The sequence below is a fragment of the Coprococcus sp. RTP21204st1_G4_RTP21204_210225 genome, assembly GCF_040915385.1.
GTDB lineage: Bacteria > Bacillota > Clostridia > Lachnospirales > Lachnospiraceae > Allocoprococcus > Allocoprococcus comes.
The window spans coordinates 1-57,671 of the sequence record NZ_JBCPDP010000012.1; the positions used below are offsets into that span (position 1 = coordinate 1).

Annotated in this window: 52 protein-coding genes, 1 riboswitch and 1 other annotated feature (1 of these 54 running past the window's edge); of the genes, 15 read left to right on the plus strand and 37 right to left on the minus strand. The window is 43.7% G+C overall.

Annotated elements, in window-relative coordinates; all coding sequences use genetic code 11:
• The 4 genes from AB5213_RS11295 to AB5213_RS11310 all read left to right on the plus strand — a co-directional run.
• A partial coding sequence (locus tag AB5213_RS11295; protein WP_368276701.1) for a sigma-70 family RNA polymerase sigma factor occupies window positions 1-369 on the plus strand: 369 nt, incomplete at its 5' end.
• On the plus strand, window positions 350-571 hold the full coding sequence (locus tag AB5213_RS11300; protein WP_055167999.1) for a helix-turn-helix domain-containing protein: 222 nt from the start codon (window positions 350-352) through the stop codon (window positions 569-571). The genes AB5213_RS11295 and AB5213_RS11300, both read left to right, overlap by 20 nt.
• Window positions 572-706: 135 nt before the next feature.
• Window positions 707-949, plus strand: coding sequence for a DUF3173 domain-containing protein (locus tag AB5213_RS11305; protein WP_055167997.1), 243 nt, complete (start codon window positions 707-709; stop codon window positions 947-949).
• A complete protein-coding gene (locus tag AB5213_RS11310; protein WP_118382993.1) occupies window positions 930-2,114 on the plus strand; it encodes a tyrosine-type recombinase/integrase in 1,185 nt (394 codons plus the stop codon). Before AB5213_RS11305 ends, AB5213_RS11310 begins: the two co-directional genes overlap by 20 nt.
• 167 nt (window positions 2,115-2,281) lie before the next feature.
• Here the strand turns inward: AB5213_RS11310 and guaA are convergent, their stop codons facing one another.
• From guaA to AB5213_RS11330, 4 genes are all read right to left on the minus strand, one after another.
• Entirely contained in the window at window positions 2,282-3,829 is a 1,548-nt protein-coding gene (gene guaA, locus AB5213_RS11315; RefSeq protein WP_368276702.1) for a glutamine-hydrolyzing GMP synthase, read from the minus strand.
• A 194-nt stretch (window positions 3,830-4,023) separates the two neighbouring features.
• Complete coding sequence (locus AB5213_RS11320; protein WP_173685873.1) at window positions 4,024-5,388, minus strand: MATE family efflux transporter; 1,365 nt, start codon at window positions 5,386-5,388, stop codon at window positions 4,024-4,026.
• Window positions 5,389-5,488: 100 nt separating this feature from the next.
• Complete coding sequence (gene spoIIID, locus AB5213_RS11325; protein WP_055155744.1) at window positions 5,489-5,743, minus strand: sporulation transcriptional regulator SpoIIID; 255 nt, start codon at window positions 5,741-5,743, stop codon at window positions 5,489-5,491.
• A 63-nt stretch (window positions 5,744-5,806) separates the two neighbouring features.
• On the minus strand, window positions 5,807-6,034 hold the full coding sequence (locus tag AB5213_RS11330; protein ID WP_368276703.1) for a hypothetical protein: 228 nt from the start codon (window positions 6,032-6,034) through the stop codon (window positions 5,807-5,809).
• 230 nt (window positions 6,035-6,264) lie between these two features.
• Here AB5213_RS11330 and AB5213_RS11335 point away from each other — a divergent pair, with 230 nt between their 5' ends.
• The gene (locus tag AB5213_RS11335; RefSeq protein WP_368276704.1) at window positions 6,265-7,635 is read left to right on the plus strand and encodes an MATE family efflux transporter; all 1,371 of its coding nucleotides are present in this window, start codon (window positions 6,265-6,267) and stop codon (window positions 7,633-7,635) included.
• A gap of 642 nt (window positions 7,636-8,277) precedes the next feature.
• The gene (locus tag AB5213_RS11340) at window positions 8,278-9,366 is read left to right on the plus strand and encodes a DUF3810 domain-containing protein (protein ID WP_368276705.1); all 1,089 of its coding nucleotides are present in this window, start codon (window positions 8,278-8,280) and stop codon (window positions 9,364-9,366) included.
• A 16-nt stretch (window positions 9,367-9,382) separates the two neighbouring features.
• Here AB5213_RS11340 and AB5213_RS11345 read toward each other — a convergent pair whose 3' ends face one another.
• The 6 genes from AB5213_RS11345 to AB5213_RS11370 all read right to left on the minus strand — a co-directional run bounded on the left by AB5213_RS11345 (window position 9,383) and on the right by AB5213_RS11370 (window position 14,591).
• Window positions 9,383-10,282: a LysR family transcriptional regulator gene (locus AB5213_RS11345; protein WP_008374087.1), complete on the minus strand. Its 900-nt coding sequence runs from the start codon at window positions 10,280-10,282 to the stop codon at window positions 9,383-9,385.
• A gap of 47 nt (window positions 10,283-10,329) precedes the next feature.
• The gene (locus AB5213_RS11350; protein WP_242859491.1) at window positions 10,330-10,563 is read right to left on the minus strand and encodes an HPr family phosphocarrier protein; all 234 of its coding nucleotides are present in this window, start codon (window positions 10,561-10,563) and stop codon (window positions 10,330-10,332) included.
• Window positions 10,564-10,739: 176 nt separating this feature from the next.
• Entirely contained in the window at window positions 10,740-12,128 is a 1,389-nt protein-coding gene (locus tag AB5213_RS11355) for a citrate/2-methylcitrate synthase (protein ID WP_368276706.1), read from the minus strand.
• A 110-nt stretch (window positions 12,129-12,238) separates the two neighbouring features.
• On the minus strand, window positions 12,239-12,922 hold the full coding sequence (locus AB5213_RS11360) for a TIGR00266 family protein (protein WP_055248162.1): 684 nt from the start codon (window positions 12,920-12,922) through the stop codon (window positions 12,239-12,241).
• Window positions 12,912-13,796 carry a 16S rRNA (adenine(1518)-N(6)/adenine(1519)-N(6))-dimethyltransferase RsmA gene (gene rsmA, locus AB5213_RS11365; protein WP_175305797.1) on the minus strand — a complete coding sequence of 295 codons (885 nt, stop codon included), beginning with the start codon at window positions 13,794-13,796 and terminating at the stop codon, window positions 12,912-12,914. Before rsmA ends, AB5213_RS11360 begins: the two co-directional genes overlap by 11 nt.
• 33 nt (window positions 13,797-13,829) lie before the next feature.
• On the minus strand, window positions 13,830-14,591 hold the full coding sequence (locus AB5213_RS11370; protein WP_055261551.1) for a TatD family hydrolase: 762 nt from the start codon (window positions 14,589-14,591) through the stop codon (window positions 13,830-13,832).
• 206 nt (window positions 14,592-14,797) lie between these two features.
• Between AB5213_RS11370 and AB5213_RS11375 the strand changes: the two genes are divergently transcribed.
• The 4 genes from AB5213_RS11375 to AB5213_RS11390 all read left to right on the plus strand — a co-directional run bounded on the left by AB5213_RS11375 (window position 14,798) and on the right by AB5213_RS11390 (window position 18,108).
• The gene (locus AB5213_RS11375; RefSeq protein ID WP_022220418.1) at window positions 14,798-15,088 is read left to right on the plus strand and encodes a hypothetical protein; all 291 of its coding nucleotides are present in this window, start codon (window positions 14,798-14,800) and stop codon (window positions 15,086-15,088) included.
• Window positions 15,089-15,262: 174 nt separating this feature from the next.
• Window positions 15,263-15,372, plus strand: a riboswitch (TPP riboswitch).
• A 160-nt stretch (window positions 15,373-15,532) separates the two neighbouring features.
• Window positions 15,533-16,039 carry an energy coupling factor transporter S component ThiW gene (gene thiW, locus AB5213_RS11380; RefSeq protein ID WP_173685868.1) on the plus strand — a complete coding sequence of 169 codons (507 nt, stop codon included), beginning with the start codon at window positions 15,533-15,535 and terminating at the stop codon, window positions 16,037-16,039.
• Between the two features lie 349 nt (window positions 16,040-16,388).
• Window positions 16,389-17,699: a phosphomethylpyrimidine synthase ThiC gene (gene thiC, locus AB5213_RS11385; protein WP_008374102.1), complete on the plus strand. Its 1,311-nt coding sequence runs from the start codon at window positions 16,389-16,391 to the stop codon at window positions 17,697-17,699.
• A gap of 172 nt (window positions 17,700-17,871) precedes the next feature.
• A complete protein-coding gene (locus AB5213_RS11390) occupies window positions 17,872-18,108 on the plus strand; it encodes a hypothetical protein (protein ID WP_008374104.1) in 237 nt (78 codons plus the stop codon).
• Window positions 18,109-18,172: 64 nt separating this feature from the next.
• Here AB5213_RS11390 and metG read toward each other — a convergent pair whose 3' ends face one another.
• The 5 genes from metG to nadA form a co-directional block, all read right to left on the minus strand.
• Entirely contained in the window at window positions 18,173-20,077 is a 1,905-nt protein-coding gene (metG, locus tag AB5213_RS11395) for a methionine--tRNA ligase (protein ID WP_173692103.1), read from the minus strand.
• A 111-nt stretch (window positions 20,078-20,188) separates the two neighbouring features.
• Window positions 20,189-20,474: a binding site (T-box leader), on the minus strand.
• A 38-nt stretch (window positions 20,475-20,512) separates the two neighbouring features.
• Complete coding sequence (locus AB5213_RS11400) at window positions 20,513-21,028, minus strand: transcription repressor NadR (protein WP_055248154.1); 516 nt, start codon at window positions 21,026-21,028, stop codon at window positions 20,513-20,515.
• A 110-nt stretch (window positions 21,029-21,138) separates the two neighbouring features.
• Window positions 21,139-21,990, minus strand: coding sequence for a carboxylating nicotinate-nucleotide diphosphorylase (gene nadC, locus AB5213_RS11405; RefSeq protein WP_022220419.1), 852 nt, complete (start codon window positions 21,988-21,990; stop codon window positions 21,139-21,141).
• Window positions 21,991-22,025: 35 nt separating this feature from the next.
• Complete coding sequence (locus AB5213_RS11410; protein WP_211133827.1) at window positions 22,026-23,228, minus strand: L-aspartate oxidase; 1,203 nt, start codon at window positions 23,226-23,228, stop codon at window positions 22,026-22,028.
• Window positions 23,229-23,298: 70 nt separating this feature from the next.
• Window positions 23,299-24,207 (minus strand): quinolinate synthase NadA, encoded by a 909-nt coding sequence (gene nadA, locus AB5213_RS11415; RefSeq protein WP_368276707.1) that lies wholly within the window; start codon window positions 24,205-24,207, stop codon window positions 23,299-23,301.
• Window positions 24,208-24,392: 185 nt separating this feature from the next.
• Between nadA and AB5213_RS11420 the strand changes: the two genes are divergently transcribed.
• The gene (locus tag AB5213_RS11420) at window positions 24,393-26,156 is read left to right on the plus strand and encodes a DUF885 domain-containing protein (protein ID WP_368276708.1); all 1,764 of its coding nucleotides are present in this window, start codon (window positions 24,393-24,395) and stop codon (window positions 26,154-26,156) included.
• Window positions 26,157-26,251: 95 nt separating this feature from the next.
• Here AB5213_RS11420 and AB5213_RS11425 read toward each other — a convergent pair whose 3' ends face one another.
• From AB5213_RS11425 to AB5213_RS11440, 4 genes are all read right to left on the minus strand, one after another.
• Window positions 26,252-27,304 (minus strand): PTS transporter subunit IIC, encoded by a 1,053-nt coding sequence (locus tag AB5213_RS11425; RefSeq protein ID WP_008374119.1) that lies wholly within the window; start codon window positions 27,302-27,304, stop codon window positions 26,252-26,254.
• A gap of 212 nt (window positions 27,305-27,516) precedes the next feature.
• A complete protein-coding gene (locus AB5213_RS11430; protein WP_368276709.1) occupies window positions 27,517-29,760 on the minus strand; it encodes a beta-L-arabinofuranosidase domain-containing protein in 2,244 nt (747 codons plus the stop codon).
• 186 nt (window positions 29,761-29,946) lie between these two features.
• Window positions 29,947-30,471, minus strand: coding sequence for a spore maturation protein (locus AB5213_RS11435; RefSeq protein ID WP_008374123.1), 525 nt, complete (start codon window positions 30,469-30,471; stop codon window positions 29,947-29,949).
• Between the two features lie 87 nt (window positions 30,472-30,558).
• Entirely contained in the window at window positions 30,559-31,923 is a 1,365-nt protein-coding gene (locus tag AB5213_RS11440) for an MATE family efflux transporter (RefSeq protein WP_055248143.1), read from the minus strand.
• A gap of 203 nt (window positions 31,924-32,126) precedes the next feature.
• Here AB5213_RS11440 and AB5213_RS11445 point away from each other — a divergent pair, with 203 nt between their 5' ends.
• Both AB5213_RS11445 and AB5213_RS11450 read left to right on the plus strand, forming a co-directional pair.
• Entirely contained in the window at window positions 32,127-33,890 is a 1,764-nt protein-coding gene (locus AB5213_RS11445) for an ABC transporter ATP-binding protein (protein ID WP_173686119.1), read from the plus strand.
• On the plus strand, window positions 33,887-35,866 hold the full coding sequence (locus tag AB5213_RS11450; RefSeq protein WP_368276710.1) for an ABC transporter ATP-binding protein: 1,980 nt from the start codon (window positions 33,887-33,889) through the stop codon (window positions 35,864-35,866). Before AB5213_RS11445 ends, AB5213_RS11450 begins: the two co-directional genes overlap by 4 nt.
• Before the next feature lie 238 nt (window positions 35,867-36,104).
• On the opposite strand, the gene AB5213_RS11455 is transcribed toward AB5213_RS11450, so the two are convergent.
• The 16 genes from AB5213_RS11455 to holB all read right to left on the minus strand — a co-directional run bounded on the left by AB5213_RS11455 (window position 36,105) and on the right by holB (window position 54,650).
• On the minus strand, window positions 36,105-37,082 hold the full coding sequence (locus AB5213_RS11455) for an ABC transporter ATP-binding protein (protein ID WP_368276711.1): 978 nt from the start codon (window positions 37,080-37,082) through the stop codon (window positions 36,105-36,107).
• Window positions 37,083-37,095: 13 nt separating this feature from the next.
• Window positions 37,096-38,067: an ABC transporter ATP-binding protein gene (locus AB5213_RS11460; protein WP_055297360.1), complete on the minus strand. Its 972-nt coding sequence runs from the start codon at window positions 38,065-38,067 to the stop codon at window positions 37,096-37,098.
• Complete coding sequence (locus AB5213_RS11465; protein ID WP_368276712.1) at window positions 38,060-38,923, minus strand: ABC transporter permease; 864 nt, start codon at window positions 38,921-38,923, stop codon at window positions 38,060-38,062. The genes AB5213_RS11460 and AB5213_RS11465 overlap by 8 nt, the downstream gene beginning before the upstream one ends.
• Before the next feature lie 12 nt (window positions 38,924-38,935).
• On the minus strand, window positions 38,936-39,886 hold the full coding sequence (locus tag AB5213_RS11470; RefSeq protein WP_055297364.1) for an ABC transporter permease: 951 nt from the start codon (window positions 39,884-39,886) through the stop codon (window positions 38,936-38,938).
• A 70-nt stretch (window positions 39,887-39,956) separates the two neighbouring features.
• The gene (locus AB5213_RS11475) at window positions 39,957-41,528 is read right to left on the minus strand and encodes an ABC transporter substrate-binding protein (protein ID WP_368276713.1); all 1,572 of its coding nucleotides are present in this window, start codon (window positions 41,526-41,528) and stop codon (window positions 39,957-39,959) included.
• 268 nt (window positions 41,529-41,796) lie between these two features.
• Window positions 41,797-42,591, minus strand: a complete 795-nt coding sequence (locus AB5213_RS11480) for an ABC transporter ATP-binding protein (RefSeq protein ID WP_368276735.1) — start codon at window positions 42,589-42,591, stop codon at window positions 41,797-41,799.
• An 8-nt stretch (window positions 42,592-42,599) separates the two neighbouring features.
• Complete coding sequence (locus AB5213_RS11485) at window positions 42,600-43,535, minus strand: ABC transporter permease (protein WP_008374138.1); 936 nt, start codon at window positions 43,533-43,535, stop codon at window positions 42,600-42,602.
• Window positions 43,536-43,559: 24 nt separating this feature from the next.
• Entirely contained in the window at window positions 43,560-44,555 is a 996-nt protein-coding gene (locus tag AB5213_RS11490; protein ID WP_055155725.1) for an ABC transporter substrate-binding protein, read from the minus strand.
• Window positions 44,556-44,724: 169 nt separating this feature from the next.
• Window positions 44,725-45,336: a hypothetical protein gene (locus AB5213_RS11495; protein ID WP_055155724.1), complete on the minus strand. Its 612-nt coding sequence runs from the start codon at window positions 45,334-45,336 to the stop codon at window positions 44,725-44,727.
• 337 nt (window positions 45,337-45,673) lie between these two features.
• Window positions 45,674-46,915, minus strand: a complete 1,242-nt coding sequence (locus tag AB5213_RS11500; RefSeq protein WP_330614402.1) for an AI-2E family transporter — start codon at window positions 46,913-46,915, stop codon at window positions 45,674-45,676.
• A 71-nt stretch (window positions 46,916-46,986) separates the two neighbouring features.
• Window positions 46,987-49,596 (minus strand): cation-translocating P-type ATPase, encoded by a 2,610-nt coding sequence (locus AB5213_RS11505; RefSeq protein ID WP_044999181.1) that lies wholly within the window; start codon window positions 49,594-49,596, stop codon window positions 46,987-46,989.
• Between the two features lie 302 nt (window positions 49,597-49,898).
• Window positions 49,899-51,011 carry an ABC transporter ATP-binding protein gene (locus AB5213_RS11510; protein WP_055248115.1) on the minus strand — a complete coding sequence of 371 codons (1,113 nt, stop codon included), beginning with the start codon at window positions 51,009-51,011 and terminating at the stop codon, window positions 49,899-49,901.
• Between the two features lie 146 nt (window positions 51,012-51,157).
• The gene (gene rsmI, locus AB5213_RS11515) at window positions 51,158-51,997 is read right to left on the minus strand and encodes a 16S rRNA (cytidine(1402)-2'-O)-methyltransferase (RefSeq protein WP_055155721.1); all 840 of its coding nucleotides are present in this window, start codon (window positions 51,995-51,997) and stop codon (window positions 51,158-51,160) included.
• A 3-nt stretch (window positions 51,998-52,000) separates the two neighbouring features.
• Entirely contained in the window at window positions 52,001-52,756 is a 756-nt protein-coding gene (locus AB5213_RS11520; RefSeq protein ID WP_008374154.1) for a tRNA1(Val) (adenine(37)-N6)-methyltransferase, read from the minus strand.
• Window positions 52,746-53,657, minus strand: coding sequence for a stage 0 sporulation family protein (locus AB5213_RS11525; RefSeq protein WP_008374156.1), 912 nt, complete (start codon window positions 53,655-53,657; stop codon window positions 52,746-52,748). Before AB5213_RS11525 ends, AB5213_RS11520 begins: the two co-directional genes overlap by 11 nt.
• Window positions 53,658-53,660: 3 nt before the next feature.
• Complete coding sequence (gene holB / locus AB5213_RS11530) at window positions 53,661-54,650, minus strand: DNA polymerase III subunit delta' (RefSeq protein WP_368276714.1); 990 nt, start codon at window positions 54,648-54,650, stop codon at window positions 53,661-53,663.
• Between the two features lie 368 nt (window positions 54,651-55,018).
• Here holB and AB5213_RS11535 point away from each other — a divergent pair, with 368 nt between their 5' ends.
• Both AB5213_RS11535 and AB5213_RS11540 read left to right on the plus strand, forming a co-directional pair.
• The gene (locus AB5213_RS11535) at window positions 55,019-55,744 is read left to right on the plus strand and encodes an ABC transporter ATP-binding protein (protein WP_368276715.1); all 726 of its coding nucleotides are present in this window, start codon (window positions 55,019-55,021) and stop codon (window positions 55,742-55,744) included.
• A 17-nt stretch (window positions 55,745-55,761) separates the two neighbouring features.
• Window positions 55,762-56,688 carry a SufD family Fe-S cluster assembly protein gene (locus AB5213_RS11540; RefSeq protein ID WP_055155720.1) on the plus strand — a complete coding sequence of 309 codons (927 nt, stop codon included), beginning with the start codon at window positions 55,762-55,764 and terminating at the stop codon, window positions 56,686-56,688.
• 329 nt (window positions 56,689-57,017) lie between these two features.
• Here AB5213_RS11540 and AB5213_RS11545 read toward each other — a convergent pair whose 3' ends face one another.
• A complete protein-coding gene (locus AB5213_RS11545; RefSeq protein WP_055155719.1) occupies window positions 57,018-57,617 on the minus strand; it encodes a guanylate kinase in 600 nt (199 codons plus the stop codon).
• Window positions 57,610-57,671 carry the end of an aminotransferase class I/II-fold pyridoxal phosphate-dependent enzyme gene (locus tag AB5213_RS11550; protein ID WP_368276717.1) on the minus strand. 1,354 nt of this gene lie beyond the right edge of the window, so only the last 62 of its 1,416 coding nucleotides appear in the window; its start codon lies off the right edge, out of view; its stop codon occupies window positions 57,610-57,612. The genes AB5213_RS11545 and AB5213_RS11550 overlap by 8 nt, the downstream gene beginning before the upstream one ends.

Below are 57,671 nucleotides of genomic sequence, written 5' to 3' on the forward strand. Positions count from 1 at the left end.
CGGACGGATGTTTTAAGGGAGCGCAAAAGGAGACGCAACCGCGAGGTGCTGTTCTGCGACCTCAGAAGGAGCGAACTCGAAAGCCTTGCGGACTGGCAGGACGTGCCGGAGCGGGAAACCGTATTCGATGCCGCCGGGAAGCCTATCGGCGTGACAGATAAAGACCTCGCGGATGCGCTGGAAAAACTCTGCCCAGAGGAGCAGGCAATAATCCTGCTCTCCTATTTTGCCGGTTGGTCGGATAGGCGTATCGGTGAGGACATGGGGTTCCCGCGCTCCACGGTACAGAACCGTCGCGCCCGTGCGCTCGCCCGTCTTGCGGACATTCTGACGGAAGGGGGTGACCCGCATGGCAAAGACAAAGATTGACTACGATACCGTCGTTGCCGCGACAAGCGGAGATGCCCTTGCCGCCGGGGCGGTACTCGATTACTTCAACGACTTCATGGACGGACTCTGCACCGGGTTCTACACCGATGCGGATGGTTTCTGGGACTACGGCATCGACCTCTCGATGAAATCGTTCATGCAGGCGAAGCTGTTGCGTGCGATGCTGAGGTTTAAACCGTAAACAGTAAAACCACAAACACAGGAAACCAGACAACCAGAAAGAAGGAAAGGAAGCAGACTATATACAAACGCGCTCTGACCTGCTACAATACAGTCAGAAAGACGAGTAGTCTGCTTTCCTGTCAAAAGGAGAGCCATGGTAACCGTAACGAAAAAAGATTTAGTTGCCCTCGGCTATGGGAACTCTTTCGCCACCGATATCATCCGTCTGGCGAAAATTCGCATGGTTGAGAAGGGCTATCCCTTCTACTCCTCACGCAAGCTCGACCGCGTTCCGGCGGAAGCCGTCGAGGAGCTTCTTGGGATTGCCTTAGACGGTGATGCCGCTGGTCGCGCTCCTGAAAAAGGAGTAAAGACAAATGGCAAACGACCAAATTAAGAAAGCCGATAACGGCACCTACTATTTCCGCGCCAATCTCGGATTCGACCATTCCACGGGAAAGCGGATTCAGAAATACCGGAGCGGATTCAAGACAAAAAAAGAAGCGAAAGAGGAATATGCAAAACTCGTTTTGCAATTTGCTTCCCAATCGCTTCCCACCGAACAGAAAAGGATTCCCTTCGGAACGTTCATTGAGGACACCTACCTGCCTTGGTATCAGACACAGGTAAAGGAGAGTACCTTCGAGAACCGCGCCGGTACGGTGCGGAAACACTTCTCCTGCTTCTACGAGAAGTTTACCGATGCCATCGAGCCAATCGACATACAGAACTGGCAGCTTGCCCTCATCCGCGCAGGATATAGCCCGAACTACGTGCGCGTCACACAGGGAATGCTCTCCGTTGCCTTCGACCGTGCCGTCATATTGGGCATTACGGAAAGGAACCCGTCACGGATGGTCGGCAACGTTCGTGGGCAGAAACCGCTTGTGGACTTCTGGACGCTTGATGAGTTCGAGAAGGTGATTTCCAAACTCTACAAGGGAGACTACTACGAGCACTACCTGTTCATCAGCCTGCTCTTCCTATTCATGAGTGGGATGCGGCTTGGGGAAGCATCTGCCCTCCTGTGGAGCGATATCGACTTCACGACCGGGCTTTGTTCCATCACCAAAACGCTCTACTACCACAACCAGTCGGACTACAAGTTCACGAAACCGAAGACGCGTGCGGCAATCCGCTCCATCTATCTGGATGAGGACACGCTTTCCGAACTCGCCGCATGGCGCAAGGTGCAGCGCGTTGTCATCCCTGACTGCGAGTTCGTATTGAGCTACAACGGGCTTCCGACCACAAAGACAAGGCTTCCGCGTGCGATGAAGAAGCTCGCAGACCTCGCAGGCGTTCACCGCGTCCGGGTTCACGACCTCCGCCACTCCCACGCGTCACTTCTCATCAACATGGGAGAAAGCCCACTGCTCCTCAAGGAACGGCTCGGGCATGAGAAGATACAGACCACGCTTGGGACATATGGGCACCTGTATCCCAATACCAACCAAGCAGTCGCAAAGAAGCTCACCGGCATCCTCAACTACAGTGAGCCGAAGACGAGCATCGCGAACTACACGAGCAACCAACACACGGCGGACTACCACCGTGCATGAGGAAGAAAAAACGGGTGCCCTACCACCAAGAAGAAGCACCCGTCCGCGGTCCACAAACCGCGTTTCTTATTCTACTTTAAGACCGCGCACTGTGCAATCAGTGTGCAATCGTGAAAACGGAGAGCCTTGAACCCCTTATAAACAAAGGGTTTGCGGCTCACCGGATTCTACTCAAACTCTATCGTTCCCGGCGGTTTACTCGTCAGATCATAGAATACTCTGTTAACCCCACGAACTTCATTGATAATTCTGCTCATTACTTTATCAAGTACTTCATACGGAATCTTCGCTGCCTCAGCAGTCATAAAATCTACCGTATTCACTGCACGAAGTGCAACTGCATAATCGTAAGTTCTCTCGTCACCCATAACACCAACACTTCTCATGTTGGTCAGGGCTGCAAAATATTGTCCGATGCTGCAGTCAAGTCCCGCGTTTGCAATCTCTTCTCTGTAAATTGCATCTGCATCCTGTACGATCCGTACTTTTTCAGCCGTTACTTCTCCGATGATACGGATTCCAAGTCCCGGTCCAGGGAATGGCTGACGGAATACAAGCTTCTCCGGAAGTCCAAGTTCAAGACCTGCCTTGCGGACTTCATCTTTGAAGAGATCACGAAGTGGTTCAATGATTTCTTTGAAATCAACATACTCCGGAAGTCCTCCTACGTTGTGATGAGACTTTATCACTGCTGATTCTCCGCCAAGTCCGCTTTCTACAACGTCCGGGTAAATCGTTCCCTGTGCAAGGAATTCTACTGCACCGATCTTCTTTGCTTCTTCTTCAAAAATACGGATAAATTCTTCTCCGATAATTTTACGCTTTGCTTCCGGTTCTGTAACTCCGGCAAGCTTGTTGTAGTATCTTTCCTGTGCATTGACACGGATAAAGTTCAGGTCAAACTGACCATTCGGTCCAAATACTGCCTCAACTTCATCGCCTTCATTCTTACGAAGAAGACCGTGATCTACAAATACGCAGGTAAGCTGTTTGCCGATTGCTCTGGAAAGCAGTCCTGCTGCCACAGAGGAATCAACTCCGCCTGAAAGCGCAAGAAGTACTCTTCCGTCCCCAACTTTTTCACGGATTTCCTGGATGGTATTTTCAACAAATGCATCCATCTTCCATTCGCCGACACATCCACAGACATTCTTTACAAAGTTGTTGATCATCTTGGTTCCTTCCGGTGTATGAAGCACTTCAGGATGGAACTGGATTGCATAAAGCTTTTCTGCTGCATTTTCTGCTGCTGCTACCGGACAGTCTGCTGTGTGTGCAGTAATCTCAAATCCCGGTGCCACCTGCGAAATATAATCAAAATGGCTCATCCAGCAGGTTGTTGTTGCAGATACATTTTCAAATACTTTGGAATCTTTCTTGTCGATGATGACTTCTGTCTTACCATATTCTCTGACGTCAGCTTTTTCAACTTTTCCGCCAAGTACGTGAGACATAAGCTGTGCACCATAACAAAGACCAAGTACCGGAATGCCAAGCTTAAAGAGTTCTTCAGAATAAGTCGGTGAATCCGGTTCATAACAGCTATTCGGTCCTCCTGTCAGGATAATTCCCTTCGGGTTCATTGCTTTAATCTTTTCGATATCAATCTTATAAGAATAAATTTCGCAATATACATTACATTCCCTGACACGTCTTGCGACAAGCTGGTTATACTGTCCACCAAAGTCAAGTACAATCACTAATTCGTTCTTCAAGGTTTTCCTCCTGTAAAATACGATCCTTTCAGACCGCTTTTTCTATTTATTGCTTTTATATTTTATTATAGTAGAGCTCTGGATGTTTTACAAGCATTTTCTATCGCCCAAACCAAAGTTTGAACTCTGGTCTGCAATTAAAACTCATATTCAAGCATCATCTTTCTAACACAAATGACAACTTTCTTCTGTATTTACACAATTGCCCCATGTTTCCACTTTCCATTAAAGTACCGGATAATAAAACAGATTGCACGTACTACCCAGTCGATCACCATTGCAACCCACACGCCAAATACTCCCAGTCCCATATATTTTCCTACCAGATAACTGAATCCGATCCGGAAAATCCACATCGACACAATCGATGTATACATACAGGCTTTTGCATCTCCTGCCGCACGATACGCTGCTGGAAGAGCAAATGAAAGTGGCCAGATAATCATTGCACTGATTCCATGGAAATGAATAATATTTGTTGCTGCCGCTGCTGTCTGATCTGACAAATTGTATGCTTTCAAAATCAATGGAAGTGCAAGGAAAATAAGTGCTACCGTTCCCACCATTGCCACATAAATGATCGCAAGCAGTTTTTTCAGATAGTAACGTACCTGTTCATAGTCATTTGCGCCGACGCACTGGGAAATAACTGTCGTAATTGCCAGCGAGATCGCCATTCCAGGAAGAATCTGGAACAGCGCAATCGCATTGGAAACTGCATTTGCCGCAATTGCATAAGTACCGAAGGTTGAAACCAGACTCAGCACTAAAATTTTGCCCAGCTGAAACATACTGTTTTCCAGACCATTGGGAACCCCAATTGCAAGTATTTTCCGTATCATTCTTCCATCAAACCGGATTTTCAGTGTCCGCTCAATATGCAAGATACGTGTCTGATTGCAGAGCAACGCTGTTATCACTATCGCGGCAACCATTCTGGAAATCAGTGTCGGTATTGCAACACCCGCCGTTCCGATCCGTAATCCGAACACAAGAATTGCATTTCCGGTTACATTGATCGCATTCATCAAAAGCGATACCCGCATGGATACCTGCGAATTCCCCATCGCACGGAAAATTGCTGCCCCACCATTATATAACGCGATAAATGGAATCGAAGCTGTTACAATTAGCAGATAAATATCTGCATGTCCTTTTACTTCCGCTGTAATGTGACCAAATACCTGATTCAGAATTATATCTTTTCCAAAGTAAACCAATATCATGATCGCAACCGCACTAAGGCTCACAAACCATACCAGCTGTGTAGCCGCTTTACATGCTGATTTTTCATCTTTCCTGCCAATATACTGTCCGGCAACAACTGCTCCACCAGTCGCCAGTGCTGCAAAAATATTGATGATCAGAATCATAATATTGTCAACCAGCGACACGCCCGACACAGCTGCTTCTCCAACATTTGCAACCATAATAGAATCTGCCATCCCAACAAAAACTGCCAATAACTGCTCGATTACCAAAGGTCCGATCAGATTTGCCAGTTCCCGATTGGAAAACAGATAATGACTTCGATCCTGTTTTTGTTTCGTTTTCCCCATTCTTCTCTTTTCCTGTCCCTTCTCTTTTGTATATCCCCGTTTTCTCTATTATATACTGTAAAAATGTAATACACCATCTTTTTGCAAAGAAAAGGATTTTTTATGCGTGCTGATGCAGGTACTTTTCTCTGGTAGCAAGTCCGCCCCGGATGTGCCGTTCCGATTTGTTCAGATCCAGAACCTTTCGCGCCTCACCTGCAAGAGATGGGTTGATCTGGAGAAGACGTTCTGTTACATCTTTATGTATCGTACTCTTACTTACTCCAAACGCCACCGCCGTCTGCCTCACCGTCGCCTTATTTTCAATAATATAATAAGCAATCTCAACCGCTCTCTCCTCAATATAATCTTTCATAAAAACCCCTGCATAGTTTGTTTTTTTTACAATCTATGCAAAAGCGAAGGGATGTATGTCTGATTAAACTTCCTTCAAAAATATCTCATTCAATTTCTCCCAACTTACCTTTTTTTCTTCCCTTAATTTTCCCGCTTTCTCTCTCAATCCTGCTATTTCACTCTCCAGAATCCACTGACCTGCCAGTAATATTTTACCATGCTCTTTTTCTTCTATTTCATGAAGTTTTTGTACTATTATTTTTTCCATCAGCTTCCCCTGCTTTCCTGTTTTTCTTCTTCCAAGGTCCAATATCCTCCTTTCCCTTTCTAGCCTATAGCTGCACGTGGCGTGCAGTCAAAGGCTTTTATTTTGGAATTCTGGTTATCTTCTCCATCCTTCCTTGAAAGAGCATGTTTATTTCGCGAATTCTCCAGATTGACTTTCCCCTCCTCATAAGTTATCCTTATCATAGTACGCCATGCTGACATATTTGCAGCACTGGTGAATTTTATTATTTTTACAGGTAAGGATTTGAGAAAATGAGTAAAACAAAAACAATCGACCTGACTTCCGGGCCGATTCTAAAGACGCTGGCAGAGCTGGCACTTCCGATCATGGCTTCCTCGCTGCTGGGGACAGCCTACAATATTACGGACATGGCATGGATCGGCATGCTGGGTTCCAAAGCCGTTGCCGGGGTGGGCGTTGGGGGAATGTACGTCTGGCTCTCACAAGGACTCGTGGCACTTCCGCGAATGGGCGGACAGGTCAATGTCGCACAGGCCTGCGGACGTGGAGACTATGAACAGGCAAGGGGATATGCCGCTTCCGCTCTGCGACTTACATTTTTACTGGGAATTTTATTTGCTGCAGTATGTATCGTGTTTATTCATCCGCTGCTCGGCTTTTTTCACCTCGGAGATGCAGAAACTTATACCGCTGCGAAATTATATACACTGATTACCTGCGGACTGATTCTGTTTTCATTTTTAAATCTGACTCTGACCGGACTTTCTACTGCGCAGGGAGATTCCAAGACACCGCTTATGGCAAATCTTCTTGGACTGGTTGGTAATATGATCCTGGATCCGATTCTGATCCTCGGATTTGGACCATTTCCAAGGCTTGAGGTTGTTGGCGCTGCAGTTGCTACCGTGACCTCGCAGATACTGGTTCTGATCGTCATGCTGATTCGGATTATGCACTCTGATCTGGAACCAAATATTCTGCAAAACATGCATGTACTGTCGCGTTTCCCTGCAAAATACTACATCAGTATTTTTAAAATTGGATTTCCGACAGCAGTACAAAGCAGTATTTACTGCATGATTTCCATGATTCTCACACGAATGGTTTCTGCATTCGGGGCAGGTGCCATTGCCACACAGCGAGTCGGCGGACAGATTGAATCTGTTTCATGGAACACTGCTGACGGCTTTGCTGCTGCGTTAAATGCTTTCGTTGGTCAGAACTACGGTGCAAAGAAACCAGACCGTATTCGGAAAGGATATAATATTTCATTTAAAATCCTCGCTGTCTGGGGATTCATTGTAACCGGTGCTTTCGTATTCCTGCCAGGACCGATTGCTTCCCTTTTCTTCCACGAAAAAGATGTTCTGGCGATTGCGATCAACTATCTGATCATCATCGGATTCAGCGAAACCTTTATGACCATTGAGCTTATGACCATCGGCGCACTTTCCGGTCTTGGTATGACAAAGCTTTGCAGTATCATCAGCATTGTCCTCACCAGTGCCAGAATCCCACTTGCCATGATCCTCACTCAAACCAGCCTCGATCTGAATGGTGTATGGTGGGCACTTACAATTACCTCTATCACCAAAGGAATTGTTTTCTACTTCACCTTCCACCACACCAGCAGACACCTACCTGACGCTAATGACAATTAATTTAACTACCCACCTTTTTTATTTTTTCCTGTTTTGTTTATTTCTTCTTCATATTTTTTTGATTTTTTTTAGAGTTTGAACATATTTCTGTCACAAATTATCTGTATACTAATAATCAGATAGTTGATAAAGCAACTATCTCCCCCTCATAAAGTAGAAGCAGTCAGAATTCTGATTGCTGCACTTTACTCTCATTCCTTTTAGATAACAATAAAAACACCAAGAACCTCTCCATTATGGAGAGGTTCTTGCGTTGTGGATTTTTTTTAATATTCTATAAACCTATCATTTTTATATTTTTAATCAGATTTTATAATTTCTTAACACTTTTGACACATTTTCATCGTATAGTAATAGATGGATAGTTGGGAAACAACTATCTCCCCCCCTCATAAAGTGAGCGCAATCGGGCATGCCCGATTGCCGCACTTTGATTTTTACAGAATATTATTCTGGGACGAAGGTTATCCTCCGTCCCATATTTTATTTGTAAATACAGTACCGTGTGCCCGGATACCTACCTGCACAGAACGTTAATCAAGGCCATTCATCATCAAATGAACTCAAACCTTTTACGGCCTTGCACGAATGTCTCTCTGGTACATCATACTTTTTATCCTCAATTACCGGAAAGGATTTATTATGAAACGCCCTACTTTACATAAACTTATTCTTTCAATTCTTTTATTTGCCATAAGTTTCCTTGCTCTTTTCACCAGCCACAAAAGCTCTGCATTCGCGGACTGGTATTCTTCCACCATTTACCCGCTTTTCGTTTCGTCCATCGGACGCTTTTTTGGAATCTTCCAATTTTCTGTTTCTGAAATTGGATTGTATATTTTTGTCATTCTTCTGTTTCTTTCCTTGATCCGAATGCTGATCAGCTCCATTTACAAAATGTATGCCCAAAAAAAGAACCCTGCCTGGCTCGGCTACGGTTCCTCACTCCTGCTTCTCTGCGGATGTCTGTTTACCATTTATACTTTTTTCTGCGGAATCAACTACGGACATACTTCATTTGCAGAAAAATATCACCTGGAATCCGGTCAGTATACTCTGGCTGAACTGACCTCTTTATGCAACGAACTGACTGATCAGTTAAATACACTTTCTGACTCTTTAGACCGGGATTTTGACGGTCTTGCTGATATGGGTAAGGATCTGCAGGATCGTGCACGGGCTGCTATGTTCTCCCTCGGTGCTACCTACCCTGAACTTTCCGGATACTATCCACAGCCAAAAGGTCTTTTATTTCCGGCTTTTCTCTCGGTACAGAATCTTTCCGGGATCTATTCACCATTTACCATTGAGGCAAACTATAACTCCGCAATGGTTTCCTACAATCTTCCATTTACCATCTGTCACGAGCTTTCGCATCTGCGTGGATTTATGCAGGAGGAAGAAGCAAATTTTATCGGTTTTCTCGCCTGTGTAAATGCCGACGATACCGCTTTCAACTACAGCGGCTATCTTCTTGGCTGGATCTACGCAACCAATGAACTTTACGAAGCCGACTACGACACCTTTGAGGAAATCTACAACAGGCTTTCTGACAATGTAAAGGCAGATCTTTCGGCTAACAGCAGCTTCTGGAAGCGATATGACAGCAAGGTCGCCGAAGTATCTGGTCAGATCAATGACCACTATCTGAAAGCAAATGGTCAAAGTGACGGGATAAAAAGTTATGACCGGATGGTTGATCTGATGATCACCTGGTTCCGGTCAAAATAATTCTTTCTTATAAAGTTTACTCTTTCTCTCCAGCCTGAAACAGCATCTCTTTCAATACGTTTGCCGCCATGCTGTGAGGACTGCTCTTATCTTCCACAAAACAGATTTCTCTTACCGGTGGTTCTTCCAATAGTGGAACCTGAATGACAATGCCCTGCTCAATCACTTCCTGTGCAAGCGGTTCCGGAATAAACCCGATTCCCAGATTCTGTCTTACCATCGGCAGAATCTGATCGATGGTTGCTGCTTCGGTATCTGCCGTCATTGCAATTCCATGCTCCAGAAAAAATCTGGTATAAAAATCATAAGTTGACGTGTTTTTCCCAAGGCAGATAAATGGATACTCCACCAGCTTTTTCAAACTTACCGGTTCTTTAAACATATCTTTGTACGCCGCATTCGCAACCAGAATTTCTTTAAATGAAAGAAGCGGAATTGCCTTTAAAGGCTTTTTCACCTCTGCCGGTGTAGATGCTACCGCAAAATCTGAAAGTCCGTTCCGAACCGTCTGTATCGCCTGTGGTGCTGTATAACTCGAAATGCGAAGTCTGATTTTAGGATACTTTCTTCTAAACTCTCCCAGCACCGGAAGCAGAAGCAAATGCAATGCAATCTCACTTACCCCGATCGTTACGGTTCCCTGTTCCAGCTTCTTTTCATTTTCAAGCTCTAGCTCTGCTGCATGCAGATGATCGTATGCAATTGCAACATGTGAATAAAGCCGTTCTCCCTCCGGTGTAAGCTCTGCTCCCCGGTTAGACCGGATAAATAATCTGCATCCAAGCTGACTTTCCAGATTGTGGATTGCCCTCGTTACATTCGGCTGATTACTCATCAGGATTGTCGCCGCCTGTGAGAAACTTTTATACTTTGCCGCATAATAAAAAATACGGTAATAATCATAGGTAACTTCCATCTTCCTGCTCCTTGTTCCGTATATCTCCGGCATATCCAGTGCCGCCTTTAACTGAACGGAATCGTAACCGGTGTACAGTCAAATTTTTCAAAATAACTGTCGGCCAGATGTTCCTCTTCGCCTTCGATCAGAAGATGCATCTTCTCTCCCATTCTTATCGTCATCAGTCCCACGATCGATTTGGCATCGATCTCGAAACGTCCTGTCACATCCTTTACCGTAATATCTGCATTCATCTTCTGGCAAACATTACAAAAAGTCATCAATTGTCCTGTAGTCATAAAACGTATATTCCTCTGTACCATAATAGGTCAACCCTCCGCAAGTCTTTTTTTCCTGATGTCTAGTTTACACAATATCGTACAATTTGAGAAATGTCTCTTTGAAATGTCTGATATGTCATTTGAACATATCAGTTGCTTCTTTATTTTACATACTACATAGCAGTTTGTCAACACTATCGGTCATTTAAATTTTTATATTCTCGATACTCTGCCAGTGGCATATATGCCGGACGAATAATCTTATCCACATTGATCAGCTCTTCCAGACGATGTGCACTCCATCCAACGATTCGCGCTGCGGCAAAGATCGGCGTATAAAGCTGCTCCGGAATTCCAAGCATATGGTAAACCAGTCCGCTGTAAAAATCGACATTTGCATTTACCCCTTTATACATCTTTCTTTTTTCGGCAATGATTTCCGGTGCCATATGTTCCACTTTCTCATAAAGTGCGTATTCTTTATCGTATCCTTTTTCATGTGCAAGCTGAGCCACAAATTTCTTGAAAATCTCAGCACGTGGATCAGATACTGAATAAATCGCATGACCCATTCCATAGATCAGACCTTTTTTATCAAACCTCTCCCTTGCAAGCAGACCTTCCAGATATGCTCTTACCTCATCGTCATCTTCCCAGTCTTTGACCTCTTCTTTCATATCAGCAAACATCTGCGTCACTTTGATGTTCGCACCGCCGTGCTTCGGACCTTTTAACGATGCCATTGCAGCAGAAATTGTAGAATAGGTGTCTGTTCCGGACGAAGTGACAACGTGGGTAGTAAATGTAGAGTTATTTCCACCACCATGATCCATATGCAGCACAAGTGCCATATCCAGAATCCTTGCTTCCAGCTCCGTATACTGTCGGTCTTCACGAAGCATCATCAGAATATTTTCCGCGGTGGACTTCTGCGGATCCGGTGCATAGATGTACATATCCTGACCCTGACGATAATTGTATGCATGATATCCGTAGACCATCAGCATCGGAAATTCACTGATCAGGTTCAGACACTGTCTGAGAACATTCGGGATTGAAGTATCATCAGCTTTTTCATCGTAAGAATACAGATTCAGAATCGCCCTTGAAATATTGTTCATCATATCATGGCTCGGTGCCTTCATAATAACATCGCGCACAAAATTCGGCGGAAGTGTCCTTCTCTCCGTCAGTGTCTCATGAAACCCATCCAACTGTACAACCGTCGGAAGTTCACCAAAAAGAAGCAGATATGCAATTTCTTCATATCCAAAATGATCCGCATCCAGGAATCCACGAACCAGATCCTTGATGTTATAGCCTCGATAATACAAATTACCGGCACACGGAACTTCTTCGCCATTTACAATCTTTTTAGCACATACATCGGAAATGTTGGTAAGTCCCGCAAGGACTCCTTTTCCGTTTACATCACGGAGACCTCTTTTTACATCATGCTTTACAAAAAGTTCTTTGTCGATCCCGGTATTCGCTTCACATAATCCGGCAAGTTCCTTGATTTTCGGCGAAATATCAAACAGAATGCTATCCAGATTTTTCGCACTGTTCACTGAATTTGTCATACACCTACTCCTTTCTGTTAAAGACTCTGCAAATACTGCAGAAAGTATGAATGAAGGACGGAAACACGCACTTTTAGCATCGTCCCCCGTCCCTTCTTCTTATTTGTAAACTACTTACTACTTGTTGGAAAATATGGCCTCAATGAATCTGCCACACTGCTGATCGGCATTGTCTGAAGCCATACATGTCCCGGTCCTGTAATAACCGTATTAAATAATCCTTCTCCGCCAAAGACAATATTCTTAAGTCCCGGCACAGTCTGGATATCCATCTGGCATGTTACACTCATCGCTGCCAAATAACCGGAATCAATCACGATCTGCTGCCCCGGTTGTAATTCGTATTCTACCACATGTCCATCGAATTCTGCAAATACAATTCCATTTCCGGATACCTTCTGCAAGATAAATCCTTCTCCGCCAAATAGTCCTGAAGCCACTTTCTTGTGAAAATGAACAGATATATTTACTCCAGGTTCGCCAGCAAGGAATGCTTTTTTCTGAAAAATATATTCTTGCCCCGGTCCGATTTCAAATGCCTTGATCGAACCCGGAAAGCTGGATGCAAATGCGATCAGTCCATTCCCGCCCTGTGCGGTATAGATATTCTGGAACATCGCTTCTCCAGAGAACATTCTTCCAAATGCTTTTCCAAATCCTCCATTTGTCGAAGTCTCCATCTTCATATTCGGAGACATCCATGCCATGGATCCCCGCTCTGTGATCATCCGCTCGCCAGCTTCCAGATGGCAGATCACTACCGGAAGGGTATCACCCTTGATTTCATACCTCATGCTCCATTTCCTCCTTTATAATATTAGTCAATCTAGCAAATTCTTCCATATCCAGTGCTTCTCCCCGGACACTGCTTCCTTTTCCGAGTTTCTCTATCGCAGCAGTAATGACTTCCTTCGAAAGATTCAGCTCTCCTGAATTCTTAAGGCCATTTGCCAAAGTCTTCCTCCTCTGATTAAAGGATGCCCGTATAAGGCGGAACATCAGCTTTTCATCCATAACCTCTACCGGAGGCTTCTGATGTCTTGTCAGGCGGATTACTGCTGAGCCGACTGCCGGACGCGGCATGAAACAGTTCGGGGGTACATTTGCAACAATATACGGCTCTGCGTAATACTGTACAGCAAGTGAAAGTGCACCATAATCCTTTGTTCCCGGTCCTACCTGCATACGGTCAGCCACTTCTTTCTGTACCATAACCGTAATACTCTCAAGCGGCACATGGCTTTCAAATAAGCCCATGATGATCGGTGTCGTTATATAATATGGAAGATTCGCAACCACCTTGATCGGCCGTCCTCCGTTCTTCTCCTTTGCAAGTGCTGCAATATCCACCTTCAGGATATCTTCATTGATGATTGATACGTTGTCATATTCTTTCAGCGTGTCTTCAAGAATTGGAATCAGCGCACGGTCTATCTCAACTGCAGTTACTTCTCTTGCCGCACAGGCAAGGTACTGTGTCATCGTCCCGATTCCAGGGCCGATCTCCAACACGTAATCATCCTTTGTGATCTCGGCTGCACGAATGATCTTATCCAGCACATGCTCATCGATCAGAAAGTTCTGTCCAAATTTTTTCTGAAAATTAAAATTATATTTTTGCAGAATCTCAATGGTATTCTGCGGATTTCCAAGTGTAGGTGTTTTCATCTGTTATTCTCCTGATTATTCATTGCCTGCGTCTTAGATGCCGTACAGATCTCTCGCATTTTTCTCTGTCACAGCGATCACTTCTTCCGGACTCATCTCTTTTAACTCTGCAATTTTCTCAGCTACATACTGGATATAAGAAGACTGATTCCGTTTGCCACGGTACGGCTCCGGTGCCATATACGGGCAGTCTGTCTCCAGCACGATCTTCTCGATCGGGATCGCAGCTGCGACATCTTTTAATTTCTTTGCATTCTTAAATGTGACGACTCCACCGATTCCAATATAGAATCCCATCTTCACATATTCTTCAGCCATTTCACGTGAATAGGAATAGCAGTGAATAACTCCGCCAAGCCCCTGTGCATAATTTTTCATGATATACATGGTATCTGCGGCAGCTTCCCTGCTGTGGATAATTACTGGTTTCTTTACTTCTCCCGCGAGCTCCAGCTGGCGGATAAACCACTTCTGCTGTACCTCATGCGGTTCATTATCCCAATAATAATCCAGACCGATCTCTCCGACTGCAACCACTTTTTTGTTACAGCAGAGTTCTTTCATGTGCTGGATCTTATCTTCGTTAAGTTCTCCAACCTCATCCGGATGCACACCGATTGCAGCATAAACATGTGGATACTTTCCGGCAAGTGCCAAAACCTTCTCACAGGATTCATAAGTCGCACTTACATCCACGATTGTTCCAACTCCAAGATCCGGCATAGATTTTAAAAGCTCATCCCGGTCCCCGTCAAACTGTTCATCATCATAATGTGCATGTGTATCAAATATCATTTCCTTCGTCTCGCTTTCTTTTTACTGACTGCTCTCAGATGTTCTAAGTATACCACACATTCTTAGCCGCTGAATAGTCACTTTTTTTACTTGCTTATCCGGTTTCTTCTATGTATACTATAGATAGTGCAAATAGATCACATCTGCAAATGTATGGGGAATATATTTCTGAAGATTCTGATCAGATATTATAGGAGGATTTTAAAATGAAAGTATTTGACACTGTAAACAATGTCGAGCTGGAAGCTGACACAAAGAAACTTGTAGACATTATGGTAGACGGACGCCAGGTTGATGTATACCTGAAAGAAAAGAAGTCTGATGAAGACGGATACATGAGCTGGGATGTAGAGCACTGGTCAGCAATCGACAAAAAGCGTTTCATCCGCTGCTACTCTCTGGAAGGTCGTGTCCTCAGCGAGTCTACTGGTCACAACATCTATGACCTTTACAATGAATTCAAACCGGAAGATGCTTTAAAGGTAGAGCTCAGCTAATCTCTGCTGTATTCTACATAAGACGGTAATGAAATTCCGGACGGGCAGAACTTTCTGTCCGTCTTTTATTGTACAAAAATATACTCTGATTCTGCACAATGTCTTTTCTGAGATACTTTTTCATTTCCTCTTGTCAAATCCGGCATACCGCGCTATAATTCTATTTGTACAAGTTTATATGTACCAGGGAGCTGGAGATTGCCGGCTGAGAGGGGATTTATTTATCCCGACCTGTAACCTGATTTGGATAATGCCAACGGAGGGAATGTATACCATGTATTTGATAAAGATGCCTCCGCATCTCTTATTTTTTACATGACATATCAGGAACACGAAGATGATGTGTTCAGTGATTACGGACAGCAGGAACTCCACTCAGGTGTGGGGTTCCTTTTTTGTGTATACAATGAGACAGGAAGTTCATTTTGAAAGGAGAACTCTACTATGAAACAAAATAATACAACAAAGAAACTCGCACTTGCCGGTGTTCTCACCGCGCTTGCAATCGTCGGAAGCTTTATCAGTGTACCGGTTGCCGGAAGCAAATGTGCTCCGGTACAGCATATGGTCAACATTCTTGCCGCCGTAACACTTGGTCCTGCATGGGGCGTTGGCATTGCATTCTGTGCAAGTTTACTCCGCAATCTGCTCGGCCTCGGAAGCCTTATGGCTTTCCCTGGAAGCATGGTCGGTGCTTTATGCTGTGGTCTTGTCTACAAAAAATTCCACATCTTAAGTCTTACCTGCCTTGCCGAAGCGATCGGAACCGGATTCCTTGGCGCACTTGCCGCTTATCCGGTTGCTTTGTATCTGATGGGAATTGCGCCGGCAGGACTTTTCGTTTATGTCGTTCCATTCCTTATTTCCACTGTCGCAGGAAGCATCCTTGCTTTCATCCTGATCACAGTTCTGGAAAAAGGCGGCGTTATGTCACAGATCAAAGAAGCATAATCATCATTCATTCTTACAGCACTCTGCTGTAAATGAAACCGCGTTACACCGGGGACACCACCTTGTATCGCGTAATAAAAGGCAGAGATTTTCAAATAAAATCCTGTTCATTGCCGGAAATTTTCCGACAAAGGCGTTAGCAATTCTATCATTCCGAACTGGAAGTGTACCTATCAGGCTGTGTCTGGTTTTTTTCGTGTACGCTGTCCGTGTTTTGCTGACGCCAGATTTTTGTGATACTCACATACAAATGATGTTGGGGCAAAAGGTATTTTGACCCCTTTGATACCAGATTGCTACGTGCTTTTGACCCTGGTATCAGACAAATAAGAAACGGAGGCAAAACAACATGAGAAATTACACAACCCAGATGGACGCTGCCAGAAAAGGAATTCTGACTCCGGAAATCGAAACTGTAGCCAAAAAAGAACATATGCCGGTTGAAAAACTGATGCAGCTTGTCGCAGAAGGAAAAGTTGCCATCTGTGCAAATAAAAAACATACCTGCCTTGATCCGGAAGGTGTCGGAAGCATGCTTCGTACCAAGATCAATGTTAACTTAGGTGTTTCCCGCGACTGCAAAGACTACGATATCGAAATGCAGAAAGTTATGAGTGCCGTTAATCTCGGCGCAGAAGCAATCATGGATCTTTCTAGCCATGGTAATACCCAGCCATTCCGCCAGAAGCTGACTCATGAATGCCCGGCTATGATCGGAACCGTACCGGTTTATGACAGTGTTATTCATTATCAGAGAGACCTGGCAACTCTTACTGCACAGGATTTTATTGATGTTGTCCGTCTTCATGCTGAGGATGGCGTGGACTTCGTCACACTTCACTGTGGAATCACAAGAAAAACCATCGAACAGATCAAAAAACATAAACGTAAAATGAATATCGTAAGCCGTGGAGGAAGTCTTGTCTTTGCATGGATGTGCATGACCGGAGAAGAAAACCCATTCTATGAACATTACGATGAAATCCTCGACATCTGCGAAGAATACGACGTAACTATTTCTCTTGGTGATGCCTGCCGTCCGGGATGTCTTGCTGATGCAACAGATGTATGCCAGATTGAAGAACTTGTCCGCCTCGGAGAACTGACCAAGCGCGCATGGGATCATAATGTACAGGTTATGGTCGAAGGACCTGGACATGTACCGCTGGATCAGGTTGCTGCCAACATGAAAGTGCAACAGAGCATCTGCATGGGCGCACCGTTCTATGTACTCGGACCTCTGGTAACAGATATCGCTCCTGGATATGACCACATCACTGCAGCCATCGGTGGAGCTGTTGCCGCTATGAGCGGAGCTGCTTTCCTTTGCTACGTTACACCGGCAGAACACCTTGCTCTTCCAAACGTAGAAGATACCAAACAGGGAATCATTGCTTCTAAAATTGCTGCTCACGCTGCCGATATTGCAAAAGGTATCCCGCATGCACGTGATATCGATGACAAGATGGCTGATGCACGCCGTGTTCTTGACTGGGATGCACAGTACGCCTGCGCTCTCGATCCTGAAACAGCAAAGGCAATCCGTGATAGTCGTAAACCAGAAGATGACCACAGCGATACCTGCAGTATGTGCGGAAAATTCTGTGCTGTAAGAAGTATGAACAAAGCACTTGCCGGAGAATATATTGATATTCTGTAAACTTAAAGATTACTTGCAAAAGAAGAGAATCGGAAATTATCCGGTTCTTTTCTTTTTCACTAATTTTCGCTCTATTTGTTCTATAAAATATAGCACTTTGCCAGTGGTAAATTTTCGGGTTTGATGTATAATTATTACACAGCAAAAAGGATGCAACGGGAGGGAAAGGTTTATGAAAAATAAAATAATATGGAAAGATGTTACTCTTATTGTACTTGCTATTCTCCTTATTTTTTCTATGTGCAGAATACATACACTCAAACAGTCGAACAAAAAACTGTACTCACAAAATCTGGAGCTGAATCACCAGCTTGCCACACTGAAAGAAAAGAATGCAGGTTTAGAATCAAAGCTGAACAGCGAAGAAAGTATCACAGATGAAAAAAAATCAGACAATTCTCAATATTAAAAATTGAGGAGAAGTTTCCAGATCCTGGATTCTTCTCCTCGTTTTTATTTATCCAATCATTTAATTAACAGATCTCTGCTCCTGCCGGCATCTTCTTCTCCGGTGTCATCAGCGCAAGATTACCATCTGCATCTTCTGCGCAGAGCAACATACCTTCTGAAAGCACTCCGGCGAGTTTTGCAGGTTTCAGGTTCACAAGAACCATAACCTTCTTACCTACCATTTCTTCCGGTGTATAGTGTGCTTTGATTCCGGAAACGATCTGTTTTACCTGACTTCCGATCTTAACCTGTGAGCAGAGCAGTTTCTTGGATTTCTTGACTGCTTCGCAGGAAATGATCTCGCCTACCTGGAACTGCATCTTTTCAAAATCTTCAAAAGTGATCTCCGGTTTTGCTTCGATGTCGATTCCTTCTTCTTCCTCTTTCTTTTCTTCTTCAACCTTTGGATGAAGCTCTTCTACTTTTTTCATGACTTCTTCCAGGTCGAGTCTCTGGAACAGGATTTCCGGTTTTTCTACCACATGTCCGCCACCAAGCTGTGCCAGGATCTTTTCAGCTGTTTCCGGCATGAAAGATTCAAGCAGTTTCGCACCTTCGGAAATGCTTTGGATCAGATTCCACAGAACTGTTTCCAGACGATCCTTCTTGTCTTCTTCTTTTGCCAGTGCCCACGGCATGGTCTCATCGATATATTTGTTACAGCGTTTGAACAGATTGAAGATTTCTGTGATTGCATCTGCCACACGCAGCTCCTTCATTTTTGCTTCTACTGCCTTTGGTGTATTTTCTGTCACAGCTTTCAGATCTGCATCTACTTCTTCTGTCACACCTTTATCAGTAACTGTACCGCCAAAATATTTGTTTGTCATAGAAATGGTACGATTTACAAGGTTTCCAAGTGTATTGGCAAGATCGGAATTCAGTCTTTCTACCATCAGCTCCCAGGAGATTACGCCATCATTTTCAAACGGCATCTCATGCAGAACAAAGTAACGAACCGCATCTACGCCAAAGAAATCTACGAGTTCATCTGCATAGAGTACATTTCCTTTTGATTTACTCATCTTTCCATCACCCTGAAGAAGCCACGGATGTCCAAATACCTGCTTCGGAAGCGGAAGTCCAAGTGCCATCAGGAAGATCGGCCAGTAAATCGTATGGAAACGGATGATATCTTTTCCGATCAGATGAAGGTCTGCCGGCCAGTTCTTATTGAACATTTCATCGCTTTCACCATCACAGTGATATCCGATACCAGTGATATAGTTGGTAAGTGCATCAAGCCATACATAAACAACATGCTTCGGATCAAAGTCTACCGGAATTCCCCATTTAAAAGAAGTTCTGGATACACAAAGATCCTGAAGTCCCGGAAGAAGGAAGTTGTTCATCATCTCATTCTTACGTGCTACCGGCTGGATAAATTCCGGATGTGTATTGATATATTCAATCAGTCTGTCTGCATATTTGCTCATCTTGAAGAAGTATGCTTCTTCTTTTGCAGGCTGTACCGGACGTCCGCAGTCCGGACATTTTCCATCTACAAGCTGAGATTCTGTGAAGAAGGATTCACATGGAGTACAGTACATTCCTTCGTAGTGTCCTTTGTAAATATCTCCCTGGTCATACAGTTTCTTGAATATCTTCTGCACTTCTTTCTCATGATAATCATCCGTTGTACGGATAAATTTGTCATAAGAAGTGTTCATCAGATCCCAGATTCTCTTAATCTCCCCGGATACGTTATCTACAAATTCCTTTGGTGTAACACCTGCTTCTTCTGCTTTTAATTCAATTTTCTGTCCATGCTCGTCAGTTCCTGTCTGGAAAAACACATCATATCCCTGACTTCTCTTATAACGTGCAATTGCGTCTGCCAGCACGATCTCGTATGTGTTACCGATATGTGGCTTGCCTGATGTATAGGCAATTGCAGTTGTAATATAATATTTTGGTTTGTCTGCCATGATTCTTTATCTCCTTTTTCTATAAATTAAAAATAGTGCACATCTCTGGCACATAGTGCCTTTTATTTAACAAAGACTTCCTGTTAAATAAAAAACCGCCTTCTATAAAATATAGAAGACGGGATTATTGCCGTGTTACCACTTCTCTTCATCCTTCCCTCACAAGAAGAATCTCACCGGGTACAGTCTGCTGTTTTTGGCAGTCCATATCTGCACTCGCCGCTGTAACGGGCGGAACCCATCGCATGCTTGCACAGGAAACTGATTCGTTGCTTCCTTATGTTCACCTGCGCTGCTCAGAAGCCATCTTCAGTCTTTCTCCAGCCATCCCTCTCAGCCTCTGCGGGACTTCTCTGTAAACATTCAAAAGACCTACTCTCTTCGTCATCGCTTTTTCCATATCAAAAAAATCGTATCACAGATATCAGAAACTTGTCAAGGCGTATTTGACACCAGATAGTCTTTTTCCTTCAATACCTGCTCGATCAGATCCAGTGTCTCTTCCGAATCCGCTTCAACTGTGTGATAATGATAGTTGGAAGTGATATTCTTAAGCGGACTGGACTTTCCACTATGGATCCCTTCCATGAATTCTTTGACATTTCTCCGCGATGCCACATCAAGAGGTGCTTCCATATGTCCATAAATCCGGTGATTGATCATTACATTTACCACCTTGCCTCCCAGATCCACGATCGAACAAAGCTCATCCTCCATCTGTTCATCCGTATGACTGACTTTGAACACTCTCGTTACCGTATGCGGTGCATTCAGAATATATCCCCGGTTGGTTGAAATGATATCATATCCGGCTGCACGGATCAGCGCAATGTCCTGTACAATGACCTGACGGCTTACATCATATACCTTCGCCAGTTCTTTCCCGGGTACCGGAACCTCACTGCTCTTTATTTTGCTGACAATCTCTTCTCTTCGTCTGGAACCTGTCATCCCGATATAACTCTCCTTTTTCTGCAATTCTGCTCTGTGCCTGACGTATTACAGACTTTCCTCTTCTGTCTGCCAAATCCTGTCTTCACTCTTGCTGAATCCAGACCGGCTTAAATAGCATGCAGATTCTTCAGCGAAATGTCAAGGACAGGAGCTGAATGGGTAAGTGCCCCACTTGATATATAGTCTACTCCAAGAGACGTCAGACGGTCAATATTTTCTTTTGTTACATTTCCGGAACATTCTGTCTCTGCACGTCCGTCAATAATCCTGATTGCCTCCTTCATATCCTCCGGCGACATATTATCCAGCATAATAATATCTGCTCCCGCATCAACAGCCTCACGCACCATATCCAGATTTTCAACTTCTACCTCAATTTTGCGGACAAACGGTGCGTATTCCTTTGCCATTTCCACCGCCTTTGCCACACTTCCTGCCGCTCCGATATGATTGTCTTTTAAAAGCACTCCGTCGGAAAGATTATATCTATGATTATATCCTCCACCGACACGGACCGCATATTTTTCAAAAATACGCATATTCGGCGTTGTCTTTCTGGTGTCCAGAAGCTTCGTCTTCGTTCCTTCCAGAAGCATTGCAACCGAATGTGTATAAGTCGCAATTCCACTCATTCTCTGCAGATAATTCAGTGCCACCCGTTCCCCTGAGAGCAGCGCACGGATATCGCCTGTAATAATCCCCATCAATTCTCCTTTTTTCACTTCGTCACCGTCTTTACAATAGAAATCTGTCTTCACATTTTCATCCAGAATTTCAAATACTCTGTGAAATACATCCAGCCCGGCAACTACTCCATCCTGTTTGCAGATCAGCTGCACCTCTCCAGTCACCGCTTCTTTCATCACCGCATTGGTGGTCACGTCCTCACTGGAAATGTCCTCCTGCAGTGCTTCTTTTATCAGATGGTCTACATTCAATGTCATCGTAATCTTATTCATTTCTTTTTTCCTCATTCTAAACAAATCTTTTTCTTTTATATTGCCTCTTTACAGAACAGCACAGGATTTACTGCATTTTCCACTCCGGAAATCTTATGTGCCGCACGTTTTGCAAACACCAGGCTCTCAAGCAGAGAATTACTTGCCAGACGGTTCGCCCCATGAACGCCATTGCAGCTGGTCTCTCCAACCGCATACAGATGCTCCATCGAAGTTCTGCTGTCGCTGTCTACCCAGATGCCTCCCATGAAATAGTGTTGTGCCGGAACAACCGGGATCCACTCTTTTGTCACGTCATAGCCTTCTTCCCGGCACCGCTCACAGATATTTGGGAAATGCTCCAGGATCGTATTCTTATCAATATTTTCCATGGAAAGCCATACATGATCCGTTCCGTCTTTTTCCATTTGTTCCCGGATTGCTTTTGTCACCACATCTCTCGGAAGAAGCTCATTTACAAAACGTTCTCCGTCTTTATTATAAAGAACTGCGCCTTCTCCACGGACAGATTCTGAAATCAGAAATCTTCGCCCCGGTTTTGAAGAATACAAAGTTGTCGGGTGGATCTGGACATAATCCAGATGCTCCAGACGGATTCCATGCTTCCTGGAAATATCAAGAGCATCTCCTGTCAGATGTGGAAAGTTTGTAGAATGCTGATATCTTCCGCCGATTCCACCGCTTGCAAAAATCGTATCCTGTGCATAGATCTTCATCTCTTCGCCGTCTGCCGTCTTCGCTAAAATACCTGCACATTTTCCATTTTTAACAATTATGTCTGTCATAGTTGTATATTCGTGTATTTGTACATTTTTTCGTTTCTTTACATTCATGAGCAGTTTACTCGTAATCTCTTTCCCTGTAATATCTTCATGGAAAAGAATCCTTGGTCTGGAATGCGCACCTTCTCTTGTAAATGCAAGATTTCCGTCTTTTTTAGCAAAATCCACACCATATTCAATCAGATCATGAATAATTTCCTGCGAGCTGCGGATCATAATATCCACTGATTCTTTCCTGTTCTCGTAATGACCTGCGCGCATTGTATCTTCAAAATACCCCTCATAATCCTCATCATCCCGAAGTACACAGATTCCACCCTGTGCCAGAAATGAATCACTGCTTTCCAAATCTGACTTGGTAATCATAAGGATCTGTTTATCCTCCGGAAGATTCAGTGCAGAAAATGCACCACCAACTCCGGTTCCTACGATCACTACATCTGTCTTAATCTCCAACTTTATCCCTCCAACTCCGGTTCTCTTATCCGGTCACCTATTGTTTCTTATTTTTGATTTTCCGGTTCTTTTATTTTGCAGCAAGCTCAAGCATTTTCTCTAACGGTTTTTTGGAATTTTCCCGAAGTTTTGCATCTACGTGAACCTCATTTTTACCAGTCTGCAAAACATGCAATACCTTCTCCAGCGTATTCTTTTTCATATTCGGACATACCGGTAGCTTGTCCGGATAATAGAATGTCTTCTCCGGGTTCTGTTCCTTCAGCTTGTAACCCACACCCTCTTCTGTACAGACAATAAATTCCTGACAATCACTTGCCGTTACATACTGGATGATTCCTGATGTGCTTCCCACGTAATCTGCCATCACAAGAAGTTCTGCACGGCATTCTCCGTGTGCGACGATCTGTGCCCCCGGATGTCTCCTTTTCACTTCGGCTACATCCTCCGGTTCCATCCGTTCATGAGTCGGACAGAATCCATTGTTGTAAACAAAATTTTTTTCCGGTACATGATCGGCTACAAAATGTGCCAGATTCCGATCCGGAATAAAGAAAATATTCTTGTTCGGAAGTTCTTTTACGATCTTCACTGCATTTGCAGATGTCACACAGACATCCGAGTATTCTTTCAGTGCTGCCGTTGAATTGATATAGCAGACAACAGCAAGATCATCATACTCTTTCCGCATCTTCCGGATCGTCTCCACATCTGCCATATGTGCCATCGGACAGTCTGCTGTCATATCCGGCATCAGAACCGTTTTCTCCGGATTCAGGATCTTTGCACTCTCCCCCATAAAAGAAACGCCACAAAATACGATTGTCTTTTCTTGGAGCTTCGTTGCTACCTTGCTCAGGTAAAAAGAATCCCCTATATAATCTGCTATTTCCTGCACCTCCGGCCGCACATAATAATGTGCCAGAATGACAGCATTCTTCTCTTTTTTAAGCTTCTGTATCTCTTCCACCGTTGTCATAACGTGATCCTCCCTTACTGACTCTTTTCTCATCTCTGATCTTTTTTCAGCATAGTGCACATTATAGCACCACACTTTACATCTGACAAGACACTTGTTTTATTTCTGTAAAGTTTCGTTTGAGATACATATTTCCAGAATCAAAATCATATACATAGAAACAACATCATTTCTTCTGGAGTTTTATGTTTCATTTAATTCTTAAACACCGGAAAAAAATTTTTCTGATCCTTCCCTGTTGTCTGCTGGTCATTCTGATTTCTTTTCTGTCTGGCAATGCATTTTGGAGCTCCCTGCATGCAGAATCCTCCGACCGGCAATTCCGTACTTTCACACGTAGTCTCTTCCAGACAGAAGTATCCGCAAATACCATCAGCCTTCACTATACCTTGCGTTCTCCTTCTGACTATGGCATCGCGGACATCCCGGCTACATACGGCAGTCTTTCTTCTGATCCCGTTGCTGCAAAGGCTTCTGTCAGAAATGTTCTCTCTTCTCTGCAGGAATTTGATCCCGACACTCTTTCTTCGGAAAATGCACTAACCTTTAAAATCCTGGATACCTATCTTAAAAATGCATCCACAGGGACAGATTATCTGCTTTATCAGGAGCCTCTGGGCCCCGTATCCGGTATCCATACGCAGCTGCCTGTTCTGCTCTCGGAATACAGCTTTTACGACACACAGGATGTAGAAACCTATCTGGCTCTCTTAAAAGAAACGCCTTCCTATTTTGATTCTGTCATCCGGTTTGAGCAGAAAAAAGCTGCTTCCGGTCTTTTTATGCCGGATTACCAGGCTGATTCTGTTCTGGACACCTGCCAGTCTTTTATCGATATGGGTAAAGAGAATTATCTGGTCAGTACATTTAACGAGCGGATCGCGTCACTGGATCTTTTACCTGAAAACAAAAAAGATTCTTTTCAGAAAGAAAATATGAAACTTGTAACAGAAGAGATTTATCCAGCTTATCAAAATCTGATCACCGCTATCAAATCGCTGAAAGGAAAAGGAATGAATGAACAGGGACTTAGCTATTTCCCTTATGGAAAAAAATACTATGAATATCTGGTGCGTCAGACTACCGGCTGCAATGAGTCCATTTCCCGTCTGCGACTGATGACCAGGGCACAGATACTGGAAGATCTAAGTGCCATGCAGAAGATTCTCTTCCCTGCTGACGCAGCACTTACCCAGGCATCTGTTTTGGAGCAGACATCTCCTGATTCCATGCTGGACGATCTCAGGTCCAAAATCACAGATACATTCCCGAAAATTCCTGATGTTGATTTCCAGGTCAAATATGTTCCGGAATCCATGCAGGATTATCTAAGTCCCGCTTTTTATATGATCCCTGCCATTGACAATCTAACGGAAAATGTCATCTACATTAACAACGGGCAGACCGCCTCAGGGCTGAATCTCTACACAACCCTTGCTCACGAAGGCTATCCCGGACATCTGTACCAGACCGTCTATTTTTCTGCTTCTGAGCCGGATCCTATTCGGAGCATTCTTGATTTTGGCGGATACGTTGAGGGCTGGGCCACCTATGCGGAAATGATGTCCTACTACCTTGCACCTCTCCCTAAGACTGAAGCATCCCTTCTCCAGAAAAACAGTTCTGTCATTCTTGGACTTTATGCGCTTGCAGACATGGGAATTCATTATGACGGCTGGTCTGTAACTGATACAGTCCGCTTTTTCAGCGATTACGGGATCAATGATCCAAATGCAGTACAGAGTGTCTACAAACTGATCATTGGAAGTCCTGCCAATTATCTGAAATACTATATTGGATACCTGAAATTTTATGAATTGAAAAAGGAGATGGCAGATGCCCTGGGAAATCAATTCTCCCAGAAAGAATTTCACAGGGCGGTACTGGATGTGGGGCCGGCACCATTTGAGATCGTATATGATGAGGTGGAAAAAAATTTATTAGATTGATCCTATTTCACACAAAATAAAACTATCCTGTGAGAATCCGAAACATTCCCACAGGATAGCCCATCAAACACATTTTATATAATTTACACTTGAATCTACAGATCCAGTTTCAGATCATTTTCCTTGATCCAGCCACATTTTCTCATCGGAATCGCAATCGCCCAGGAAAGCACTGCCGGAAGAATAAAACAGATCAGCACCAGACCTGCCCAGTCCATTCCGGTGATCGCAGCTTTGGTTCCTTCTGCAATATCATTTACCCAGCCAGTGTACACACCAATCTGTCCGACCAGTCCGCAGGTTCCCATTCCGGATGCCACTGCCGCACCGTTCATCTTCAAATGGAAGATACAGGTTGCGACCGGACCGGTAATTGCGGATGCCAGTGTCGGCGGAAGCCAGATTCTCGGGTTTCTCACAATGTTTCCCATCTGGAGCATCGAGGTTCCTATTCCCTGTGCAAAAAGACCACCCCATTTATTTTCCTTAAAACTCATAACCGCAAAACCAACCATCTGTGCACAGCAGCCGGCTACAGCAGCACCTCCTGCAAGCCCGGTAAGTGAAAGTGCCGCACAGATCGCTGCACTGCTGATTGGAAGTGTCAGCGCAATACCAACAATTACAGATACGATAATTCCCATAAAAAATGGCTGTAATTCAGTCGCCCACATGATCGCAGTTCCTACGGTACTTGCCGCTGCTCCGATCGCCGGTGCACATCCCAGTGAAAGCAGAACCCCCACACAGATCGTCACAAATGGTGTCACAATAATATCTATTTTTGTTTCTTTTGAAACCAGTTTTCCAAATTCTGCTGCAAAAATCGTAACGACCAAAACCGCAAGAGGTCCTCCGGCACCCCCAAGTTCATTTGCTGCCATTCCGACTGCCGCCAGTGAAAACAATACAAGTGGCGGACATTGAAGTGCTACTCCGATCGAGATTGCCATCGCAGCTCCGGTTGCTCCTTTCGCATAACCGCCTACTGTTACAAGGATTCCTATACCAAGCTGTTCTCCGAGTGTGCTGATGATCGTACCGATCAGAAGCGATGCAAACAGTCCCTGCGCCATTGCACCAAGCGCATCGATTCCGTATCGCTTCGCTGAAAAGATAATATTTTTCTTTCTTAGAAACTCTTTCATAACTTTCTCCTGCTCCTGTCATTCTTTTAGTGTATAATCTACTGTCTTGTCACATGTGATTACTGTGCAATATTATCCACTGTTTTGTCAGATCCGTCAAGAAGATTTTATTTAAATCTCTTATCTTCGCAAAAGTATGATATAACTGATATGACTAAAAAGTAGGAGTGTACATTTTTTAACTGCACACTCCTGCTTTTTATTTCTTATTTTTATTCTTTATGAAAATATACATGATAAGCTTCCATATCTACTTTTGGAAGAGGGATCATCTTCATTCCATTCGCTTCAAACTGTAATTTTCCATCAACCATATGAATTTCTTCTACTGCCGGTGCTGTAAGGAATTCTTTTTCCTCTGAAAGTGCCGCAAGAATATATGGCCCATATGCAAGATTGACAAATGCCGCATCAGACTTGTTATCCAACACACGGAATTCCATCGGAAGTTCCAGTCGGATCACATCTCCGGCTTTCGGATCTGCATCAATTACCATATAACCATCATGAAGTGCTGTATCTGCAAGAACTTTTCCATTTACAGACACGTTAAAATCCTTCTGTCCCCATGCCGGAATATGGATTTTAAGAACTTTTTTCTGATCCTTTTGGCAACGTATTTCCATTACACCTTCTTCATCCACACTCTGAAGTTCGATCATCGTTTTTCCATTTTCGTCCGTCAGCACGGAATCTACAAGAAGGTTAATGTAAAGCGCATCTGCATCCTGCGCATAAATATTTTCCATATAGCGGAATCTGCTCTCCATACCGGTTCCATGACAGCAGGAATTCTCTGAAAGGAAGAATTCTTTTCTGCCACCCGGACCAAGTGGAAGAAAATAAGTCGTTCCACCATCACATTTATGACTACTTGATGTCAGGATATGATTTCTCAGCGTATTATCATAATAATCCATCAGATTGCCGCTTCGCGTATATTCAAATAACTGACTGGTCAGGCGCAGCATATTATAACTTGCACAGCTTTCAGCAGCCTTATCCGTAAGATAAGAACACGTTGTATTTGCACGATGGAACATCTCAGTCTCACCAACCCCACCGATACAATATGTATGTCCGCCAGTCACGATATTCCAGAAATTCTTTCCGATTTCCCAATAAATCTCATCACCAGTTGCCCGATACAGATCCATTGCACCGATAATCTGCGGAATATGCTGGTTTGCATGCATATCCTCCAATGTATCGCATTCTTCTTCCATCGGATAGAATAACTTTTCATTTTCAAAAAGTTTTGCAGCCTTCAGATGATTTTCTTTTCCGGTCAGTTCATAGACTTTTACCATTGTTCCAAGCATACCACCAAACTCACCTGCAATATACATTGCCCACATTTTATCCAGTGTTTCTTTTGGCAGACGAGAAAGTCTGTCATATACCCAGTCTCCCATCAAGTCCAAGATCTCTTTTGCCGTCTCATTTCCGGCAAGTACATGACAATCATATAATCCAGACATAATCTTATCCAAAGTATAATACGGAGCCCAGATTTCCGGATACTTGGTATATACTTCCAGAAGATCGAACTGTTCCTCTGAGTATGCACTTAAAAATCCTCTGTGATATTTGCCGGTTGCCGCAAATGCATCCTGGCACTTTTTCAGCTCTGCTACCATGTAATTGACTTTATCTAAAAATTTTGGATTACCGGTTGCTGCAAATGCAAGTGCAATACCTGACAGATAATGTCCTGTCGTGTGCCCTTTCAGTTTACAGCTTTCCTCATCCCAACCGGTCATCGGAGGTGCCCCTTTTGTATCCAGTCCGGTCGCTTTGCGGAAATTATAAAGCATCTGGTCATCGTCAATTCCAAGAAGATATTCTTCCATCAGCTTCTGGTATTTATAATAAAGAGTTCCTTCTTTCAACCGAACCTGTCCAAGTGGAAAATAACCCACTTTTTTCTCCGGTCCCTTTACTGGTACTATTTCCTTTTTATAATGGATCTCTGCAGATGCTTCCTTTTCTGTTCCATCGATCACACCTGTAACTGTAACCACTGTCTCTTCTTTTGCCGGCTCATATGTATTCCATTTCACCGGCATTGTCATGCGGCGTCCATCTTCTGTATATACGATCACAACAGACGGAAGATGTGCTTCTTCACCGACCAATGCATTAAGGACTACTTTACGTACTTCTTTTACGATATTTTCTTTTGCTTCCTGCAATACGGTCGCCACATATTCTCTTGACTCACTACATCCTTCATATGTTGCGGTAACCGTCAGTGTAACTTTACGGTTTCCCATGCCATGCAGCGGACGATGTACCTTTCCTGTATTGTCAATAAATCTTTCTTCCCCTGTCTCCCAGGTAAATTGAGCACCGTATTTTCCATTCTCCGGGAGTGTAAGATTGTCATCTACCGTGCTCAGATTCCCAATATAAATTGCATCCAAATCTTTTTTAATAATTTCTGCTGCGTTCATGTTTTGCTCCTTTTCGTATAAAAATTAGATTCGAACCATCTATAGACTATATTCTATGTTTCTCTCCATTCTTTGTCAAGATTTTGCACATTTTTTGTTAATTGTAGTCATTTTTATTGTGCGATATATACATTTTTCAAAAAAATCTGAATACAACATTCGATAATTTTTATATACAACTTTTATTTATACAAGTGCTGCCAGCCACACACTCGCTGCAAGCCCTGCAAATGTTGCAATAAGTGCTCCGGCAAGAGTATACCTGGTTTTTTTCACCTTTGCTGACATAAAATACACAGACATCGTATAGAAAATCGTTTCCGTACACGCCATCGAAATTGAAGCGATCATTCCGTTTCTCGAATCCGTTCCAAATTCCTTATAGATATCAAGCAATAATCCCGTTGCGGCAGAGGACGAAAACATTTTCACAATCGTAAGCGGAACCAATGCCCCTGGAAATCCGATCTGCTCCGTCACATTTCCAATTATTTCTGATATAAATTCCAGAAAACCCGATGCACGCAAAATCCCCACTGCCGCCATCAATCCGATCAACGTCGGCATCAGCCGCACGACCGTCCAAAATCCACGCTTTGCTCCCTGAATAAAAGTATCATATACATTCACTCCTGCAAAAATTCCATATATAAGAATGGACAAAATCATAAAAGGGACTATAAAGTCAGATATGTATAAAAAAAGGCGCATAAAAACAGCTCCTGGCGAACCACTTTACTAAAAAGTATATTCGCCGGAGCTGTTATTCATTCCGTTTGCTTTATAAAGAAAACTTTTCTATTCCTCATCCGCATACTTCGCAAACCGCTTCTCATTCTGATGGATCACATAATAATACATCACGATCAGCAACGCACTTGCCAGGATCCATGCCGCCGGACTTGCCATGCATACTCCAAAGTAACTCTTCTGCCCTGCCGCGATCATGGCAACAACGCCCCTGCCAACCAACTCAGCCACACCAGCCATCATCGGGAGCAGTCCATATCCCATTCCCTGGATTCCATTCCGGTAAACATTTACAACGGTAAGCGGAATAAAGAAAGTACCGACGCATTTCAGGTAAATATCCACGGAATGCATAATTTCTGTCAGATCCCCAGACAGGAACAGATACGTCATATATTTTCCAACTGTCATAATGATCGCCGCAACTACGACTGAATAGATACTTCCCATGATCGTAATTGACTTAAATCCCTGACGGATCCTTTTGATCTTACCAGCTCCAATATTCTGTGCGCAATAGGTTGCCATCGTGGTTCCCATCGCAACATATGCCTGCGTCACGATCTGCTCGATCTTATTCGCTGCGGTAAATGCTGCTACCTGTGTGGAGCCAAGCAGATTCAGGGCAGTCTGTACCATCATGGTTCCGATTGCTGTGATCGAATATTGAAGAGCCATCGGGATTCCGACTGCAAGCTGGATCTTCAGCAGATGTCCGCTCGGACGCCAGTCCTCCTTATGTAAATGCAGGATCGGAACCGCCTTCACAATATATACCAGACACAGGATTCCCGAAATCCCCTGTGAAATCACGGTCGCCCATGCCGCACCGGCTGCGCCCATGTGAAACGCAATGATAAATACCATATCCAGCACAATGTTGAGCAACGCCGCAAGAATCAGGAAATATAGCGGAACCTTGCTGTTACCAAGTGCCCGCAAGACACTGGATAAAAAGTTATATAGCATCTGCGCCGCAATTCCACCACAGATTACCATAATATACGCATAGGCATCCTTGAAAATATCATCCGGTGTCTTCATAATCCCAAGAAGCGGTTTCATTGCCATCATTCCGAGCACAGTCATAATAAGAGACATAATAATCGCCAGAATCGCGGCATTTCCTACAGTCTTGCGCATTGCTTTCATATCACCCGCGCCAAATTTCTGTGCCGTAAGTACGGTAAATCCTGCCGTCATTCCCAGAATAAATCCATTGATCAGAAACATGATCGTTCCCGTACTTCCAACAGCCGCAAGTGCTTTGGTTCCCACGAACTTTCCTACGATAATCGTATCTGCCATACTGTAGAACTGCTGAAATACATTTCCAATGAAGATCGGCAGTGTGAAATTAAAAATAATTTTTCCCGGATTCCCGGTCGTCAAATCTTTCTGTAATGTTTTCATATATTCCCTCTGTTTATCTTATTAACATTTTACCTCTCGTCATTATAGAAAAATGTATCTTAAATTGCAATTGTCGTTTTCACGAAATTCCCCCTGTTTCACAAAGTATTTCCCGTTTATTTGACGGAATCTTTGACACCCCAGATTCTATCCTCTATAATAGTTTATATAGAAAAAAATTATCATTTTCAGGAGGCATTGATATGAAACCACTGCCCTTTATCATGCAATATGTCAGGCGATACAAATATCGCTATATTGCCGGAATCCTTACTCTTTTTGCTGTAGATGCGGCAAGTGTATTTATTCCAAAACTTACCGGTATCATTACCGATGGTCTTACCGCGCGCAGCATCACCTGGAGTTCCATTCGTACCTGTCTTCTTGGAATCTTTCTGATTGGTCTTCTGCTCGCAGTCGGCCGTTTTTTGTGGCGTTATTTTCTTTTTGGAACCGCACGTATTATCGAGCGCGAACTACGTAATGAAATGTTTTCCCATCTGGAAACTATGGATGTGGAATACTACAACAGCCACAAAACAGGTGATCTGATGACCCGGTTTACCAGTGACTTAAATGCGGTCCGCATGGCACTTGGCCCTGCTGTCATCTGCATCTTTGATTCCGTAGTCATGACGCTCCTGGTCGTCTGCCAGATGATGTATTATGTCAATATAAAACTGACCCTTCTGGCACTGATCCCGATGGTCATCATCTGCCTCGGCTATATGCATTATGGAAAGGTACTGGATGACCTCTACACCGAACGTCAGGACAGTGTTTCCAATCTTGCCGACTTTGTACAGGAAAGCTTCTCCGGGATCCGTGTGATCAAGGCCTTTGTTCGCAAGCAGGCAGAAATCCTTTCTTTTTCCAAAAAGAACCAGGATACCATGGATAAAAGCATGCGCATCGCAAAGCTGGAAGCCATCCTGATCCCGCTTCTGGATGTGATCATCGGATTTTCCAGTCTTGCCTCACTCCTTTATGGGGGATACCTCGCCCTGATCGGACAGATTACACTCGGACGCTTCGTAGCTTTCAATCAGTATGTCAATATGCTGGTATGGCCGATGCTCGCCTGTTCGGAAGCTGCCGTCATGTTTTCCCAGGGAACTGCATCCATCCGCCGTGTACAGGAAATCCTGGAAGCACAGACAAATGTAAAAGATACTGCTTCTGTCACAACTTTAGATACCCTGCACGGGGATATCCGTTTTGATCACCTGACCTTTACGCACCTTGGAAATACTTCTCCGGTACTGCATGATATCAATCTGGACATCCCATCCGGGACAACCCTTGCCATCATCGGGCGCACCGGCAACGGAAAGTCCACTCTGGTCAATCTCCTGCTCCGGCTTTACAACACCGAGCCAGGCATGATTTATCTGGATGACCATGATATCAACACAATTCCGCTGAAAACTCTGCGTGAAAATATTGCTTATGTACCACAGGATAATTTTCTTTTTTCCGATACTCTGAAAGCAAATATTGCATTCGGTACAAAATCACAGGATATGAGCCGTATTATCGCCGCAGCAAAATCAGCCTGCATTCACGATAATATTGCAAATTTTCCGGACAACTATGATACGATCGTCGGCGAACGTGGCGTTACGCTTTCCGGCGGTCAGAAACAGCGCAGCTCCATCGCCCGCGCACTGATAAAAAATGCACCGATCCTGATCCTTGATGACTCCCTTTCCGCTGTCGACACCGATACAGAAGAACATATCCTACATAATCTCAGGGACGATCGTAAAGGAAAAACAACAATCCTGATCGCACACCGAATTTCCACGGTACAGCATGCCGATCTGATCATGGTACTTGAAAACGGGGAAATGAAAGAGCTTGGAACACACACCGAACTGATTCAGAAAAATGGTATTTATAAAGATATGTTTGAAAAGCAACAGTTGGAAGCTTCCATTGGAGAACAGGAGGTTGCCATAAGATGAAACGACTTTTAAGTTATCTAAAACCGCATAAATGGGTAATGACCCTGGCAACTGTCCTGGTTCTCTTTATCATTGCTGTGGAACTTTACCGCCCGATTATCGTCGGAAATGCAATCGACCAGTATATCAACGGTTATTATCATCCATATGTAGAAGCCGACGTTTCTGCTTCGGACACTGTAAACTGGAACGGTCTTGTACTGTCGCGCGACCAGGCAGTATCTAAGGCGGATTCTGCTTCCTTTTATCAGATTTTTCTCTGGAAGGATCACTATTACATGGCAGAAAATCTCACCCGCGCTGAATGTACTGCACTGCAAAATGCCGATACATCTGTTTTAAAAAATTATGTCAGAGAAGGTGCACAGAAGCTTACTTCCAATGATCTGAAGGTTTTAAGACAAAATGATTTTAAGGGGATCTTAAAAGCCGGAATCCTGTTTCTTCTGCTGCTTTTTAGCGGATTTTTCCTGAACCTTGCCGACACCTGGCTTTTACAGAAGATGGGGCAGCAGATCGTGTACAAACTGCGTGAAGAAACATTTACACATATACACAGCCTGTCACTTTCTTTTTTCAATACAACACCGGTTGGCAAACTCGTAACACGTGTATCTAACGATACTGAAGCAGTCAATGAACTGTTTTCCACCATTCTTGTGAAACTTTTTAAAAACGTTGTTAAGATTATTGGTTACGCTGTTGTCATGCTCTCAATTAATGTGAAAATGGCAGGTATATCCTTCCTGCTTTTACCTCTGGTTGCAATTCTGACTTTTGTTTTCCGGCATCTCTCCAGAAAAGCTTACCAGATCACAAGAAATAAAATCACAGAGCTAAACACCTTCCTGTCCGAACATATTTCCGGTATGAAGCTGATCCAGATCTTTGCACGCGAAAAAGAGAAATACAGTGAATTTGAAGGCAAATCTATGGAACTGTACCGTGCCAATTTCCGCGAGATCATGACTTTTGCGATCTTCCGGCCTTCAATCTATCTGGTTTCGGTCATTGCCATGATCCTTGTTATCCGTACCGGAAGCCTTTCTGTGTTAAATGGAAGTCTTTCTCTCGGAACCCTGTTCGTGTTTATCACCTACATCAGCTCCTTTTTTGAGCCAATCCAAGAGCTTTCCGAACAACTTGGAACCCTGCAGTCTTCCATTGCTTCCGCAGAAAAAATTTTCAGTGTTCTTGATGTAAAACCAGAGATCGTATCTCCGGCCGATCCGGCTCCGGTCAATATTCTTGGTGAAATTGAATTCCGCCATGTCTGGTTTGCCTACGAAGAGGAAAATTATATTTTAAAAGATGTAAGTTTTGTAATCCATCCGGGTGAAAAAGCTGCTTTTGTCGGCGCTACCGGAGCAGGAAAATCTACAATTTTAAATCTGATCGGAAGATATTTTGATATTCAGAAGGGACAGATCCTGATTGATGGGATTGATATTCATAAAATTGATCTGGATGTACTCCGCGGTGCGATTGGTCAGGTTCAGCAGGATGTCTTCATCTTCACCGGAGACATCAAAAGTAATATCTCGCTGAATAATGAAGCAATCTCACCGGACGATGTCAGACGGGCTGCCGAAATTGTAAATGCAGATCCATTTATTCAGAAACTGCCGCACGGATATGATGAACCGGTTACAGAACGCGGAAGTACTCTATCTGCCGGGCAGCGCCAGCTTTTGTCCTTCGCACGGACACTTGCTTATGATCCGAAGATCCTTGTTCTCGATGAAGCAACTGCCAACATCGATACAGAAACCGAAACACTGATCACACAGGCACTTGCACGGCTGATGGATGGAAGAACTACGATCATGGTCGCACACCGGCTTTCTACGATCCAGCATGCAGATAAAATTATCGTGATGCATCACGGGGAAATAAAAGAATCCGGAACCCATCAGGAGCTGCTGGCGAAGGATGGGTTGTATAAGAAATTGTATGAATTGCAGTTGATGGATTAGACAATTCTGTCATTTTATTTCACACTGATGTGAATGGTGATTTCACTGTGTGCGACTTTTTACAGTCTTGGGTATGTGCGTGGAAAGCATGATTCCAAGACGCAAAAATAACCGCCCATCGTCCTGAGAAAACATGAGCGGTTATTTTTAATAACCAAATAATATCAGGTGAACCGTCATCGGTAGCACCTTTTCTATTTATTATACTAGCATCTTTACACTTTTATGTCAATTTTCTTTACAAGATTTCTTTCGCCCTATGGCATGCAACGGAATGTCCTTTGGAAATCTCCTGGAGTTTCGGGACACCGTTTTTACAGGCTTCTGTCGCATATGGACAACGAGTCACAAAACGGCAGCCCTCCGGGATATTCATCGGACTTGGCAGCTCGCCTTTGAGCTGGATTCTTTTATGTTCTCTTGCTTTTAACGGATCCACGATCGGAATTGCGGAAAGCAGTGCCTTTGTGTACGGATGCATCGGATTGGTATAAAGTTCATTGCTCTCTGCCACCTCAACCAATGTTCCAAGATACATAACTCCGATTCGGGTACCGATGTAACGTACCATTGAAAGGTCATGTGCTGCAAAAAGATACGTCAGACCGAATTCGTTCTGCAGATCTTCCAGCATATTGACAACCTGTGCCTGGATCGATACATCAAGTGCTGCGATCGGCTCATCACATACGATGAATTCCGGATTAACTGAAAGTGCTCTTGCGATTCCGATTCTCTGTCTTTGTCCACCGGAAAATTCATACGGGAATTTATCCATATCTGCTTTTGACATTCCAACTTTATTTAATAAATATTCAATTCTTTCTTCTGCCTCTTTCTCTTCCATTCCGGCTTTTTTAAGAGGTTCATTGATAATTTCGCGAACATTCCAGAATGGATTTAAAGCAGAATACGGATCCTGGAAAATGATCTGCACTTCATCCTTCATCCACTGCAGATTCTTCGCTTTTTCATTTGTAATATCTTTTCCTTTATAGGTTACTTTTCCATCTGTGATATCATACATACGGATCAGGGTACGTTCCAGTGTTGATTTTCCACAGCCTGATTCTCCAACCAGACCAAAAGTTTCACCTTTATTGATTTCAAGGCTTACACCGTCTACCGCTTTTACATACTGCTTACCGCCCATAAATTTATGAACCGGGAAATACTTCTTCAAATCCGTTGCAGATATTAATATTTCTTTATTCATCTATCTCCCCACCTTACTCATTTAAAAAGCACATTGCTCTGTGTGTTTCTGTAAATTCGGTATACTCTGGTTTCTCATTTTTACATCTCTCAGTTGCATACTCACAGCGTTCCGCGAACGGACATCCTTTCGGAGGATCGATCAATGACGGCGGAAGTCCCGGAATAGACTGTAAGCGCTCGCCTTCTTTCAGATCCAGTGAAGGAATTGCTTTCAGAAGTGCCTTTGTATATGGATGCTTTGGTTCATAAAATACTTCTTCAACCGTACCGCTCTCCATCACCAGACCACCATACATAATGATAACCTTACTACAGACAGTTGCTACTACACCCATATCATGTGTGATCAGCATGATCGAAGTATGGAATTCATCCTTCAGTTCATGTAAAAGATCCAGGATCTGCGCCTGAATCGTAACATCAAGTGCTGTCGTCGGTTCGTCTGCGATCAGCAGCTTCGGTTCACAGGCAAGTGCCATCGCGATCAGAACTCTCTGGCGCATACCGCCTGAAAATTCATGTGGATACTGTCCAAGTCTGACTTCCGGATTCGGGATACCTACTTTCTTCAGCATTTCTAATGCTTTTTCTTTCGCTTCATTCTTAGAACATTTTCTCTGCCGGATAATAACTTCCTCGATCTGGCTTCCGATTTTCTTCAGTGGATTCAGTGCGGTCATCGGATCCTGGAAAATCATGGTCATCTCTTTTCCACGGACCTTTCTGCATTCTTCATCCGACAGATCTTTTAATTCTCTTTCATTTAAAAAGATAGACTCAGCAGTTCTTTCTGCGTTGTCTGGCAGAATCCCCATAACTGCTTTCATGGTTACAGATTTTCCACTTCCGGATTCTCCAACCAGACCTACGATTTCACCCTGATCTACGCTGAAGCTGACTCCTCTTACAGCCTTTACTTCCTGTCCATGACTTTTAAAAGAAACATTCATATTTTTTACATTTAATACATTCTTCTTACTCATCTTTATCACCTGCTGTAATTCTCGGTTCTACAAACACACGAAGTACATCCCCTAATTTATTGAAAGAATACACGGTCAGAATGATCAGAATGCCCGGCAGAACTGCCATATAAGGTGCCTTCTGAAGATACTGCTGTGAGCTCTGGAGCAGACTTCCCCAGCTGGACATCGGTGCCGCAACACCAAGTCCCAGGAAGCTAAGTGAACTTTCTACCATGATCGCACTTGCTATCTGTGCTGTTGCTGCTGTGATGATCGTTGGAAATACGGTCGGAAATACGTGTAACATGATAACCTTTCCAGAAGGAATTCCGATAAAATCTGCGTACTGCACATACTCCCTCTCTTTTGCAGAAAGCACTTCCGAACGCACCAGTCTGGCAATTTCCATCCAGCTGAACAGACCAATTACAATAATAATAGATGCAAGACCTTTCTTAAATAACAGTCCGACAACGGTTACCATAATGATCCATGGAATAGAACTGAACACATCAACAATACGCATCAGAATATTATCCACAATTCCGCCAAAATAGCCCGCTACCATACCAACGGTTACACCAATTACAATCGAAGTCAGCATCGCCAGTACCCCAACAACCAGTGATACACGTCCACCGTATAATACACGGATAAAATAATCCCGTCCCAGCTCATCTGTTCCAAACCAGTGTGCAGATGACGGTGGCTGCAGTTTATGCGCTACATCAAGAGCATCCGGATCTACACTGCTGAATACAACAAAAACACTGACTAAAATAATTGCAATCAAATATATCGCCGCAAAAATAGCCAACTTATTATGTTTAAACTCATATTTTACATTCTCAAGTCTTCTGTTCTTCTTTTTCATCTTTACACCCCTCTATTTCATTGACTTAATTCGAGGATCTGTCACACAATATAAAATATCCGATAACAGATTTCCGAGAATAACAAGGGTTCCTGAAAGCACAAGAATACTCATAACGATCGGATAATCCATTGCCTGTACTGCACTTACAAAATAAGGTCCGATACCCGGCCATGAGAAGATCGTCTCTGTAATAACCGCTCCGGTTACAAGCATCGGAAGCGCCATACCAAGTTTGGTAATCAGCGGAAGAAGGACATTCTTGCTGACATGCTTGAACAAAATCTCTGCTTTGCTTGCGCCAAATGACTTCTGCACAATTACATAATCTTCTTTCAGCTGCCCAATTGTAGAGCCACGCACATATCTGGTCAGATCCGGGATAAATCCAACAGTAAGAACTACATACGGCATAATAAAATGCTGCAGAAAATCCAGAATAGAATCTTCTTTTCCAATCGTATGCATTCCCATCAGAGGGAACAGCTCTAACTTATAACCAAAGAAAAACATGATGATCATCGCAAACCAGAAAGTTGGTGTCGCAATTCCGATGGAACAGATTCCATCGATCAGCTTATCCTGCCACTGATTCTTATGACTTCCGGCAACCAATCCTAATACGATTGCCAGTAAAAAAGCTGTCAGATATGACGGCAACACCAGTTTGATTGTAGACGGGATTCTGCTCTTAAGATCATAAGAAATGCTTGTTCTGGATCTCAGTGAATAACCAAATTCACCCCTGCAGATATTCCCAAGCCATCTTCCATACTGAACAATTACAGGATCATTTAGTCCATACGCTTCTCGCTTTGCCTCTATCTCCTGTTTTGTCATATCCGGTGTCGTAATTGAATCAATTGCATCATACGGCGCAAGATTGATCAGCATAAAGCAGATAAATGTAATGATAAGCAGTAATGGAATTGCCTGTAAAATACGTTTTACAATATATTTCATTCCTCTTCCTCCAAATATAGTTTCTGCTAAAAAAGGGAGGAGGCTTATTAACCCTCCTCCCCGTCATCCATTATTTTAAAGTTAATTTTGATACATCTCCGAATGTATAAATCGGTACGAACTGTGCATCATCAAGTCCTCCAACACGGGCAGTTGTAACAACTGTCTTCATGCTTGTACCCATTGGATACTGAAGTGCTTCTTCCGCTACCAGAACCTGAAGTTCGCTATACAGCTCTTTTCTCTTAGAATCATCAAGAGTTGTAGCTGCTTCACTGAATTTCGCATCAATGTCTGCATTGTGGAAGTTCATCATATCATCTTTTGTTGAATCAAACAGCGGTGCAAATGTATCCGGATCGATACCCATTACGTATGCTCCAAGGAACATATCATAATCTGTACATTCCGGATCATAAGCTGCACTCATGTATGCTGCCTGGTTCACACCACATAACTCAACATCAATACCGATTGCTTTTAATTCAGCCTGGATTGTAAGTGCTTCATTTTTCTGTTCTGTACTTTCTTCAACATAGCAGAGTTTTAAGGATTTTGCACCATTTGCAGTAAGCTTCTCAGCTTTATCTACATCCTGATCCCATTTTTCAACTCCATCTTCTGTGTAATAGCTGCTTGAGTACGGAAGAAATGTATATCCTAATTTGTAATAATCTTCACTTGTAAATGCTGCAGTCATGATTTCATCACGATTAAGAGCTCTGAAGATTCCTTCACGATAATCTTTGTCTTTCATACTCGGTGCAACAGAGTTCAGTCTCAGATAAGAAACACGACCTTCGCTGTATTTTGAAACGGTAAAGTTGTCATCACCTTCAAATGTGTCTACCTGATCAACAGTTACGCTCAGTGCATCTACTTCCTGTTTCTGAAGTGCAAGACTCGCTGTATCAGAATTTTCAATAATTCTATATACAACTGTATCAATATTTGCTTCTCCATTTGCGTAGTTCGGATTCTTCACAAATTTAAGATGTTCACCTGTCTTATATTCTTCAAGCATATATGGACCAGATCCAACAACTTTATCTTCAAGCATATTCACGTCAAAGCTTCCTTTTCCTTCAAAGATATGCTTTGGAAGAATAAATGTCTCTGCCGACAGAAGTTCTACTACAGAAGCACTTGGTTCTGCAAGTGTAAATGTTACTGTAGTATCATCTACTTTCTCAACTTTGATCGGTTCCCCACCCACATAAAGATTTTGCTTCATATCGTTAATAGAATTAAAAGTAAATACAATATCATCTGCTGTTAACGGTTCTCCATCGCTCCACTTTAATCCTTCTTTTAACTTCATCGTATAAACTTTACCATCTTCTGACGCATCCATGCTTTCTGCAAGAATCCAGTCGGTTGTTCCATCCTGGTAAATATAGTACGCAGGTGAATAAACCATATGACATGTCATAAGTCCCCATCGGTCATCTGCAGTAATCGGATTCAGTGTATTACCTGTGTCCCCACCGATTGCAAATGTAAATGTATCACTTGCTGCTTTTGTTGATTCTGTTGCGCTCTTGTCAGCTTCTTTGCTGTCTGACTTTGATCCGCCGCATCCGGCAAGCATAGAAACTGCCATAGCTGCGCAAAGTAAAGCGCTGAGTACTTTCTTCTTCATTGTAAACCTCCTAATAACATAACATTGTCGACATTCTACATTCGACATTTTGCTGCGTTTTCTATTGTACTACTACTCTATTTATAAGTCCAATTGATAATTTCTATCCTGTATTACTAATAGGTATTCTCTATAATTTTATATCATTTCAGAATCTGCTCTGTTTTTAATAGTACATTTAAACAAGACGTGCAAAAAAACGAGGCTCTACATCAATCGTAAAACCTCGTTCCTGTTTTCTACTATTATTTTATTTTCAAAATATTCTTTACGACAACATCATCCGGTCATTCGCAAACTCGCCGCCGCTGACTTCTTCAAACTTCGCCAGCAGATCTGCAACCTTCAGATTCTTTTTCTCTTCTCCTGCTACATCGTAGATAATTTTTCCTTCATGCATCATGATCAGGCGGTTGCCGTGCGCGATGGCATCTTTCATATTATGTGTTACCATCATTGCAGTCAGCTGATGCTCCTGAATGATCTTATCGGAGATGGCAAGCACCTTCGCTGCAGTTTTCGGGTCAAGTGCTGCAGTATGCTCGTCCAGAAGTAAAAGCTTTGGCTTTTTAAGAGACGCCATCAAAAGAGTGATCGCCTGTCGCTGTCCACCAGAAAGAAGTCCGACTTTACTGCTCAGACGGTCTTCCAGTCCAAGATCAAGTTCTTTCAGGGCTTCTTTATAGCGCTCCCGCTCTTTTTTCGTAATGCCCCATCCCAGACCTCTGCGCTCGCCACGTCTGGCTGCGATCGCCATATTTTCTTCAATCGACATGGTTGCCGCAGTTCCAGTCATCGGATCCTGGAAAACTCTTCCCAGATAAAGTGCTCTTTTATGCTCTGAAAGCTTTGTAATATCCACTCCGTCAATGATGATCTTTCCTTCGTCTACAGGCCACACTCCTGCGATCGCATTCAGTGTGGTGGATTTTCCTGCACCATTTCCACCGATGATAGTCACGAAATCACCCGGATTGAGGTTCAGATTCACTCCGTTAAGTGCGACCTTTTCGTTGATCGTTCCCGGATTAAAGGTTTTATGAATATTCTGGATTTCCAACATATATCCCATTATGCAGTCCTCCGTTTCTTTGTAAAATATTTACCCTTCATGTACGGAACTGCAAGGAAGCATGCAACCACTACCGCCGAGAACAGTTTCATATAATCAGAAGGCATCTTCAGCCACAATACCAGTGCGATTACAATATAGTAAATAATCGCTCCGATAAAGATTGCTCCCAGTGTAAATGCAAAGGCTGCTTTTCTGCCTGCACAGAATTTTGCAAAAATAACTTCGCTGATGATAACGGCTGCAAGTCCGATTACAATGGCACCTCGTCCCATATTAACATCGGCTGCTCCCTGGTACTGTGCGTAAATTCCGCCGGAAAGTCCCACAAGTCCGTTGGAGATCATAAGCGCCAGAACCTTTGTAAAGCCTGTATTAATTCCCTGTGCACTTGCCATCTGCGGGTTACATCCGGTTGCACGGATCGATGCGCCAAGCTCAGTTCCAAAGAACCAGTAAATAATTGCGATCAGGATAAGTGCTGCCACGATCAGCTTTACAAAAAACAGTTCACTTCCTTCGCCGGTCACATAACGAAGCGATGCAACCAATTTATACTGCATAACATTGACTGCCTGATTGGATTTTCCCATGATTCCGAGATTCACCGAGTAAAGTCCGATCTGCGTCAGAATACTGGCCAGAATGCCCGGAATTCCAAAAAACGTATGTAAAATACCTGTCACAAATCCGGCTGCCATACCTGCCAGAAATGCGAAAAGAAGTGCCAGTGCCGGATTCATACCGCCGCGGATCAGCATAACTGCAACTGCTCCGCCTGTAGCCAGCGATCCGTCAACCGTCAGATCCGCAAAATCCAGAATGCGGAAGGTGATATAAACGCCAAGCGCCATAATTCCCCAGATGATCCCCTGCGCTACATTTCCCGGAAGTGCACGCACAAGAGACATCGGATCTAAAGCTGCTAAATACATTGTTCTTGCCTCTTTCTATACTTATTATTCCTCAATTGCTTCGTAATCGTCCGGAACAGTGATTCCGAGTTCGTCACAAATTGTTTTGTTATACATCTTTGTAACATTCGGTGCACTTTCAATATCCATGGTTGAGATATCTTTTCCATTTACAAGGATATCGTAAGCCATTTCACCTGCTCTGTATCCGATGTCATAGTAGCTGATAGAAAGAGTTGCAATACCACAGCCTTCACAGATTCCCTGTTCACCTGCGATTACCGGTACTTTTGCCGGAAGACAGATATTGTTGATAATCTCTGTGTTAGATGCCATTGTATTATCAGTTGGGATGTAAAGTGCGTCGCACTCATCTACTGCACTTGTCACTACAGACTGGATTTCATTAGAATCTGCTGCTGTGTATTCTTTATACTTAATTCCATCTTTTTCAAGTGCTTCCTCAAACTTCTTCGCCTGGTATGCTGAGTTCGGTTCTGCTGAACAGTAAAGGATACCTACTGTTTTTGCATCCGGAAGGAGCTCTTTAAGCATTGCTTCCTGTTCATCGATCGGTGCAAGGTCACAGGTTCCTGAAATGTTCATACCTGTTGATCCTGTCCAATCAGAAATATCAAGAGCAGTTGCATAATCTGTAACAGATGTTCCAAGAATCGGGATCGTGCTTGTTGCAGCTGCTGCACACTGAAGAGCAGTTGTTGCATTTGCAAGGATCAAGTCATCATTGTCTGCCACAAAATTGTTTACGATGGTTGCGCAGTTTGCCTGTTCGCCCTGTCCGTTCTGAAGATCGAACTTCACTTTGTCTTTTCCGAATTTTTCTTCACAGGCTTCTTCAAATCCTTTGGTTGCCTCGTCAAGAGCTGCATGCTCAAGCTGCTGGCAGATACCGATCTTATATACCTTGTCTGATGAATCCTTTGAAGAAGATTCTTTGTCTGATGAACTTCCGCCACAGGCAGCAAGTGCCAGTGTCATTGCTGCAGTAAGTGATACTGCTAAAATTTTTCTTGCTTTCATAATAACATACCTCCATCTATGTTCTTTTCGAACAAACTTTTTCCGTTTTGGCTTTACAGCTTTAAACTTTAGCGGTTTAAACTTCAATGGTTTAAAGCTTTGCCGTGATATTGATTATAGCGTTTTTTTGTACTTTAGTCAAGGTATGTTACAAAAAGCTACAAAAATTCTAGCTTTTCCGGTCCATTATCCTACAAAACAAAATCGCCGCCCCGGTACTGACCGCCGTTGCCACAATCCCAGGTCCAACAACGGCTGTCGGATTCACGCTTCCGTACTGGCTCCGGTAGGCGATCACCGACACCGGGATCAGCTGCAGTGAAGAAATATTTACGATCAGGAAGGTACACATCTCATTGCTTGCAACGCCTCTTTTTCTTACCGGTCCTGCTGCTTTTCCAAGGCGGCGGTCTTCTTCCAGCTTCTGAAGCTCTTCCATTGCTTCAAGACCTGCCGGAGTTGCCGCCCAGCCAAGTCCGAGTACATTTGCAATGATGTTTGCTGCAATTGGTTTTTCTGCCGGATGATCTTTTGGCAGTTCTGGAAAGAGGAAATGGATCAGAGGGGAAAGGCGGACGGTTGCCGTTTTCAGGATGCCGGATTTTTCTGCGATTCCCATGAGTCCGGTCCAGAAGGACATGACGCCCATCATCGTGATGCAAAGGGTGACGGCTTCTTTGGAGGAATCTAAGGCGGCGGTGGTGATGTCCGGCATTTTGCCGGAGAAAGCGGCAAAAAGGATGCCAATAAGAATCATTCCCGACCACAGGTAGTTGAGCATTTTTTCTCCTTTCTTGGATGGGGAAGAGTGTTGGAGAGGGGACGCCGAGTGGAAAATAAATTGTGTTCAAATTCAAGTTGTGCAAACCATTCCGACGAACCTCTTAGGGCGGGAATCGTGTTCAGCAATGGCTTCCACGATTCCTGAGTTTCGTCTCCATTGCACAAAAAATTGAATTTGAACACAATTTATTTTCCGCCCGGCTGACATTCTACAAGTCATACTTTTCCGCCAAACTATAAATGGGGAGCAGAAAAGCCTGCTCTTTGAGATTGCATCTCAAAGTTGCAGGCTTTTGCTGCGATTTCAATACATTTATATGTATGAAATTGCTTCCTTATTCAAGACATTTTTCAGGGTGCTCTTTTTCGTATAGTTCTTTCATTTTGTCAATTTCTTCTTGAGTATACTCTTCCACTTCAGTTTTCGTCACTTTCTTAATGTGTTGTTTTTTCAAACGCAAATACACATATTCCCGGAAGAGGGTATAGAGTACAGACACCAGTGGGATGAAGATGAGCATTCCTACGATTCCCAGAAGGTTACCGCCAATGGTGACTGCGGCGAGGACCCAGATGGAGGGGAGACCTACGGAGCTGCCGACTACGTGTGGGTAGATCAGGTTACCTTCGATCTGCTGGAGGATCAGAAATACAAGGATGAAAAGGATTGCCTGTTTCGGGCTCACCATGAAGATCAGGAGGCAGCCAAGTACGCAGCCGATGAAGGCTCCAAAGATTGGGATCAGGGCTGTGAAGGATATGATGATTCCAATCAGCAGTGCATACGGCATTTTCAGTATACTTAATGTAATTACAAACATACTTCCGAGGATGACTGCTTCCAGGCACTGTCCGGTAAGGAAGTTTGCGAAGGTACGGTAGGTCAGGGAACAGACTTCAAGAATCACTTCTGCTTTTCGTTTTGGAATAAACGCGAAAAACACTTTTCTCACCTGCACATGCAGTTTTTCTTTCTGGAAAAGAATATAGCAGGCAAAGGAAAAGGCAATAAAAAATGTAGTAACTCCACTGACGATGGAGCCAACCGCTGTCATCGTTGTATTCATAAAATTTCCCGCACCATTTCCGAGAATACTCATCCCCCACTGGATTGCCTTATTCGGATTGAACTCCACCTGGTTCACAAGATCCATGATTTCCCGGTTATTGTGCGTAAATTCCCGTACCCAACTCTGCATCTGCGGAATAAATTCTGCAATACTGTTCATCAGACTTCCAATTGTTGCCGTAAGCTGCGGAATCAGACCGAACATAACAAGCACAATCACCCCCACTACCATTACGATCGTAAGAAGAAGACTGATCGGTCTTGCAAGCTTTCCTGCCGCCTTACTTCCTTTCTCTTTTGCCTTTCCAAATAATTTTTTCTCCAGAAAGCTCATCGGAACATTGATCACAAACGCGATCGCACCACCAAGAGCGAAGGGAAAAATAATCCCCCATACCGCCTTAATCACACCAAGAACCACATCAAATTTCCACAATGCAACTACGATCAGCGCTGTAAATACGATCAATTCCCGGATTTTTTTTATAGATAATTTACTAAAATCCACTATTTTCTCCATTCTACTACAACATATTTATGGTTAATCCCCTTACAACCAGTAAGCATTTTCCCATATTGTTACTCAGATAATTTTCCACGTACCCACTTCAGAAGCTGTATGATTGGAAAACAGGCAAATGCATACAGGTAGACAGTCCCAAGCTGTTCAAAGTTCAATGTTTCTACTTTGAACACCTGATGCAGCCCCGGAATTGTAAGTACAGCCGTGATCAGAATTGCGCCCAGTGCAAATGCGCCCTGCATCCATTTATTATTGAAAAACCGTTTGGTAAAAATCACCGGATGATCTGATTTACAGTTATATCCGTGAAACAGCCGTGCAAGACAGAGCGTTCCAAATGCATAAGTACTTCCAAGAAGTGCACCGTCCTGATGATATCCTGTCAGAAAACTGATCATCGTCATTACACCGATCACCAGTCCTTCCAGACCAATCTTTGACAGGAAATCTTTTGTCAGGATCGACTCGTCTGCCGGTCTTGGCTTCTCATTCATCACATCACTGGTATGCGGTTCTACTCCCAGTGCAATTGCCGGGAGACTATCAGTCAGCAGGTTGATAAAAAGCAGATGAACCGGTGCAAACGGAACCGGAAGTCCTGCGATCGATGCATATAAAACAGCGAGAATTGCACCGAAGTTTCCCGATAACAGAAACTGGATCGCATACTTGATATTACGGTATAAGTTTCGTCCGTTTTCCACTGCTTTTACAATTGTGGCAAAATTATCGTCTGTAAGTACCATCGCCGCTGCATCTTTGGCAACTTCTGTTCCGGTTACTCCCATTGCAACACCTATATCTGCCTGCTTAAGAGCCGGTGCATCGTTGACACCGTCACCGGTCATCGATACAATATTTCCGCGCTCTTGCCATGCACGGACGATCCGGATCTTATGTTCCGGCGAAACCCTTGCATAGACAGAAATCTTCGGGACAAATCCCCGCAACTCCTCGTCACTCATATTTTCAATCTCCACGCCCTCACAGGCTTCGGATAAATCCTTTAAAATGCCGATCCGTTTTGCGATCGCTGCTGCCGTGATCTTATGGTCTCCCGTGATCATCACCGGACGGATGCCTGCTTTGATACATTCTTCTACTGCCGCTTTTGACTCTTCCCTCGGCGGATCCATCATCGCGATCATTCCGAGAAATACCAGATGGTCCTCATCCTCTGCGGTCAGCAGATGTTCTTCCGGAATCTCCCGGAAAGTAAATGCCAGCACTCGAAGACCTTCCATTGAAAATTCCTGATTCTGACTCTGAATCTTTTCTTTATCTTCTTTTGTAATCTCCCTTATTCCATTTTCTGTCCAGATCTGGTCTGTCAGATCCAGGAGACGGTCAACCGCACCTTTGACGATCATCCGGTTTTCGCCGTCTATCCGGTGAAGCGTCGACATCATTTTCCGGTCACTGTCAAATGGAATCTCATCTTCTCTTGGATAACTTTCTCTTACTTCTGCAGCTTCCACTCCATAGCGGCTTCCCAGATTGATCAGCGCTGTCTCTGTCGGATCTCCGATTTCCACTCCATTTTCATTGGTAGAATCGTTACATAAAATGCTGCAATCAAGCAGAAATCTCTGTGCCGGATCTGCCATATCGATCTCATCTGCCCGGATTCTTCTGCCTTCTATATAATAATCTTCAACAGTCATCTTATTCTGCGTGAGAGTTCCGGTTTTATCCGAACAGATCACGGAGACACTTCCAAGACCTTCTACCGCCTGCAGTTTTCGAATGATTGCATGCTCCTTGGCCATCTTCTGCGTTCCGAAAGAAAGGACGATTGTTACAATTGAACTTAATGCCTCCGGGATTGCTGCAACCGCAAGTGCTACTGCAAACATAAACGCGCTTCCGATATTTTCTCCACGAAATACACTGATTCCAAATAAGATTCCGCAAAATACCAGGATCAGAACCGAAAGCTTCTTTCCGAACTCTTCCAGATTCACCTGAAGCGGAGTCTGCTTTTCAGATGTTGATTTCAAAAGTCCGGCAATCTTTCCGACTTCTGTCTGCATACCTACACTTGTCACAACGGCTCTTCCACGTCCGTAAGTAACAAAGCTTCCCGAAAATAACATATTGTTCCGGTCACCAAGCGGCACTTCCTCTTCGATTTCATCCAGGCTCTTCTCAACTGCAAGACTCTCCCCGGTCAGTGCACTTTCATCGATCTTCAGACTTGCGTTCTCGATCAGTCGTCCGTCTGCCGGAACATAATCCCCGGCTTCCAGAAGGATCACATCTCCAACTACCAGTTCTCTTGCCGGAATCGGTGTCACCGTACCATTCCTGAGAACCTTCGCCTCCGGTCCTGAAAGCTTTTTCAGGCTCTGAAGCGACTGCTCTGCTTTTACCGTCTGCACGGTTCCCAAAATCGCATTCATTGTAATGACGATCACAATAACTGCCGCACTTTCTGCGTCTCCTAAAATTCCTGAAATAATCGCCGATGCAATCAGGATAATCACCAGGAAATCCTTGTACTGCTCCATAAAAATCTGCAGCACACTTTTTTTCTTTCCCTCCGCGAGCTCATTCCATCCACATTTTTCACGGGACTTTTCCACTTCTTTTATCGTAAGTCCCTCTTCTCTGCTTCCCATCTGTCCAAGCACTTCTTTTACCGATGACTGATAAATTTCTTTCATCCTTTCCGCCTCCTGTTTCTGAGTATTCACATTCCTGAATTTCTTATGCAACGAAGCTCTCTTTCGATAAAAATGTACAAAAAAAGAAACCCTTATTGCACAACAAATAATGCAATAAAAGTCTCACCATTTTCTTGTGGTACCGGATGCTTCCACCGTACTGACGACACCACAAACGCGGATTCCCTTGCGTAGGTTACTCCCCTTTATTAACGTAACTATATACCACGAATAGCCCGATTGTCAAGAAAATTTTAACCGGAGTCTCCAAAATCGGAAACTCCGGCAAATAATTTCACATCTTAGTTTGTAATTGTCTTTTCTGTCTCTTTGTCGAACACATGGATCTTTTCAGCATCGAATGCGAATGTAACTGTATCCCCTGTTCTTGCTGTTGTTCTAGAATCAACACGGGCTGTCATTGTAGCTCCTTCATAATCAAAGTGGAGATAAACTTCAGCACCAAGCATTTCATATACACGGATCTTAGCCTGAATAACTGTATTCGGTGAAGATGTGATAAACATCTGCTCATCATGTACATCTTCCGGACGGATTCCAAGGACAACAGTCTTTCCTTCATATCCTCCATCGATAAGTTTCTTTGCTTTTGCCGGTGGAAGTACAATATCAGCCGGTCCAACTTTGAGGACAACTTTGTCACCCTTCTTCTGGCATACAGCATCAAGGAAGTTCATCTGTGGTGATCCGATGAATCCTGCAACGAAGAGGTTGCATGGGGTATCATAAAGTACCTGTGGTGTATCTACCTGCTGAACAACACCTGCGTTCATAACTACGATTCTGGTTCCCAGTGTCATAGCTTCTGTCTGGTCATGTGTTACGTAGATGATTGTTGTACCAAGTCTCTGATGAAGTTTGGAAATCTCGATACGCATCTGTCCACGAAGTTTAGCATCCAGGTTGGAAAGTGGTTCATCCATAAGGAATACCTTCGGGTTACGAACGATTGCACGTCCCATAGCAACACGCTGTCTCTGTCCACCTGAAAGAGCTTTTGGTTTACGGTCAAGCAGTGGTTCAAGGTCAAGGATCTTAGCTGCTTCACGAACCATCTTATCAATCTCCGGTTTCGGAACTTTTCTTAATTTAAGTCCGAATGCCATGTTATCATATACAGTCATATGTGGGTACAGAGCATAGTTCTGGAATACCATCGCGATATCTCTGTCTTTTGGTTCTACATCATTTACCACTTTGTCACCGATCTTGAGTTCACCGCTTGTGATCTCTTCCAGACCTGCAACCATACGAAGTGTGGTAGATTTACCACATCCAGATGGTCCTACAAAAATGATAAATTCTTTATCTTCAATTTCAAGGTTGAAATCTTTAACTGCTTCAAATCCGTTCGGATATGTTTTGTTAATATGCTTTAATGATAAGCTTGCCATTTATTTTTCCTCCTAAATCTTTGTGCGCTTCTTACACACTGTCGCTGTTCTTGTTTCTGAAATAAAGTATATCTGTTTTTACATCGTCGGTCTATGACCGGGTTGAACAAAGATTTTTTAAGAAGGTGTACAAATTGACGAAAGCCTTACAGCAGTTCTTTATAAATGTCCCTCTTTCCGACTCCGCGGTCTTTTGCCACCTTTTTCATGGCTTCTTTCTTATCGATTCCCTGGTTCATATAGTAATCCATATGCTCCTGAACCGTCATTTCTTCCCATTTTGCGCGCTCCTCCTGTAAAATGCTCTCCCGGCTCTTCCCCTCGATCACAAGCACACACTCCCCCTTCGGATCGTTGCTCTCATAATAGGAAACCGCTTCCGCAAATGTGGTGCGAAATGCAGTCTCATGCTTTTTTGTAAGTTCCCGGCACACAGTCAGATGTCTGTCACCACCAAGAACTTCTCCAAGCTCTCTCAAGGTTCTCACCAGACGGTGCGGTGCTTCGTAAACGATCATCGTTCTTGTCTCATCTACAAGCTCACCTAGGACTGCCTGTCTTTCCTTTTTGTCCGTTGGAAGAAATGCCTCAAATGCAAATCTTCTGGTGGAAAGCCCGGAAAGTGTCAGTGCCGTAATACAGGCAGCGGCTCCCGGAAGGGAAGTGACCGTAATTCCGGCTTCATAGCACATTTTCACCAGTTCCTCACCCGGATCTGAGATCCCTGGTGTACCGGCATCGGTGATCAGCGCAATATTCATCCCTGTAAGAAGTTTGTCCACCAGAGCGTGTCCCTTTTCTATTTTATTATACTCATGATAACTGGTCATCGGTGTTTTAATCTCAAAATGGTTCAGCAGTTTAATACTGTTCCTGGTATCTTCTGCCGCGATCAGGTCAACTTCTTTCAGCGTCCGGATCACCCGGAACGTCATATCTTCCAGATTGCCGATCGGTGTTGCACACAAATATAATGTTCCTGCCATTCGTTACTCCTTTCCAGTTCCTGTCATCCCGTAATACTCCAGGATCTCCCGTGTATAGCTGCCGTCCTTCTCATAAACGATCAGTGGCGGATCTACTGTCATCCGCGATTTGGCACCACGGATTCCTTCTATTAAAACCATGTTCGGTTCCTTATCCACATATGGATACACCAGACGCATTCTTTTTGGCTCCAGCTTCGCCTCACACATTGCTGTCAGAATCTCTGCGAGCCTAAACGGTCTGTGTACCATATAAAATCTTCCTCCGGCTTTTAAAATCCGTGCACTTTCCCGGATAATATCCTCCAGTGTGCACAGTACCTCATGCCTTGCAATTGCCTTAGCACTTTCCGGATTAGCCATTCCATGACCTCCGATCATGTATGGAGGGTTCGTTGTTATCACATCCATGGAACCTTTTCCAAATATCTGTGACGCTTCTTTGATATCTCCCGTCACAATGTCGATCTGCTCCTCAAGCCGGTTGTGCCGGACACTCCGACACGCCATATCCGCACTTTCTTCCTGGATCTCCAGTCCTGTAAAATGCTTTCCTTTTGTCTTTGCGGCCAAAAGAATCGGGAGAATTCCCGTTCCTGTTCCAAGATCAAGAACGCATTCTCCCGCTTTTACTTTGGCAAAGGCACTTAAAAGCACTGCATCCATTCCGAAGCAGAACCGCCCCGGGCTCTGGATGATCTCATAGCCTTTTATCTGTAAATCATCGAGCCGTTCTCCCGGCTTAAGATTATTTGTCATCTAACTTTGACGCTCCTTCACCTTTCTCCAGAGCTGCAAGCTCTTTCATTTCCTGTTTGGAAAGCTTCACATCCTTTTTCCGGCGGCGCGGTTTGAACTTCAGGTCAGCTGCCGGATATTCACGGATTTCTTTCTCATCATTGTCCAGAGTTACAATAACCCTGACAAGCTGACGCAGTACGCTTAATGACTGTACTTCACCTTTCAGTCCTTCCGGAGTTGTCACCGCCTCACCTGCAGACGGAAGATTATTGTTGAGTTCCTCGTATGTCTCTTCCTCATTTGTCAGGCAGCACATCAGTCTGCCACATACACCTGAAATCTTAGTCGGGTTCAGAGACAGATTCTGTTCTTTTGCCATCTTGATCGAAACCGGTGCAAACTCAGACAAATAGGTGTGGCAGCAAAGCTCTCGTCCACAGATCCCGATTCCTCCGCGGATCTTCGTCTCATCTCTTACACCGATCTGGCGAAGTTCAATCCTGGTACGGAATACCGCTGCCAGATCCTTTACCAGTTCACGGAAATCAATTCTTCCGTCTGCGGTAAAGTAAAACAGCACTTTATTGTTGTCAAAGGTATATTCTGCATCGATCAGCTTCATCTCCAGTCCATGCTTGTGGATCTTTTCCAGACAAATCTGAAAGGCTTCTTTTTCTTTTTTGCGATTCTTTTCTTCTACACGGCGGTCATCCTCTGTCGCCAGGCGGATCACTGTCTTAAGAGGCTGGGTGATCTCTTCATCCTTCACTTCCTTCGGTCCCATCACAACGTTACCAAATTCTACTCCTCTCGCGGTCTCTACAATTACCTGATCACCACGCTTCACCTCAAATTTGCCCGGTGAGAAAAAATAGATCTTTCCTGCAGTCCGAAAACGGACTCCAATTACTTTTGTCATTCCCTAGTTCTCCTTTATTGTCAACAGAAGAAGTTCCATGACAAGATCAAAGTTGACATTGGCGCGCAGTCTCGCCTTTGCTTTCTCAAGTGCTTCCAGAATTGTCTCAATTCCTTCATAAGAGCTCTTTTTCGCACGCTCCCTGATACTGTCGATCTCTTCACCGAAAATCAGTCTGTCGATATTCATTGTTGCTTTATAGATCAGAACATCACGATACCAGATCATAAGGATGTCCAGATAATCTGTGATCTCAATCTTGTAAGCGGAAATCCGTTTCACAGCTTCCACCAGATCACCGAGTTCCATGGTATCGATATTCTTCAGCAGACGAACTGCCTCATCTTTAATTTCATTAAAATGCTCAGAGCCTGCCAGCATAGCAGCTTTTCCAATATTGCCCTGTGCAAATGCAGTACACACGTCTGCCTTGTAATCAGGAACTTGAAGCTGCTCCATCAGATACTTTTTCACAAGCTGATCCTTAATGTTACGGAGCTTCAGCATAACGCATCTTGAGCAGATCGTTGGGAGCAGACTGTTCGCATTCTCTGTAAGAAGCAGAATTACCGCATAAGCAGGTGGCTCTTCGATTGTCTTCAGCAGAGCATTCTGTGCCTGTACAGTCATCATATCTGCATCCGGCACAATGTAGATCTTGTATTTTCCATTATAAGGCTTCACCTGAATATCCCCATTGATCTGAACCCGGATATCATCTACACTGATGCTGTTCGGCTTTTCATGCGTTACCCAGATAATATCCGGATGATTGCCGCTGACTGCCTGCTTGCACGAATGGCACTCATAGCACGGTTCTGCTCCGCCCTTTTCACACTGCAGAGTCTGTGCAAAAAGACCTGCAAGCATCTTCTTTCCAGATCCCTTCTCGCCGTTCAGAATATAAGCATGTGATACTTTATCTTCTATAACTGCGTTCTGTATATACTGAATGATCTCGCTATGTCCTACGACATCTTTAAATCCTGACATATTATCACCCTCTTCTTTCTTACTATTCCATTAGTATAACATAAATTTATGCAGATACCTAGAGCAAATTCCTGTGGTCTTTCTGAATTATTTCTGAAAATTCTGCGAATTTCGCTTTGTAGGTATGTTGAAATCATATCTTCTGCACACAAACTATCTTCTCAATAATAAAAGATGACAACTTTTCCGATATGTTTTATAATAAGCATGAATATATAAAGCTTCTGTATCCAATGATGTAATCGGATTGCTCCATTTCCACGCAATTTATTCTTTTGATACTTACATCATACAAGATGTTGGGGTCAAAAGGTATTTTGGCCAGACAAACTTTATATAAGTTTCTTACACAGAAAGGGGATGAACTCATGCTGGAGGTAAAAAATCTTACATTCCAGGTGAATGAAAACGGAATAGAACGAAGTATCGTAGAAAATATCAGTTTTAACGTAGAAGACGGGGAAATGCTGGTGATCACCGGTCCGAACGGAGGTGGCAAATCCACACTTGCAAAAGTGCTGATGGGGATTGACCAGGCAAGTGCCGGACAGATCATCTTAGACGGAACCGATATCAGTGATTATGATATCAACCACAGGGCAGAAGCCGGAATCGGTTACGCATTCCAGCAGCCACCGCGCTTCAAAGGAATGACGGTAAGCAAGCTTTTATCACTTGCGGCTGGAGAAGATCTGACAAGAGATGTCTGTTGCAGACTTTTAAGTACCGTTGGACTTTGTGCCAACGAATACATTGAACGTGAAGTAGACGGAACCTTATCCGGCGGTGAAATGAAGCGGCTGGAAATTGCAACCGTTCTCGCAAAGCCGCACAAACTCTGTATTTTCGATGAACCGGAGGCCGGAATCGATCTCTGGAGTTTTTCTATGTTGATCGAACAGTTTGAAAAAATGCACAAAGAGAAAAAGCAGAGTCTTATTCTTATTTCCCATCAGGAAAGAATCATCCAGATGGCTGACCAGATCATGGTAATCGAAGGCGGAAAGATTGCTTCGATCGGACAGACCGCGGATATCCTTCCACAATTATTAGGGAAGACAGCAGATTCTTACAGCTGTCTGAAATGTAGATAACAGGGGAGGAAGATACAATGACTTTATTGGATAAAATTACAGAAAAAGTATTAGCTCAGATCGATGATACCGGTTTTACACAGTCCGGTGCATTCAATTTACGACATAATGGGATCGCGCTCTGCCACGGTGACAGTGAGCATATTAAAATCAAGAAAAAACAGGACAAGCCGGGAATCGATATTTTCATCGATGGAAAAACAGACGGCGAAGAAGTTCATATTCCGGTTGTTGTTGACGCAAGCGGAATGACGGACGTTGTTTACAATGATTTTTATGTAGCAGAAGGTGCAAATGTAACTATCGTTGCCGGATGTGGTATCCACAACAGCGGATGTAACGAAAGCCGCCATGATGGTATTCATACTTTCCATGTGGAAAAAAATGCAAATGTACGCTATGTAGAAAAGCATTACGGAGAGGGTGAAGGCACCGGAGCCCGTGTACTCAATCCCGTTACCGAAGTTTATCTTGGTGAAAATTCTGTATTTACGCTGGATACTGCTCAGATCAAAGGAGTCGATTCTACAGTTCGTGAAAATAATGTACATCTGGAAGCCGGTTCCAAGCTTTATGTCATTGAAAAACTGATGACACATGGAAAACAGGAAGCTACTTCAAATATGATGGTGGAACTGCTCGGAGAAGGCAGCTCTGCGCAGATCGTATCCCGTTCGGTCGCAAAAGGCGAATCCAGACAGGTCTTCCATCCGAGGGCTGTCGGAAAGAACCGTTGCCATGCACATGTTCAGTGTGATTCTATTATCATGGATCATGCAGAAGTAAGTTCAATTCCTGAGATCAATGCGAAGCATGTGGATGCGGCTATTATCCACGAAGCTGCGATCGGAAGGATCAATGATGAGCAGTTGATCAAGCTGCGGACTCTTGGAATGACGGAAGAGGAAGCAGAAGGGGTGATTATTGAGAACTTCTTGAATTAGAGTCATACGTGTAATAGTAAAAGAGACGAAAAAGACAAAAATTATCCTCTGGCTATGCTCAGTTGCACTAACCATTCCACCGAGCCTTTGAAAGCATCAATTGTGTCAGCAATGGCTTCCACAATTGATTAAGTCTCGGTTTCATAGTGCAAAATTCGCAGATCCAGAGGATAATTTTTGTCTTTTTCTGTGTCTTAACTCCACTACATTATAAAATCTTATTTAAGTTTCAAGAATTTCTCAATGCAGGGTTCACCTGGCCAGGTGGGGCCTGTCTTGCCTGGGTGTTGAGATCGGTGTTATTTATGAATGGTTGAGTTTTGTATGGTTTATAGCTGACTCTGCTTTTTTAGTATTTTTTTACAGATTTTTTCAAGGATGTCTTCAAGGTCTGTGTTTTCGTAGCGTTCTGTGATTCCGGCGTGGGCGAGGTTTTCTTCGGAGAAATCTTTGGAATCGGCGAGAAAACGGCGGCACATTTCGGCGTATTTGGGTTCTTTCTGGGTTTTCTCACGGGCGAGGGCGCGGGTTAAGCGCTCTCCGTCTTCTACCTCGATGTAAAGTGGAACTACTTTTTCGTTTCCAAAATAGGTTTTCAATTTTTCATAGGATTCAAGGGTTCCGATCATGAGATAATCCTGATTTTTTTGTTCAAAATTGAACTGCCCGTCATCAGCGGTGAAATAGTGCCAGATACCATAAACTGTATTGTAAGCACGTTCTTCGATCAATCGGTCTTCTGTTTTGAACTTTTCAAGTTCAGTTTCGTCTGTAAAAAAATATTCTTCGCCTTCTTTTTCTCCCTCACGCCGTGGACGGGTTGTATAGATCGTTACATTTTTTAACTGTGGCATTCTTTTTCTCAGTTCTTTGTAGATTGTGTCTTTCCCCGTTGAACTTTTTCCCATCAGATAATATATTTTACTCATGTTTCCACACCTTTATCTTGCCTTCCGTCTGTATTCCTTCTATTTGGAGATTCT

What these genes read in the sequence shown, in the direction of transcription:
- AB5213_RS11420 (WP_368276708.1), top strand. Translation starts at nt 24,393, where the DNA reads ATGTTTCATTTAATTCTTAAACACCGGAAAAAAATTTTTCTGATCCTT.
- AB5213_RS11370 (WP_055261551.1), bottom strand. Translation starts at nt 14,591, where the DNA reads ATGATATTTGATACACATGCACATTATGATGATGAACAGTTTGACGGG.
- AB5213_RS11345 (WP_008374087.1), bottom strand. Translation starts at nt 10,282, where the DNA reads ATGGAAGTTACCTATGATTATTACCGTATTTTTTATTATGCGGCAAAG.
- metG (WP_173692103.1), bottom strand. Translation starts at nt 20,077, where the DNA reads ATGGCAGACAAACCAAAATATTATATTACAACTGCAATTGCCTATACA.
- AB5213_RS11300 (WP_055167999.1), top strand. Translation starts at nt 350, where the DNA reads ATGGCAAAGACAAAGATTGACTACGATACCGTCGTTGCCGCGACAAGC.
- AB5213_RS11390 (WP_008374104.1), top strand. Translation starts at nt 17,872, where the DNA reads ATGAAAAATAAAATAATATGGAAAGATGTTACTCTTATTGTACTTGCT.
- AB5213_RS11495 (WP_055155724.1), bottom strand. Translation starts at nt 45,336, where the DNA reads ATGCTCAACTACCTGTGGTCGGGAATGATTCTTATTGGCATCCTTTTT.
- AB5213_RS11355 (WP_368276706.1), bottom strand. Translation starts at nt 12,128, where the DNA reads ATGACAAATTCAGTGAACAGTGCGAAAAATCTGGATAGCATTCTGTTT.
- AB5213_RS11490 (WP_055155725.1), bottom strand. Translation starts at nt 44,555, where the DNA reads ATGAAAGCAAGAAAAATTTTAGCAGTATCACTTACTGCAGCAATGACA.
- AB5213_RS11435 (WP_008374123.1), bottom strand. Translation starts at nt 30,471, where the DNA reads ATGCGCCTTTTTTTATACATATCTGACTTTATAGTCCCTTTTATGATT.
- AB5213_RS11375 (WP_022220418.1), top strand. Translation starts at nt 14,798, where the DNA reads ATGAAAGTATTTGACACTGTAAACAATGTCGAGCTGGAAGCTGACACA.
- AB5213_RS11545 (WP_055155719.1), bottom strand. Translation starts at nt 57,617, where the DNA reads ATGAGTAAAATATATTATCTGATGGGAAAAAGTTCAACGGGGAAAGAC.
- AB5213_RS11455 (WP_368276711.1), bottom strand. Translation starts at nt 37,082, where the DNA reads ATGAATAAAGAAATATTAATATCTGCAACGGATTTGAAGAAGTATTTC.
- nadC (WP_022220419.1), bottom strand. Translation starts at nt 21,990, where the DNA reads ATGAATAAGATTACGATGACATTGAATGTAGACCATCTGATAAAAGAA.
- AB5213_RS11505 (WP_044999181.1), bottom strand. Translation starts at nt 49,596, where the DNA reads ATGAAAGAAATTTATCAGTCATCGGTAAAAGAAGTGCTTGGACAGATG.
- AB5213_RS11460 (WP_055297360.1), bottom strand. Translation starts at nt 38,067, where the DNA reads ATGAGTAAGAAGAATGTATTAAATGTAAAAAATATGAATGTTTCTTTT.
- nadA (WP_368276707.1), bottom strand. Translation starts at nt 24,207, where the DNA reads ATGACAACGGTGGAAGAGATACAGAAGCTTAAAAAAGAGAAGAATGCT.
- AB5213_RS11305 (WP_055167997.1), top strand. Translation starts at nt 707, where the DNA reads ATGGTAACCGTAACGAAAAAAGATTTAGTTGCCCTCGGCTATGGGAAC.
- AB5213_RS11485 (WP_008374138.1), bottom strand. Translation starts at nt 43,535, where the DNA reads ATGTATTTAGCAGCTTTAGATCCGATGTCTCTTGTGCGTGCACTTCCG.
- AB5213_RS11510 (WP_055248115.1), bottom strand. Translation starts at nt 51,011, where the DNA reads ATGGCAAGCTTATCATTAAAGCATATTAACAAAACATATCCGAACGGA.
- AB5213_RS11335 (WP_368276704.1), top strand. Translation starts at nt 6,265, where the DNA reads ATGAGTAAAACAAAAACAATCGACCTGACTTCCGGGCCGATTCTAAAG.
- holB (WP_368276714.1), bottom strand. Translation starts at nt 54,650, where the DNA reads ATGTCAGGATTTAAAGATGTCGTAGGACATAGCGAGATCATTCAGTAT.
- AB5213_RS11360 (WP_055248162.1), bottom strand. Translation starts at nt 12,922, where the DNA reads ATGAGGTATGAAATCAAGGGTGATACCCTTCCGGTAGTGATCTGCCAT.
- AB5213_RS11520 (WP_008374154.1), bottom strand. Translation starts at nt 52,756, where the DNA reads ATGACAAATAATCTTAAGCCGGGAGAACGGCTCGATGATTTACAGATA.
- AB5213_RS11525 (WP_008374156.1), bottom strand. Translation starts at nt 53,657, where the DNA reads ATGACAAAAGTAATTGGAGTCCGTTTTCGGACTGCAGGAAAGATCTAT.
- AB5213_RS11470 (WP_055297364.1), bottom strand. Translation starts at nt 39,886, where the DNA reads ATGAAATATATTGTAAAACGTATTTTACAGGCAATTCCATTACTGCTT.
- AB5213_RS11450 (WP_368276710.1), top strand. Translation starts at nt 33,887, where the DNA reads ATGAAACGACTTTTAAGTTATCTAAAACCGCATAAATGGGTAATGACC.
- AB5213_RS11480 (WP_368276735.1), bottom strand. Translation starts at nt 42,591, where the DNA reads ATGTTGGAAATCCAGAATATTCATAAAACCTTTAATCCGGGAACGATC.
- AB5213_RS11440 (WP_055248143.1), bottom strand. Translation starts at nt 31,923, where the DNA reads ATGAAAACATTACAGAAAGATTTGACGACCGGGAATCCGGGAAAAATT.
- thiW (WP_173685868.1), top strand. Translation starts at nt 15,533, where the DNA reads ATGAAACAAAATAATACAACAAAGAAACTCGCACTTGCCGGTGTTCTC.
- thiC (WP_008374102.1), top strand. Translation starts at nt 16,389, where the DNA reads ATGAGAAATTACACAACCCAGATGGACGCTGCCAGAAAAGGAATTCTG.
- rsmI (WP_055155721.1), bottom strand. Translation starts at nt 51,997, where the DNA reads ATGGCAGGAACATTATATTTGTGTGCAACACCGATCGGCAATCTGGAA.
- AB5213_RS11475 (WP_368276713.1), bottom strand. Translation starts at nt 41,528, where the DNA reads ATGAAGAAGAAAGTACTCAGCGCTTTACTTTGCGCAGCTATGGCAGTT.
- AB5213_RS11350 (WP_242859491.1), bottom strand. Translation starts at nt 10,563, where the DNA reads ATGACTACAGGACAATTGATGACTTTTTGTAATGTTTGCCAGAAGATG.
- rsmA (WP_175305797.1), bottom strand. Translation starts at nt 13,796, where the DNA reads ATGAAAACACCTACACTTGGAAATCCGCAGAATACCATTGAGATTCTG.
- AB5213_RS11340 (WP_368276705.1), top strand. Translation starts at nt 8,278, where the DNA reads ATGAAACGCCCTACTTTACATAAACTTATTCTTTCAATTCTTTTATTT.
- AB5213_RS11425 (WP_008374119.1), bottom strand. Translation starts at nt 27,304, where the DNA reads ATGAAAGAGTTTCTAAGAAAGAAAAATATTATCTTTTCAGCGAAGCGA.
- AB5213_RS11320 (WP_173685873.1), bottom strand. Translation starts at nt 5,388, where the DNA reads ATGGGGAAAACGAAACAAAAACAGGATCGAAGTCATTATCTGTTTTCC.
- AB5213_RS11400 (WP_055248154.1), bottom strand. Translation starts at nt 21,028, where the DNA reads ATGACAGGTTCCAGACGAAGAGAAGAGATTGTCAGCAAAATAAAGAGC.
- spoIIID (WP_055155744.1), bottom strand. Translation starts at nt 5,743, where the DNA reads ATGAAAGATTATATTGAGGAGAGAGCGGTTGAGATTGCTTATTATATT.
- AB5213_RS11465 (WP_368276712.1), bottom strand. Translation starts at nt 38,923, where the DNA reads ATGAAAAAGAAGAACAGAAGACTTGAGAATGTAAAATATGAGTTTAAA.
- AB5213_RS11430 (WP_368276709.1), bottom strand. Translation starts at nt 29,760, where the DNA reads ATGAACGCAGCAGAAATTATTAAAAAAGATTTGGATGCAATTTATATT.
- AB5213_RS11445 (WP_173686119.1), top strand. Translation starts at nt 32,127, where the DNA reads ATGAAACCACTGCCCTTTATCATGCAATATGTCAGGCGATACAAATAT.
- AB5213_RS11535 (WP_368276715.1), top strand. Translation starts at nt 55,019, where the DNA reads ATGCTGGAGGTAAAAAATCTTACATTCCAGGTGAATGAAAACGGAATA.
- AB5213_RS11310 (WP_118382993.1), top strand. Translation starts at nt 930, where the DNA reads ATGGCAAACGACCAAATTAAGAAAGCCGATAACGGCACCTACTATTTC.
- AB5213_RS11540 (WP_055155720.1), top strand. Translation starts at nt 55,762, where the DNA reads ATGACTTTATTGGATAAAATTACAGAAAAAGTATTAGCTCAGATCGAT.